We start from the raw sequence: 57,671 nt of genomic DNA on the forward strand, positions 1-57,671 counted from the left end.
CTCACCAAATTCATGGGTGTGGGTTTTAAATTGGGTTCCAGGTTGATAACGCACGATAGAGGTCGCCTTTGCTACCTCATCGCCTATGCGATCGAGCATGCGTCTTTCAACCCCCTGCTCAGGGCTAGGCACCCAAGGTAAATCATGGTGGTTTATAACCACCCTCTTGCTGTAATCAGAATTGATATTCACTTGCTACATCCCGGATATGCAAACATCCCTAAGCATAGCAAGCTAATGGATTAAGTGCACACAAGACCAAGCTTGATGCATACCTGCTTAGGCGAACTGCGCTAAAGTCTCTTGAATACACTGAACTTAATTAACGGTTTAAAAGGTTTTTATGAGCTTACTTCCAAATCCATTCAGCGCCCTTGTCATCGGAGCATCAGGCACTATTGGATCGCATTTTGTGAAACTACTAGAAGATCTTCCATCTTGCAGCAAGGTAATTGGCATTCATCGCAATTCCTCTCATGCAATTGACTACCATCATCCTGAGACTATTGAAGTATCCGCAAGTAGTCTGGCTGAGTTAGGACCTTTTCAATTAATCATTAATACGATTGGGATATTGTATTCTGAACAATGGATGCCCGAAAAGAAACTGGATGATTTAAACCCGGCTCAATTAAACGAAATGTTCAACACCAATACCATTGGTCCCGCTTTAACAATAAAGCACTTCTCAAAACTCTTAGATCCAAAGCATGGAGTCATGGCAACACTCTCAGCCAAGGTGGGCAGCATTGAAGATAACCGCCTCGGTGGCTGGTATAGCTATAGAGCCTCTAAAGCCGCTCTAAATATGATCTTGAAAACAGCTTCTATTGAATTTGCAAGAACAAAGCCTAATATTGCTTTGATTGCCCTGCATCCTGGCACTGTTAACTCCGGATTGTCGCAACCTTTTCGAGGCCAACAAATTGGTAGAGATCCGCTAGAAGCTGTGAGCGATATGTTTAATGTCCTAGCGAACGTAAACAAAGAAGATTCAGGAAGTTTTCTGACATACTCAGGCGAAAAATTGCCTTGGTAGGAAATCGAATTCACTCTAGCGCTGCGTAGTTTTATGTACAGCGAGGAAGCGGCTGATGCACTAATAGTAAGTGAGTGGACGGGCCTTACCCTTAAAAATTCGGTATGAAAAGAGTGTATAGCCAAGAATCGTTGGTAGCACGATGATTGCACCCCAAAAAATAACCCAAAGGGATTCAGTAGCAGCCGCGGCTTGCCACAAAGTCATTTTTCCAATAATGACATATGGAAAAATGCTATAGGCAATACCAAAAAATGCTAGCCAAAAAATAGCAACGACGCAGGCAAATGGCAACCACTCTTGCTTACTAGATCCCTTTTCTATCGCCCCAATAAATCGATTGGCAAGGAAAAATAAAATTGCAGTTGCAATTGGTATCGGAGAGAGCCAAAAAACTTGTGGCCAAGAAAACCACTTATGCATGATTTCAGAACTAAAGTACGGGGTAGCAACAGAAACTAATGCGACCCCAAACCCGGTGAACCATAAACTTGTTTTAGCCCATCGAAATGATCGCCGCTGAAGGTCCCCTTCAGTTTTCAAGATGAGCCAAGTAGACCCCAAGAGAATGTAGCCAGCCGGCAAAGAAGCGCCGACAAGCAGAGAAAAGATCCAGCCCAAAATTCCCGAATCAAAGCCTACAATCAAACGGCCAATCATGATGCCCTGAGAGACAGAAGCAATCAGGCTGCCAATATAAAATAATAAGTTCCAAAGTGGCTTTTGCTCGATATTTACCTTGGCTCTAAAGTCAAACGAAACTCCGCGTAAGATCAATCCAATCAACATTGCTGCTACCGGCAAGTAGAGCTCTGTCAGTATTGCCCCATGAGCTAGAGGAAACGCAACTAGTAATAAGCCAACACCCAAAACAATCCATGTTTCGTTAGCGTCCCAAAATGGGCCAATCGATGCAATCATCATGTCTTTATCGTGATCTGGCGCTCGGCTGAGCAGCATCCCAATGCCTAAATCATAGCCATCCAGAACCACATATGAAAGCATGGCAATGCCCATGGCCGCAAAGAAAAAGAGTGGAAGCCAGACTGATGCTTGGGTGAGGTCAATTGACGTCATAGCTTAGGTCCTAAATAGACTCCAGATGGTTTCAGGTTTGCTTGTCAGGTGTGCACTAGCGCTCTCCTTATCATCCGCCTGGCGAGCTAGATAAAAAACCACCCAGATGTAGGCACACAGCAGCCCAAAGTACAGAATTAAATAAGCAAAAAGGCTGCTGAAAACCATGCCCGTTGGTAACGTTGTTGCGGCTTGAGCGGTTGTCAAAACCCCGGTCACTAAATACGGCTGACGTCCGATTTCAGTCACATACCAACCTGACAAAACAGCAATCCAACCAGAAAAGGTCATCAGCACTAAACCTTTGGCCATCAATCTTGGAGGAGTCTGATTGTTACGTAATTGCCAACGCCCTAACCATGAAAATAAAAGCATTAAGACGCCAATACCAACCATAATCCGAAATGCAAAAAATACAGGCGCTACTGGCGGAATCTTGTCTCCGAATTCATTTAAGCCTTTAACCGCGCCATCCCAACTATGGGTTAAGTAAAGCGATGCAAGTTTAGGGATGCTGACCTCATAATCATTGGCATGGGTTTGTTGATTGGGTACTGCAAAGATCACCGCAGGCACACCAGGGCCACCCTCCCAAATTCCTTCCATAGCAGCTAGCTTTGCAGGTTGATACTGAAGGGTGTTGAGACCGTGCTGATCTCCAAGCATGATTTGAATGGGTATTAAAACCATTGCGACAGTAAGGGCCAACTTCATTACCAGTAAGTTTGCTTGTGATCGGCTATTACGCAGATAACGGTAAGCAGAAATGCCAGCCAAGAAAAATGACACCGTCAGAAAGGATGCCAACATCATATGGCCGAGACGATAAGGCATCGACGGATTGAAGATGATGGCCATCCAGTCAACAGCATGTGCTCTACCATCAATCATGGTGAATCCCTGTGGGGTTTGCATCCATGAATTTAAGGCAATGATCCAGAAAGCAGAAAGGCTAGTACCAAATGCCACAAGAAAGGTAGCTAATGTATGGACACCTTGCGAGACACGCTTTGCCCCAAAGAGCATGACTCCTAAAAAGGTCGCTTCAAGAAAAAATGCTGTCAATACTTCATAAGCCAACAAGGGGCCCGCAATATTACCAACGGTCTCCATATACCCCGGCCAGTTTGTGCCAAACTGAAAACTCATCGTAATGCCACTCACGACACCTAAAGCAAAAGTCAGGGCAAAAATCTTGATCCAAAACTGATAGGCCTCTTGCCAGTGAACTAACCCAGTTCTATTGTGTTGAATCTTGAAATAAAAGAGAAACCAGCCCAATGCAATTGAAATTGTTGGGAAGAGAATATGGAAGGAAATATTTGCACCGAATTGAATGCGGCTATAAAGCAACGTATCAAGCACGATGGCTCCCTATTGAAGTGATGCCAATAATTGTGTCACTAATTTAAGTATTCCGTTGAATAACAATTTCTAAGCTAAGGATTCCCTTCCACGCATGCAGGCCATTATTTACAAGCAGCTCATTACTCCGCAAGAAGGCCTGAATGTTTAATAGTGTTGATATGGAATATTGCTTGAGCATGGATTTCGCATTGCGGCAAAAATAGGTAAACGACGTGGTAATTTATACCTAAGTCATTGATTTCATTTGAGAGCCTATAGGAAATCGTTAGTTATAGAGGCGTAAAAAAACCACCCGAAGGTGGCTTTCTGGGATGCCCCTACTTTTAGTAAGTCTTGTAAGAAAGATACTTTCCTGACAATACTACCTGCACACGATCACCCTTTGGGTCTGGTTCGCGCTGGATATCCATCGAGAAATCGATTGCACTCATAATGCCGTCGCCAAACTCCTCATGAATTAATTCTTTGATAGTTGTGCCATATACACTCACAATCTCATACCAACGATAGATAAGCGGGTCGGTTGGAACGGCAGTTGGTAAAGAGCCTTTGTACGGAACAATTTGTAACCAAGCCATTTCTTCATCTGTAAGGTCAAATAATTTACCTGCAGCTTCAGCCTGAGCTTTATTGAAAGTCATTTGACCCAAGCAACCAGCAGTAACCCACTCTTTTGATTCGCCAATAGTGCTGGCAATATCACTCCACTTCATTCCCTTACGTACTTTTGCTTCTATGATTTTTTGAGTAACTACAGAACGATCCATTTTTTTCTCCTTGATATTGATTTAAGTTTATTGAGTAATTGGGGTATGCAAACCAGGACAAACTAATACCGGCTGGTATCCATCTAATTCACCAGCAGAGCCTTTGACTTGTAAATCTTTTGAGCGATTCACTAAAAAATCGACCAAATGGTTTCTCATGGGGTAATACATTGGATCATGATGCAGGCTTGCCCGCTTGCGATCTTTGGGAAGAGTATTGTTAACAATTTCTGCAATGCGCGCGTTAGGCCCATTACTCATCAACATGATTTTGTCTGATAGTAAAATAGCTTCATCCACATCATGCGTAATCATGAATACAGTTTGCTGAGTTTCACTACAGATCTTGAGTAATTCATCCTGAATCACTCCTCTCGTTAATGCATCTAGAGCACCAAAGGGTTCGTCTAGTAGGAGCATTTTTGGCTCGATTGCAAACGCTCTAGCAATCCCAACCCGTTGCTTCATTCCTCCAGATAATTCCGAGGGTTTTTTATTCTCTGCATTTACTAGGCCAACCATGGCCAAATACTTTTTGGAATGATCAGCAATTTGAGCCTTACTCCAATCAGGGTACTTAGACTTCACAGCAAATGCAACGTTTTGCAACACGCTCATCCAAGGCATTAGTGCATGACCCTGGAAGACAACACCACGATCAAGGCTAGGGCCTTTAATCTCACGATCAAGCATATAAGCGTAACCGCCAGTAGCCTCCTCAAGGCCAGCAAGTACATTAAGAATCGTTGTCTTGCCGCATCCCGAGTGGCCAATGATGCAAACAAACTCCCCGCGCTCAATTTCAAAATTGATACCCTCAAATACTGGTGGGGTATCAGCCTTATATGACTTACTGAGGTTCTCAACCTTCAAAAATGAATTTTCAGTCTGCATAAGAAACGGCTTTCTGTAATTTTGCAAATGCAATATCAAGCATCATTCCAACCAAACCAATCATGACGATTGCAAAAATAACGCTCGATAAAGATAAGTTGTTCCACTCATTCCAAAGGAAATAACCAATGCCAGTGCCACCTACGAGCATTTCCGCAGCCACAATGACGAGCCAAGCAATGCCCATTGAGATGCGCATACCAGTCAAAATAGTTGGCGCAGCTGCTGGCAGAATTACCAGAAATGCTTTGCGTAATGGGGAAACTTCCAGAGTTTTGGTAACGTTCAGCAATTCTTTTCGAACATTAGCCACACCAAATGCGGTATTGAGTAGCATTGGCCATACAGAGCAAATAAAGATGACAAAGATTCCGGATATGGATGAGTCTTTAATTGTATAAAGCGCAATTGGCATCCATGCTAATGGCGAAATTGGCTTCAGTATCTGTATGAATGGATTAAACGCTTCATATGCCAGAGGCGACATCCCTATGAGAAATCCAAAAGGAATGGCGACCAACATTGCCAATAAAAAACCAAGCCCCACACGAGCTAAAGAATAAGCTAACTGTATGCCAATTCCTTTATCGTTTGGTCCATTGTCATAGAAGGGATGCGCAAGTTGCTTATAAAACGTATCCCCCATCTGCGTTAGTGTTGGAAAGCCTGATTTTTCTACAGAAGTTCCACCCCCCTGCCCCATGAGCGCCTGATACTCACTTGAACCCACTGGGGTTACTGGAGTAGCAACAGCTTTGGGGGTGGTTGCAATATGCCAAATAAGTAAGGCAAATAGCAAAATCGCAACCGACAGAATCGCCCCTCGAACCCTAATAGATAACTTTTTCATTAATTTTCTTCTTGCTTACGCCTTATTGGACGGAAAAGATTTTAGGTACGCAGCGGGCTGACTTGGGTCAAACTCTTTGCCCATAATCTTCACCTTCTTGTATCCAGACTTTGCCTGCTCCGGAATGACAATTCCTGTCTCATTCATATACTTTTTGGCATCAGTGAGCAAGAATACTTTCTCGGAAATATCCTTGTAATTCACATCACCCTTCACATATCCCCAGCGCTGCATTTGAGTCAGCATCCAAGTAGCCATGGAATACCAAGGAATTGGGTTGAAATCTATTCGGTCAGGAACATTCTGAATATTGCCAAGTCCATCTGCATATTTACCTGTTAACACTTGCATCACAACAGTTTCTGGTTGATTCAAATAGTTTGCAGGTGATATCACCTTGGCAATCAGCGGTCTGTTACTTGGATCGCGAGCCATAGTTGAAGCATTGAGTACGGCACGATATAGAGCGGCGAAAGTATTGGGGTTCTTCTTAATAAATTCTTCGGAAGTTCCAAATGCACAACATGGATGCCCATCCCAAATATCTTTGGTCAGAATATGAATAAAGCCAACTTCATCATAAACAGCACGTTGGTTAAAAGGGTCGGGCCCTAAGAAGCCATCAATATTTCCTGCGCGCAAATTAGCAACCATTTCTGGCGGTGGGGTGACACGAATCTGAATATCTCTATCGGGATCCAAACCTGCTTGAGCAACGTAATAACGCAGCAAGAAGTTATGCATGGAATATTCAAATGGAACTGCGAATTTCATTCCCTTCCATTTTTTAGGGTCACGATTATCTTTATGCTTATTAGCTAATGTGATCGCTTGTCCGTTCACATTTTGGATTGTTGCGACGCGCATTTGAGAAGGATCCGATCCCAATCCCATGGACATCGAAATTGGCATTGGTGACAAGAAATGGGATGCGTCATGCTCCTTATTGAGCATCTTGTCTCGAATTAAAGCCCAGCCAGCGGTCTTATTCAATGTGACATTTAAGCCTTGCTTCTTATAAAAACCCAATGGGTCAGCCATGATGAGAGGCGTTGCGCAGGTAATGGCAATAAAACCAATTTTTAAATCCGGTTTTTCAAGGGGCGCCTTTTCTTGCGCCATTGCCTGCAAAGCACCAACGGGCAGAAAACCGGATAGCGCACTCATTGCACCGCCAGTACCAACCGCCTTTAGAAAAGCACGACGTCGACTTTCTTGGGGGAATAATGCTTTAACAAGACTCGCCTCGACAAAGTCGGAACTCATTTTCTCTTCATCAATTTTTGCTGATAGGTCAAGCGCATGCTCGGCATCAGATGCATGACGTCCACAACTACAGCGACTACTAAATAGGGGTCTATCAGGGTCAAACGGGCGATATGAATTCATTGACATCTCCTAGGGGGTTTTGTTTTGATTCAGCAAAAATCGATGTTTCATTTTTAACAAGATGTACTGGGTTAACCCTAGCGATATGCACCAATAAATTTCAGATAGGAGACTTGTGCACCAAAATAGTATTTCACTAATCTAGGCATGTGAACCAAGGTTTCATATTGCCTTTTGTACATACCTAGTGCTTTGGGAATAGCTGGTAAAGATGGCTTACCGATGCCAGCAAGAGGGTGTCGACTAAAACTGGATAAAAAGAGAAGTTAAAACTATCGACCCCCGCCCTTACTACAGTCGCCAAAAAGAATGCTGATAGATGAATGCAACCCGAGAAATAAAGCCCCAAAAGAGTGCCAAGCATTTCGACAGAAACACCTAAAGTCAACGTTGGGAATAAATAGGCACAATGGATCTACTGATAAATGAATTTAAGATACGTCATACATTCATATTTAAAAGCCAAACGTCATGGAGATACAAATGGAGCAAAAACTACCTCTACCCCCTTTTACAAAAGAGACAGCTATTCAAAAAATCAGAATGGCCGAAGATGCCTGGAATACCCGTGACCCTGAAAAAGTATCTCTGGTCTATACCGAAGATACTGTTTGGAGAAATCGGGCAGAATTTCCACAAGGGCGCGAGCAGGTAAAAGAGTTTCTTCGCCGCAAATGGGCCAAAGAATTGGATTACCGATTAATAAAAGAACTTTGGGCATTTACTGACAATCGAATTGCAGTGAGATTTGCTTATGAATGCCGTGATGACTCCGGCAACTGGACGCGAAGCTTTGGAAATGAGAATTGGGAATTTAACGAAAATGGCTTCATGATGCGTCGTTTTGCCAGCATTAACGACCTGCCAATTAAAGAAACTGAGCGGAAATTCTTTTGGCCACTCGGCAGAAGACCGGATGATCATCCAGCTCTGAGCGACTATGGCTTTTAAAGCATGTCCCTTTAAATAGCCAATCCATCTACGTAGTCAAATATCCCAAATACTCCAGTTGAGAGTCGGTGGCGAAGCTTGAGTCCAAGACACTGGATATTTTCTGACTCCAACACCAAGTCGACTCCATATGAAAGCAACTATAAAAATAATGGTGACACCCACCATTACAGTTATGCCGAGATGAATGAAACTTGCATGTGCTTGGATCATGATTAGTGGGTTAGCACCAGCAGGAGGGTGTACACACCGAAGCATCAATAGGATTCCTATCGTTACAACCAAAGCAATGACGTAGACCCAAAAGGCATCACCGAATAACTGATAAGCCAATATTCCCACCAAACTACTAATAAGATGCGCCCCAAATACTGCTCTTGGTTGCGCAGCAGGAGCAGTAGTCAGTGCAAATAAAAAGAGTGTGGTTCCACCTAAGGAGGCCAATAGAAGTGGGGAATTGGCTTTTGTAACCCATAAGGCCAAAGTAATCGCTATCGATGACCCAAACAATACCCAAGCTAAACGCAACATTAAAGTTTTCATAGCTCGATGATAGCCATAAAATATCGAGGTAACGTCACCAAGCGTTTAATGGCTACTAAGGATAAAGACCCCTCATCTCCCTAGCCTTTAGAATGCGCTCGCAGCCCACTATAAAGGTGGCGGTGCGTAAAGATACATTGTTAGTTTTGGCAACATAACTAATTCCCCTAAAGGCATCAGTCATAATTTTGTCTAGTCGCTGATTGATTTCTTCTTCAGTCCAGAAAAAGCTTGAAAAGTCTTGCACCCACTCGAAGTAGCTCACCGTTACACCACCTGCATTGGCAATGACATCAGGCACAACAACAACACCTTTCTCTTGCAAAATATCATCTGCCTCTGGTGTAGTTGGTCCATTAGCGCCCTCCACAATTAATTTAGCTTGAATGGACTGGGCATTTAATTTCGTAATTTGAGATTCCAGTGCGGCAGGAATCAAAATGTCGCAAGGCGCTGACCAAAAGCTATCGACTGCAATGGATTCACCTTCAAAGCCTTTAATTTCATGCGCAATAGAAACATGCTTCAGCAAGTCAGGCATATTAAAGCCATTGGGATTGTAAAGAGTGGCCGAGTGATCCTGAATTGCTACTATTTTTGCCCCTGATTTAGCAAATAAGCGTGCTGCCTCTCCACCCACATTACCTAATCCTTGAATAGCAATTCTGGCTTGAGTAACATCACACCCCATATCCTCATAAGCTTCTTTAGCGACTACAAATACACCCCTTCCGGTTGCATCTCTTCTACCCAAACTACCGCCTAAGGCAATAGGTTTTCCTGTAACCACTCCGGTTGAAGTGTGCCCCTGATTGACAGAGTAGGTATCCATCATCCACGCCATGATCTGCTCATTAGTGTTGACATCTGGCGCAGGAATATCTTTTTGTGGGCCAATCATCATATTGATCTCACTGGTGAATCGACGAGTCATTCTCTCCAACTCGCCAAGAGATAGTGACTTAGGATTCACTCGAATTCCGCCCTTGGCGCCTCCAAAGGGAACATTGACTACGGCTGTTTTTATGGACATCCAAGCTGAGAGCGCCATCACTTCAGAAAGAGTCACATCGGGGTGGTAACGAATTCCCCCCTTACCTGGTCCACGAGAAAGATTATGGTGAACTCGGTACCCCTCATAGTGGGAAATCGTGCCATTATCTAATTCAATCGGCACATCAACAATTAATGTTCGCTTTGGTCTTTTGAGGGTTTCGACCCAACGCGATAGATGTCCAAGATAAGGGGTAACGCGATCCACCTGCTCTAGGTAGGTGCCCCAGGCACCTAGATTATCCGTCTGAAGATAAGAGGCTACTGAATGATTCATTTACCGTTCCTAGCATGATTGTGTCACTGAATTTATTTATCCTATGTTACGCCTACTACCCCCACGGATAAATATATAAACTAAACACGCGTTGTAGTAGGGGTAATAAATGGCAATACATGAGCTCTATGCCGGAGTAATATTGAAACCGTCCCATGTGTAGTATTGTTAAATTCGTGCGCTCAGAATCTGACTTTAATTTCTACTCTGAATTACCAGAGCTACCCCATTTTCTTAGTCTGCTGGATCCCACCTCCTTCCATTTGGCACCAAATGACTGGTCGGTTCTCATAGCAGATGTCGAAAACTCAACTCAAGCCATTGAAAAGGGCTTGTATAAAGAAGTTAATGTCTTAGGCGCCTCAACCATTGTCACAGTAAGTAATGCATGTAATGGCGCTTCATTTCCATTTGTATTTGGCGGAGATGGCGCTACTTGCCTCATCCCTAACAGCCACGTTCAGCACGTAGGGGCTATATTAGCCACCTTACGTAATCACGCCCTTTTACACATGGGTCTAAAACTCCGCATTGGATTTGTGCCGATTTCGACTCTTCGAGAAAAAGGTGCAGATATCAAGGTAGCCAAACAATGTTTACCAGCAGGCTTTAAATTAGCGCATTTCACTGGTGGTGGTGTGGCGCTTGCTGATCAATTAGTCAAAGAGCAAATTGACACGTATGGCATACCAGCTCAAGAGAGTAGTCAAAAGGTTGATGTAGCAGGCTTAGAGTGTCGCTGGAATGATGTCCCGTCTGTCAATGGGCAAGTCATGACACTCATTGTTCAGCCCAAACAGTCCGATCTGAATGAACTAAAACCACTTTTAGATTTACTCAATCGATTCATGCCTTTGGCCAATCCCGTGCGTACTGATAATCTTCCAATCAATTGGCCGCCGCAACATTTGGGTGCTGAACTAGCTATAAAAATAGGGAATACCTGGCGCTGCTGGTGGACCAAAAAATATCTACTATGCTGGACATGGTTGCTCAGCAAAATCATGGCGAGAACGGTGAACGATGCCAAGTCGCCCGCTGGCAAATATTTTCAAGAGGTCGGTGTGAATACGGACCACTTTAAGGTTGATGATTATTTACGTACAGTACTCGATCTCAGTGAGGAAAATTCCAAAGAATTAGAGGCACTACTGGTTCAGCTTCAAGCTGAGGGAAAGTTAAATTATGGCATTCACTATAGTAACCGCGCCTTAATGACATGCTTTGTTAGCTCACTTGAAAAACATATTCATTTAATTGATGGCGCAGATGGTGGATATGCCCATGCAGCTTCGAGCTTAAAAGGCATCAAATAAACATTTGGAACAACTAAAACCTTAGACAATTTTTGATTTAAGGATTGAGCCTGGCGTAATTTAGAATCAGCTTGATATCTTCGGGATCAATTTGACTGGGGCCCATGAATGGATTGTTATAAATTAAAATCAAAAAGAAGATGAGCCCCAATGATATGGAAAGCAACGAAATCATAAACATATGCAATCGATTACTTTTCATAGAATATAAGCATTGATAAAACAGAAAACAGAAAGCGCCTAGCCCTAATGATAGGAACATTGGCGGATCAATAAAAGATTTTGCACTCAAGACACGACTGTTGCGCAATGTCCGGTAATTTCCCATGAGTCTCAACATTTCTTGTTGAATCGCTAACTCACCAAAATTACTAGGTTTAAATTGATGTATCAACCTACTGAACTCATTTAAGGTATTTAAAGCTGGGAGGTCATTTTGATTTTTGACCATCTTAGGCCATTCTTGAGTAATGACCTCTTCCATGTATTGTCTTAATAGCTTTCTACCTTGCTGCCTAATTTCGGGCGGATATCCATCTAAAGAAGTGTAAATTCCATACACAGCTCCCCCTTCTTGACCGACAGTTTGACTGACGCTGTTGTAGTTTTGCCAAGTCCCAATGGTTACAAACGCAAGAATAAGCCCGAAAAGGATTCCTAAAGCATCGGAAAAAATTTCACCAAATTCAGTGTGATCAACAAATGTCAGTGAAGAAAATAACTTTTTAGCAATAAAAAAGGTGCCTAAACCAAGGGCAACAAAAGTTAGTAGAACCAATATCAATAATGTAGAAGCCGATGAATTTTGAATGATCTGCAACATGAAATAAATTCCCCTCAAGTAGGAAAATCCTAACACAGGTACATATCAACTAGATAGTAGATTGGCTCTAATAGAAAAACCACCCGCAGGTGGTTTAACTACTACAAGAAATGAATGGACTAACTAAGGTCGAACATACAAATCTTTACCATTCTTAATCGTCTTCACGATTTGAATATCCTTAATTTCCATTGGATCCACTTTCAATGGATTGCGATCTAGCACCACCATATCTGCGAGCTTTCCAGCCGTAATAGAACCCTTTGATGCCTCTTCTTTGTACTGATATGCAGGCACAGAAGTAAAGCCACGCAGAGCTAGGTATGGATCGATTCGTTGATCAGCACCTAAGGTTTGGCCATCATAAATCTGACGGTTGACTGCAGTCCAAATCGTGAATAATGCACTTGGTCCAGAAGATGGAGTGTCATTATGAAGTCCAAACTGGAGACCTTTTGAATGGGTCAAATTGAGCGGGACCATATTGCTAGCCCTCTCCTCACCAAGAATTTTTTTATACACATCACCATACATCCAAATGTGATTAGGCATATATTGGGGCAGGATTTTATTGGTCTTGTATTGGTCTAATTGATCATCACGAACAAAAAATGAATGCGCAATCAATGTTCTACGGTCCTCAGTAACTCCCGTTTCCTGAATGGCTTTAGCAATACCAGCAAGAGCCATGTCAATACCAGCATCGCCATTGGAGTAGCCGTAGTACTGAATATTTTTCTCGTAGGCTAACTTTGCATAATGATCAACCAATTGCTGAGATGCAACAGCCATGCCGCGCCAATCCTTTGGGAAACCAGTGGTATCGGTATAAGGCTTGGAGAAATATGCAAAACGCAATTGCGGTGCGCCATCCGTTGAAATCAAAATTCCGGCTACCTTAAAACCCCCATCGCCCTTGGTATAGACCCCAAATGGATAATTTTTATTAGTTGCCAATAATTGATCAACCACTTGATAGGTTGGCAAGGCAATCAAGTCCAAGCTGATCACATTGCGATCGACTGCCTGACGCATATTACGCATATCATCCAGTGTCACTTCATAGCTTTGTGCCGTAGTAAATCCATTGGATGCATAAATCTTTTCAGCCTTACGAAAAGTTTCCATAGTTAAGTCACGAGAATATTTACCAAACACCTTTGCTGTCGCATAAAAATTAGGATCACCAATTAATTCACCGGTTAGTTTTCCAGTTTTTGGATCGACAGGAATCATTCCTTGCGCAACTTTAGTGGCTTTGGTAATGCCTAGTTTCTTTAAGCCTGCTGAGTTAACGATGCCAGCCAAAGTAGAAATGTTATTAACAAATACCGGCTGATTCGGAAACGCATCGTCTAACTGAGCAATCGTCAAAGGACCATCAGTCAGAAAGGCGTCCGCATACTCAGTACTAATAATCCAGCCATTAAATGGCTTGGCCTCGGCTTTCAAGCGGCCGATTAATTCTTGAGTTGTGTGAGGAGGCTTTGCTGAAAAATATCCAAGATTGACGCCCAGGGTATTCTGAGCAATCAATGTAAAGTGGCCCCACGCATCAATAAATCCTGGAATTAAGGTTTGACCTTTTAAATCTAGCATAGTTGGATTGGCATCGGCCTTGCTTAAGGCATCTCGCAAATTGCCGGTAAAGACTATCTTCTTATCTTTAACAACGACCGCCTCAACATACTGTGGTTTATCACCTTCCATGGTGAGGATATCGCCATTGAAATATACCGTTGCATTTTCGGCAAATACCTGAACTGAAGTTAAAAGGAGAAAGGCCGTGAAATAGTTTTTGAAATTTTTCATTATTGGCTTATTTGCAACACAGGAGAGGGAAAAACTTTATATAGATTATAGAAGAATCGAGCTATCAAAGAATAAGGCTTTACACTTTCAAATCTTCTCCCACCCTAGATAGAAAAGTCATCCCATAATATGACTTTGATAACAAAGGTCTTTTATTGACCGTAAGCAACTCTTCATCACCTACGCACCACAATTCAAAAGTAGTTCATTGCTCAAATGGCGGGCCTATATGTTTATTGGGGTTGCAATAGAAGATGCATAGAGATTGATTACAGACTCAGTAGCACAGAAAGAAAAACGACTTAGGAATTCCTCCCTAAGTCGTTGTGTCCTACCCGAGACATAGTTTACGTTTTATACCGGACACATACTTTACAGTTTTTGGCATAGGAGGGACCACTCTATGCCGTGGAATGAAAGTACGAAGATGGATGAAAAGCTGAAGTTTGTGTCTCGTTACCTCGATGGCGAGAAGATTGCTACCCTGTGTCAGGAGTTTGGAATCTCCAGAGTGACTGGCCATAAGATCATTGATCGCTATAAAGACAGTGGCCTAGAAGCCTTTACGGATCGCAGTAGACGACCCTTTCGGCAAGCCAACCGGCTGCCCTTCCAGGTCGAGCAATTGATCGTGAATCTGAAAAAAGAGTTCCCCACCTGGGGCGCTCCTAAACTGCGAGACCGCATCCACACCCACTATCCGCAGCTAGTTTTGCCAGCTAAGAGCACCGTACACGCTGTACTGGATCGCCATGGCCTAGTCAAAAAGAAACGGCGCCGGTATGGCAAGCTTGAAGGTACCGCATTAAGCAATACTCAATCCCCTAATGCCCTATGGTGCGTAGATTACAAAGGCGAATTTATGTTGGGTAACAAGCAATATTGTTATCCCTTAACGGTGACGGACTATGCCTCTCGCTTTTTGATTTGCTGTGAAGGTTTAGAGAGCACCCGTGAGGCGCAAGCCTTTACCGTCTTTGAGCAACTCTTTAAGGAGTATGGCCTGCCAGGCTCTATCCGCTCGGACAATGGGGTGCCCTTTGCTAGCCCCAATGCCATTTATGGTCTGAGCAGTTTGTCAGTTTGGTGGCTCCGCTTAGGGATTGGCATTGAGCGCATTAAGCCGGGTAATCCTCAGCAAAATGGCCGGCATGAGCGCATGCATTTAACGCTCAAGCAAGCGACGACTAAACCACCCGCCAAAACACTGTTGCAACAACAAGATAAGTTCGAAGACTTTATCTATGAGTACAACTATGAGCGACCCCATCAAGCCTTGGAGATGAAAAAACCTGCGCAGCTCTATACCCCATCAAGTCGAAAATATGAAGGATTGCCAGATGTCAGTTACCCCTTCCACGATAAAACAGTCACTGTGACTAAATGCGGCAGGATCTGTCTGGGCAATCAAAAGATCCACTTTAGTACCGTGTTCGCTGGTCATGACGTGGGCCTGCGCCAAGTCGAAGACGATGTGTGGTTAGTGAGCTTTATGGATTACGATATGGCTTACTTTGATATGGAGTCTCACAAGGTTAGTGCCCTAGAGAATCCATTTGGTCCCAAAGTATTGGGGGTGTGATTGGTAAATGTGTAAACCATGTGGTCGGTACCGGACGTAAAGCATGTGTCCGGTACGGACCTTGATTTCATTGGTGGGCCCACCAGGACTTGAACCTGGGACCAAAGGATTATGAGAGCAGACACCCAAGGTAGACCCTTATAAAAAGGGGGTCTGCGGGTGGTCAGTGTCGGTGTGTAAGAAAATGTGTAAGTAAATTCATCGATTTAAAGGAGGTAGCCTCTCGGTCTTTGGTTTTCGAAACCAAAGGAATTTTGGAGCAACTATCTAACACTTCGTTGCTCCAAAGACCTCTTTAAGAAATTAAGTGTTACTTTAAGTAACACTTGTAAAGCGATGGGCAGCTAACGACCCATAGGAGACATTCAAGCTATTGAATTTTTTCCAGTGCAGCCTTTGCAAAAAGAGCGTCTTTAAATCGGGTATTTTTACCATTTGACTGAAGAAATACCATAGCGATATTTCTGCCCTTAATTTTTGCCTCCATAACCAAGCATCTTCCAGCTGCTGCAATATAACCCGTCTTTTGCACCAAGACATCCATGATTTCATTGCGGACAATCGGGTTGGTGTTTACAAATGGCTGCGGTGCATGGATGCCATCAACAACATTGAATTTTTCTGTTGTTGAGAATTCTTGAATCAAGGGGTAGAGCATAGACTCCTGCAATAGGAGAACTAAATCCTGCGCTGTAGAAACATTCTGTGGGGAGAGTCCAGTAGGCTCAATGAAGTGGGTATGCGCCATTCCAAGCTCTTTTGCCTTTAGGTTCATGGCAGCAACAAAAGCCCCCGTTCCCCCTACATATGATCTTGCCAGAGCATTGATCGCTCTATTTTCTGATGACATTAGACCAACTCTCAAGACCCTCATTCGACTTATTTCCGTCCCCACCTTGAGTTTCCATTTTGCGCTTGATTGCCGGGCAATATCTTCACGCTCAATCCTGAGTGGCTCAGCTAGACCTTGACCGGACTCCAAAACAACTATGGAGGCCATTAACTTAGATATTGAGGCAATTGGTGAGATGGCTAAAGAATTTCTATCAACCAACACCTCCCCGCTATCAACATCAACGACATAGGCAATATTGGAATGGAAATCCTCTGCCTGGCGACCCTTTGCAAATACAGGGGCATCAGTAAATGTTAGCGCTAGTGCGCAGGCTATCAATAACTTATACATATGTTTGCTTATTTCACCAATACTTAAATGGGCGCTCGGTTTTAGTATTTGTTCCAATCGTCTTTATCTTCCGCTTGCAGTGTGGGCATGTCAGCCCATCCCATAAAGTGAGATGAGCATTAGAACCGCATGTTTTGCCAACTGCAGTGCCCGACGATTGATCAACTATAACTACAGGATCGGCAATGGAATCAATATGCAGCTGTCATCATTGCATCATCCTCCCGTCTCAGATTTTAGAATCTGAGAAAAGCGACTTTTTGCATATTGAATACGCATTTGCCTTTCTTGATTAGCAACTCCTATAGTAATTCGCTTATCAATCAAGTCTTTGTATATAGCATCAATATTTGTGTAGAAATTGGTATACACAGCTAACAAGGCTGGGGAAGGTAGTTCATTTGTAATATCTCGACATTTCAAGGTGGACTCTTTAAATCTTATCAATACAGCTGCTTGATCGAAGGCAATCTTGTCGCTTGAATTAAATAACTCTTTTGCGTTTGGACTCTTCTCCGTTAGCACCAAAATATGTTCATCAACATACTTCGCATCCTCTGACAGATTTACCTCAGCAATACATGAGGCGATCTTTTTCTGTACTTCATTAACTTTAGCAATCGAGACGTTATTACCAGGCTTGTTAGTCGGCGCTTCATTTGTGGCGCATCCTGATAGCAAAATTGCAAGCAATGCAATACCGCGATAGATATTTTCCATGATGATCCTTTTGTTAAAAAAGCCCCAAAAACTCCTTTGAGTTCAGGGGCAAGGGAGAACACTGTAGATTAAATAGTGGAGAGGCTTAATTCAGATAAGGCGTCAATTCGATGCAACTCTTCTTCCGGAGATGTCAGCAGATGCTGACCCAATAACACGGAAGCAGTGATGATTACTATCGCAATCAATGCGACAAGCCTAGGATGCAATCTAGCAAGAACCAAAACCTCAGAGATTCGATCCGTTGGTTGATCTCCCTTAGAGACAGCTCGTTGCCAATCTTGATAAATGTGTTGTTCAAAATGGGTAGATGACTCTTGCACTTCGATTTGATCTAACACTTTCTTTAAATGTTTTTTATCATTCGCTCGCATGAGATTCACCTTTTTCTAATTCCATCTTGAGTTTCAACTTAGCCCTATATAACAATTGATCGACGCTATTCTTATTCATACCCATTGCCAGACCAACTTCTTCTGCCGTCATATCTTGATAGGCCCACATCAACATCGCCATTCTTTGTTTGCTACTTAAAACATCCATTGCCTTTTTAATGCTTTCTGGGCTGACGCCCTCTGCGATACTCCACTCAATCTCTTTTATGGGTTGATGCTCAATCTCATCAAACTCCTCGAAGAATCCCTTATTAATACTTTTGATCCGATCCAAACAAAGATTGCTCACGATTGCGTAAAAGTACGTAAAAAGTCCCGACTTTCCCGCAAACGAATCGGCACTTTTCCACAAGCGGATAAAGGCCTCTTGTACGACATCTTCTGCGTCTTCTTTGTTGCCAAGCATCTTCCAGGCCAAGGAATATGCGGGGGAACTCAGTAGGTGAATGACTTCTTTTGACGCCTTGGAATCCCCCGCTACAGCTCCTTTTAATAAAGCCTGCTCGATGCGGTTTTGCTTACTAGGAAATAAAGTCAAACTGATCCTTAATTGCTCATTGGCTTATTCCAATGTTCTTTTTCGTGAGGGTGCGTCTTCATCCACTCTTCACGCTCTTTTTTCATTTCAAGGCGCTCTTCTGGCGTCATTGCGGCAATCATAGCTTTGCGGTTCTCGCGTAGCTCTTTCTTTTGTTCTGGAGTTAACGCCTTCCATTGGGCATGCATCTTCTCGCGAAGTGCTTTACGCTCTTCAGGACTTAAGGCTTTGAATTTTGCATGCAGTTTTTGGCGATACTCACGGCGCTCTTCTGGTGTGGCTTGTTTAAATTGCTCTCGCAAATCCTTGGACATTTGCAGGCGTTGCTCAAAGCTCATATTAGCAACTACCTGGGGATCTTGCGGCTCTGGTAAGGCGGCGCTGGCAATGCTAATGGTACTCACCATCAACACACTAGCCATAATTAGACCTTGCATCGTTCTTTTCATTTACATCTCCTTGCTTGTTGTTACTACTTAGACGCGGGCGCCTATAGAAAACTTACGACCAAGACAAAATAATTATTTTCTTTTTAGAGTAAGTATTTTCCAAAATTACTGTCTAACAAGGGTTAAGGATATCCAGTTGAGAGAAAAATGAATCGAGCCATCATGCCATTGCGCTCAATTATCTTGAGTTTTCTAGTTTTAGTAGCAATTTTGCCCATTAAAGAGTCTTTTGCTCAATGGGGCGGATCCCAAGGCTCTGGAATCCCAGGAATGCCTGGAATGCGAAGGGGTGCCGGGCGCAATGCCTCTAATCCCGACTCTTCCAGCACATCGGCAAATACCCATATCTCAATGCCTACTCCAGGCTCACATCTGCTGACTTATGAGCAAATCGAAATTGGATTGTCTCGCCTTGAGGAAAGTCTTAAGCTAACACCCGAACAAAGCAAGGCTTGGAACAATTTCGCAATAAAAGTAAGACTCTATGCAAGTGATGTTGCCAAAGAAAGGGCTAAATTGAATAACGATAGTTCCGCCACTATTGATGGCCTGAAATTTCTAAACCAATCTACCGAAGATGCAAAAAATCGATATACCAGCTTAAAAGAGGTAGATGAGACTGCCAAACCGCTTTACAAACTATTGAGTGCTGAGCAAAAGGCATCTTTTGATAGCAAAGTACCTACTTTTATTAATGCAAGCCCAAAAAGGCTGGCGCCAAGCCAACCAAACTACAACTTGCCAGAACTCGGTGGATCACCATCGCCCAACCAAAACCCTGGGTCAGGTACCTTGCCAGGCTACATTCGCCAGTAAATGCGTAACCCCAACAATCTAAGTGGTCATATTCTGCCGACTTCAGGCGCAATGCTTGGGGTATGCATGACCGTTATCAGCATTGTGAAGCTAACCCAAACAAACCGAGGTATTGGCTATTGGGTAGATGACCTCCTAGCCCTAGATACCCTCATCTTTCTAGCAAGCTCTATCTTTTCATACCTATCCATTCGAAGCAATTCAAAAAAGGTTTATTTTGAAGATATTGCGGATAAGTTCTTTATGCTCGCATTGCTCTGCATGGGTGCTGCAGTCTTACTCCTGACATACGAAATTGTGTAGTCAGTGCGATGGCTGCGTCTGGCAGTAAGCAGGCCTTAAATATTAGACACAACAATCTACAAGTAGTTCATTGTTTCAACGGCAGACCTATATGTTTATTGGGGTTGCCATGGAAGATGTGTGAGGATTGCTTACACACTTTGTTGCACAGAAAGAAAAACGACTTAGGAATTTCTCCCTAAGTCGTTGATTTCATTGGTGGGCCCACCAGGACTTGAACCTGGGACCAAAGGATTATGAGTCCTCTGCTCTAACCAACTGAGCTATGGGCCCGTTAGTCTTTGGATCAGTCTTCCTCGAGGAAGGTCTTGAGTTTGTCGCTGCGGCTTGGGTGACGCATCTTACGAAGAGCCTTAGCTTCAATCTGACGGATACGCTCACGGGTAACGTCAAACTGCTTACCAACTTCTTCGAGAGTGTGATCAGTACTCATCTCAACACCGAAACGCATACGCAATACTTTTGCTTCACGTGGAGTTAATGAATCAAGAACATCCTTTACTACGTCGCGCATAGAGTCGTGTAATGCTGCTTCAGCTGGAGCTAATGTATTGCCGTCTTCAATGAAGTCACCCAAATGAGAATCCTCATCGTCACCAATTGGTGTCTCCATAGAGATTGGCTCTTTAGCAATCTTCATGATCTTACGAATCTTATCTTCAGGAATCTCCATCTTCAGCGCTAAAGTTGCAGCATCTGGCTCATGACCAGTTTCTTGCAAAATCTGACGGCTGATACGGTTCATCTTATTGATCGTCTCAATCATATGAACTGGGATACGGATAGTACGTGCCTGGTCAGCAATCGAACGAGTGATCGCCTGACGAATCCACCATGTTGCATAGGTAGAGAACTTATAGCCGCGACGGTATTCAAACTTATCTACCGCCTTCATCAAGCCGATGTTGCCTTCTTGAATCAAATCCAAGAACTGCAAACCACGGTTGGTGTATTTTTTAGCAATCGAAATAACCAAACGTAAGTTGGCTACTGTCATCTCACGTTTAGCTTCGCGGGCACGCTTCTCACCAGCGATCATTTGCTTGTTTACTTCTTTTAATTCTGGAAGTGGAATAACAACATTCTTTTGAATATCGATCAACTTCTGTTGTAGTTCTTGAATTGCTGGAACATTACGCTGCAAGAGTGCGCTATATGGCTTGTTCTCTTTGAGCAACTTTTCAGTCCAAGTCAAATTCATAGACATCTTAGGGAAGTCTTTTAATACTTCACTACGATTAACGCCGACTTTGTCTACCAATAGGCTAACGATGCCACGTTCGAGCTTCCAAACTTGGTCCACTTGTGAGCGCATCGTATCGCATAACTTCTCAACACTCTTCGCAGTTAAACGGAAACCCAGTAACTCAGCACGAATCGCTTCTTGTGCTTTCAGATATGCAGGGCAGTTATAACCATCTTTATCGAAGGCACGACGCATCTTGTCAGCTTGTGCACGAACAATCGCAAATTTCTCCAAAGAAATCTGCTTTAACTCTTCTAACTGTTTGGCATTAGCTGTAGCAGCACCGCCGCCACCGCCGCCGCCTTCGTCTTCGCCACCATCTTCTTCGCCTTCTTCGGCATCCGGATCAATTTCTGGCTCTTCAGGTCCAAGCTTAATATCTTCTGCGTTGGGATCAACCAAGCCATCAACAAACTGGTCGATCTCCATCTCGCCACTAGCAATCTTGTCAACGTTGTTCAGAATCTCGGCAATCGTTACAGGGCAAGCAGCCAAAGCCATGACCATATCTTTGAGGCCAGCTTCAATCTTCTTCGCAATAACAATCTCGCCTTCGCGAGTCAACAAATCAACCGTACCCATCTCACGCATGTACATACGTACTGGATCGGTTGTGCGACCAAACTCTGAGTCCACTGTGGAGAGGGCTGCCTCAGCCTTTTCTTCAGCCTCTTCTTCGGAAGCTGCAGCTTCTGTGTTGTCAGACAGGATTAGGGTTTCAGCATCAGGAGCCTGTTCGTAAACAGTAATACCGATATCGTTGAGCAAGCTGATCAAAGTCTCCAATGCATCTGCATCAGATAACTCATCGGACATTACGTCATTCATCTCGCCATGGGTTAAGTAACCTTTGGACATACCCATCTTGATCAGAGTCTTCAAGCGAGCACGGCGTAATTCTTGTTGCTCTTCTGTGCCCAACTGCTGTGCTGCAAATTCTTTTAAAAGCGCCTTCTCTTTGGCCTTACGCTCACGGGCTTTTTGACGGTCAGTTAAAACTGGTTCTGCATTTTCTGCAGGAGCATCAGCCTTAGCTTTGCGGCCGCGCTTCTTCTCATCCTCAGCCGCTGGCTCCTCAAGTTCAGCAACCTTGGCTTTTTTGTCTTTGGTTTCTTTTGTTTCTTTAGCTAGCTCAGCCTTAGGTGCAGGTGCTGCTTTACCTTTTTTTACTGGCTCAACTTTGACTTCTGCTTTTGCAGGAGCCTTAGCAACTGGCTTCGCTGGTACTTTTGCAGCTGGCTTTGCAACAGCTTTTGTTGGTTTTGCTGGTGCTTTAGCTGGTGCCTTAGGTGCTGGTTTTGCAGCAGCCTTCACTGGTTTTGCTGGGGCCTTCGCTTTAGCGATTGGTTTTGCTGGTGCTTTAGCTGGCGCCTTAGGTGCTGGTTTTGCAACAGCCTTCACTGGAGACTTCGCTTTAGGGGCTGGTTTGGCAGGTGCCTTTGCTTTGGAAACTGGTTTAGCTGCAGCCTTTACTGGCTTTGCCGGAGTTTTTGCTTTAGTCGCTGGTTTTGCAGCGGCTTTGACTGGTTTAGCTGGAGCTTTCGCTTTTGGAGCTGGTTTTTTGGTCTTGGTATTCGGCATTTATTAGCACTTACTCACATTACTGTTATTGATATCGACTGAAGAAACACAGCCCCGCGTTACGCACTTACTCACTTACCCCAAATTTCTTCAAAATAAAGCGCAAGTGGCTGAATTAAATCGGTTTTTTCTTGGGAACAGAGGATTATAGTCGATTGCGACTTTTTTGACCCCGTATTACCTAAAGATATGGGGTAATTTCAGTGAATTTCTAGGTGTATTTACAGAAATTCTTAAGAGAATTTCAGCTTTTCGCCCAATTCACGATATCGAGCTCGATCCTGCTCGGTGGCAGTGCTTCCAGCGATCTTTTGGGTAATTTCGGTCATTTCTTGCTTCAAGTGGAGTAACTCTAGCTTCTTGAATGCCCCCTCAAGATCAGCAGCCGCACCTTCCAGCTCCAAATCAGAGCCCATTACGCGATTTCTCAGGACCTCGTACAAGGGAGCTAACTCACTACGGGAGAGTTGATCTTGGAACATCGCAAATGCTCCAGCACCTGCAATCGCTGGTTTACCCCCTTCACCTGGAATAAATTCAACTAAATCACACTGCGCCAAAAGATCGCTCATTAAAGCATGGGCTTTTGCAGATCTTTGTTCGGCCGCCTTTAATGCGAGTGTGCGCTTATTCGCATCCAAGGCTTTTCCTAGGTGCGGAAACTGAATGATGACGCGCAGCATTTGTTCAGCCAAATCCGTTGGCGCTTTAGGAGGTTCAATATTTTGAGTGGCAACCCGCTTTGCGGATCCCTTAGATGCTTGCCAAGGGGCACCCTGCCTATTGCTCGAGAAATTATTTTGATTAACTTGATTACCTTGCCCACTTTGGGTCCGCGCTTGCACTGGCTGATAAGTTGTTTGACGCGCAGGCGCTACCGTTAAACCACAAAATGCTTCGAGTTCTGCTGGAGTCGTATTCGTGCGAATCGCTAACTCGCGCAAGATTTGTGTGCGCAGTGCAATCGGGGGCATCGATAGTAGGAGTGGCTTAGCCGCATGATGGGTATGAGCTCTACCTTCAGGGGTGGTTTGCTCATGACCTTCGCTAACCACTTTAAAGAAAAAACTGGAGATAGACATTGCTTCTTTGATGACCTTCTCAAAAGCAGGAGCGCCATAGGTGCGCACATAACTATCGGGATCATGCTCAGTCGGCAAAAATAGGAAACGAATTTCTTTATCGTCTGACATTAATGGTAAGCAAGCTTCAAGCGCACGTTGCGCCGCACGTTGACCGGCGGAATCACCATCAAATGAGAACACCACTTTATCGGTTTGGCGTAGCAACATACGCACATGGTTTGCGGTGCAAGCTGTACCTAAGGTTGCAACTGCATTCGGAAATCCTAATTGCGCTAAGGCAACGACATCCATATAACCTTCGCACACCAAGACATATTCTTGTGCGCGAATCGCTTGTCTTGCTTCAAATAATCCATAGAGCGTGTTGCCCTTGGAGAAGAGTGGCGTTTCTGGAGAATTCAAGTATTTTGGTTCGCCCTGATCGAGAATGCGCCCACCAAAGCCAATCGTTTGACCCTTGGGATTGCGAATGGGGAACATAATGCGATCACGAAAACGGTCATAACGCTTCACGGGCTGACCGCCTTCAGATTGCTCACTCTGAATAAGTAAGCCACCCTCTAATAAAGTTTTAGCCACCTCATCATTGGAGTAGGTGCCAAATACCGCTTCTAAGCCCTGCCAGCCATCGGGTGCATAACCAAGGGCATAGCGCTTAGCAATCTCACCAGTAAGTCCACGACCCTTCAAATACTCAACAGCCCTTGTGTTGCCTTTGAGTTGCTGGCGATACCAATCTGCAGCCGAACTCATCACCTCACTCAACGCCATTGCTTGCTGCTGTCTTGCTACATCATTCGCAGTACGCTCTTCACGAGGTACATCTAAACCTGCAGAACGCGCTAAATCTTCAATAGCATCAACATAACCAAGACCAGAGTATTCCATTAAGAAACTAATGGCAGAGCCATGAGCACCACAACCAAAGCAGTGATAGAACTGTTTAGTTGGGGATACTGAAAAAGAGGGGGATTTTTCTGAATGGAAGGGACACAAACCTTGAAAGTTTGCGCCCGCTTTTTTTAACTTAACGTGTTGCCCAACCACATCAACGATATCAACCCGATTTAAAAGATCGGCAATGAAGGATTGTGGGATGAGTGCCATGTGGCTAGTATGAAAGAATTTTTCTTTCTTGGGGAGCCGCTTTCATTACTTACTTCGCTAGCGCGGCTTTTACTAAGCCAGAAACTTTACCCATATCTGCTTTGCCAGCCAATTGAGCTTTCAGTACGCCAATGACTTTACCCATATCTTGTGGGCCTACAGCACCAGTAGTAGCAACTGCAGCGGCCACTGCAGCTTCGACTTCAGCATCAGATAACTGCGCAGGCAAGTAAGTTTGTAGTATCGCCATCTCGGCAGCTTCAATTGCTACCAAATCATCGCGCCCTGCTTTTTCAAACTGGGAGATCGAATCTTTACGCTGCTTCATCATTTTTTCAACAGTAGCAACCACACCAGCATCATCAATCACAATGCGCTCATCTACTTCACGCTGCTTAATTGCTGCCAACAAAAGACGGATTGCTCCTAGGCGCTCAACTTCTTTTGCGCGCATGGCGTTTTTCATATCTTCGGTAATTTGATCTTTTAGACTCATGGCTTTATTCCTAGTATTGAATACAGAACGTTGAACGTTTATTTAACAATAGCGATTAAAAAGCAAAAACCCGCTGCGTTTCACCGTCAGCGGGTTTCAAAGCTTCTCGGTGAAGAGAGCTTTTAAATTCTATTAGTAAAGCTTCTTAGGCAACATTTGGCTGCGAATACGCTTGTAATGGCGCTTAGCAGCTGCGGCCTTCTTACGCTTACGCTCAGCCGTTGGCTTCTCGTAAAACTCGCGTGCACGCAAGTCTGTCAAAAGGCCATTTTTTTCAATGGTGCGCTTGAAACGGCGCAATGCCACTTCAAATGGTTCGTTTTCGCGGAGGCGGACTGTAGTCATACTTATTTAACTCGTATATGCTCGATAGATATCGAAAAATTAACTGAATTGCGATTCTAGCACGACCAAACGAAAAAATGATTGTTTTAGGAATAGAAACTTCTTGTGACGAGACCGGGGTGGCTTTATACAACACCATTCCTTGGGAAGAGGGCAAACCGGCCTGCCAGGGCATACTGGGGCAAGGTCTGCACTCCCAGATCGCCATGCACCGGGACTATGGGGGTGTTGTCCCCGAATTAGCCTCCCGAGACCATATTCGCCGTGTTTTACCCCTTTTAGACCAATCTTTAGCCCAGTCTGGCCTCCAATTAACCGATATTGATGCCGTGGCATTCACTCAAGGCCCTGGACTGGCTGGTGCCCTGCTAGTAGGAAGCGCGTTTGCCAAATCCCTAGCCCAAGGCCTTGATTTACCCTCTATTGGGGTACACCACCTCGAAGGACACCTACTTTCCCCGCTTTTGGGACAAACAGCCCCCCAATTTCCATTTATTGCCCTTTTGGTGTCTGGTGGTCACACCCAGCTCATGAAAGTCTCTGGAATTGGTCAATACGAACTGCTGGGCGAAACTTTGGATGACGCAGCGGGAGAGGCTTTTGATAAAACAGCCAAATTACTTGGCCTGGACTACCCAGGTGGAGCGGCAATCTCAAAATTGGCGGAGCAAGGTCGTCCAGGCATTTTTGATTTACCAAAACCAATGCTGCATTCTGGTGATTTAGATTTTTCTTTCTCCGGACTAAAAACTGCCGTTCTGAATCAAACCAAAAAATTTGCCGAGAAAAAGATTGATGATGCAAATGCGATTGCGCAATTTCATGCGGATCTTGCTAGAAGCTTTGTCGACTCGATCGTTGCGGTGTTGATAAGTAAATCAGAGAAAGCACTCAAACAAACTGGTTGCAAGCATTTGGTGCTTGCAGGTGGTGTTGGCGCTAACTTACAACTTCGTACCGCACTCAATGACAAAGCTAAGCGCAATAACTTTGAAGTACATTACCCACCACTTGAACTCTGTACTGATAACGGAGTGATGATTGCTTTTGCTGGTGCACTACGCTTGATTGAAAAAAATAATGGCTCCACAACTTCTGGAGCCTTTGATATCAAACCCCGTTGGGATTTGCAAAGTAATAATCTGAAATAGATTTATTGTGACTTATTTGTTGGTGCTTATTTCTGGTGGCTGATTCGGGCGAATGCACTGTGGTTATGGATGGACTCAAAGTTCTCAGCTTCAACCACAAAAGAGTGAATGCGCTGATCTGCCTTGAGATTACCGGCCACATCACGAACCAAGTCTTCTACAAATTTGGGGTTGCTATAAGAATGCTCAGTCACCCATTTTTCATCAGGACGCTTTAGTAAGCCCCATAACTCACTGGATGCTTCACTCTCTGCAGCTGATACCAAATCCTCCACCGTCATTTTAGTTTCAGCATCCAGCACCACTGACATAGTCACATGTGAGCGCTGATTGTGCGCACCAAAATCAGAAATCTCTTTTGAGCAAGGGCACAAGCTCATGACTGGAACTTGTGCACGCAAACCCAATTCAATCTCCGTACCGCCATTGGCATTTTGTTTGGCAGTAGCCATCCAAGTCACTTCGTAATCCATTAAGCTTTCAACGCCAGACACTGGGGCCGCTTTTTTAACAAAGTGCGTATAAGTAAATTGCACATGTCCTTCTTTGGCATCAAGCAATGGCAACATCTCGCGCACCATTGCCACTACTGAAGTGCTATCGACAGCAATATCTTGTTTTTGTAGCAAAGCCATGAAGCGCGACATATGAGTGCCCTTCACATGCGCAGGCAAAGCGACATCCATCTCGAATAGCCCTACCGAAGGAAAATTACCCGTTTTGCTACGAATAGTGAGTGGATGACGTACGCCACGGATACCTACCTGCTCAATTGGCAAAGCGCGCTCATCCCGAGTTGATTGCACATCAGGCATTGCGCTTGGCTTTAAAAAAGCGGGGTTCATGTCATTCATAGCTCTATTTTCAGGCAAAACTGGCTTATTTGCCTACAAGCGCTGAATTTACGGTCAATATTGCAGGAAAACGTTGTTTGATAGAGTTGGCAATACCTTCTACATCCAAGCCACACTTGGTCATCAACAGACTGTAGTCGCCATGTTCAATAAATTGATCAGGAAGACCTAATTGCAAGAGGGGTTTATTGATGCCGAGATTGGATAGTGCTTCTAGGCAAGCGCTACCAGCGCCACCAGCAATGGCCCCATCCTCAATGGTCACAAAATAATCGTGATCAGCGACCAGTGATTGAATTAAATCCACATCGAGTGGTTTAACAAAACGCATATTAGCTACCGTTGCATCAATACCTTCCGCCACTTCGAGCGCAGGATAGAGCAAAGTACCAAATGCCAATATCGCCACACGTTGGCCAAGGGGCGCCGTTGATTTGCGACGAAGCTCGCCCTTACCCATTGGTAGAGTGCGCAGCTCTTTAGAAGAAATGGTGCCTACACCAGCGCCCCGTGGATAGCGCACTGCGCTTGGATGGGGTTGATGGAAAGCAGTGGTTAATAAGTCGCGACACTCTGCTTCATCCGCTGGCGTCATCACCAGCATATTTGGAATGCAACGTAAGAATGGAATGTCATATGCGCCAGCGTGCGTTGCGCCATCAGCGCCAACGAGTCCGGCACGATCTAGCGCAAACAATACTGGCAAGTCTTGCAATGCCACATCATGAATGAGTTGGTCATACGCACGCTGCAAGAAAGTAGAGTAAATCGCCACTACTGGCTTCATCCCCTCGCATGCCATACCAGCCGCAAAAGTGACCGCATGCTGCTCAGCAATGCCAACATCGTAGTAACGCTTAGGGAAATTCTTCTCAAACTCAACTAAGCCCGAACCTTCACGCATCGCTGGAGTGATGCCAACCAATAATGGATCTGCGTGTGCCATGTCACATAACCATTCACCAAACACTTGAGTGAACGTTTTCTTGCTAGCAGTCGATTTTTTGACGCCCTCTTCAGGATTAAATTTACTTGGGCCGTGATAAAGCACTGGATCCGCTTCGGCCAACTCATAGCCCTGGCCTTTTTTAGTTACCACGTGCAAAAACTGTGGGCCACGCCCTTCCAAAGCCAAGCGACGTACGTTTTGCAGCATCGGAATCAAGGCATCCAAATCATGGCCATCGATCGGACCGAAATAATTGAAACCAAATTCTTGAAAAATCGTTGATGGGGAGACCATGCCTTTGGCATGATCTTCAAGACGTTTAGCAAATTCACGCAAAGGTGGTGCAATTGATAAAACACTATCAATGCCTTTTTTAGTCGCAGAGTAAATATTACCGCTGAGTAATCGAGCTAAATGTCGATTAAGCGCTCCTACCGCAGGCGAGATCGACATGTCGTTATCATTCAAGATCACTACAAGCGGCAAGTCGTCATACACACCAGCATTGTTCATAGCTTCAAAAGCCATCCCGCCTGTCATGGCGCTATCTCCAATGACAGCTACCGCCACATGTCGCTCACCTTTCGTTTGAAAAGCGCGAGCCATACCCATCGCCGCTGAAATACTGGTTGATGAATGGCCAGTACCAAAAGCATCAAACTCACTTTCAGAGCGATGTGGGAAACCTGATAAACCCTTGTACTGACGCAAAGTATTCATGCGCTCACGACGACCAGTCAAAATCTTGTGTGGATAGCTTTGATGGCCCACATCCCAAACGATTCGATCTTCCGGGGTATCAAATACATAATGCAAAGCAATAGACAACTCCACCGTTCCCAGGTTTGACGATAGATGTCCGCCTGTCTTAGAAACAGAGTCCAAAACAAACTCACGCAACTCATCAGCTAAAGCGGGCAGCTCTTCGCGTGATAGTTTTTTGAGATCGTCGGGGGAATTAATGGAATTTAAAGTCATTGAACCTAAATCATTTGTACTAATGAATTTCTCTTGTATTTATTCTCTTGCATTTGTCTTGTATCTTGCTTATTTGCCGCGATTGACAACTAAGGAAGCCAAATCCTTTAACGCCTGTGCTTGCGCACCAAAACTATCTAAGCTAGCAATTGCTGTTTCTTGTAACTCTTTAGCTTGCTTCTTTGCATAGTCTAAACCCATCAAGGTCACATAGGTCGGCTTATTCGCCGCTGCATCTTTGCCAGCCGTTTTACCCAAGGTTTGACTATCGGCGGTGGCATCAAGTACGTCATCCACAATCTGAAACGCCAACCCTAGGGATTTTGAATAATGATCGAGATTCATCATTTGCGCAGGGTCAAGGTTGGCAGCAATACCGCCCAACTCAACAGCACATGACAAGAGGGCACCAGTCTTCATGGCATGCATTTGCTTTAAGCCTGGCAGATCTAATTTTTTACCCACACTTTCCAAATCGATAGCCTGACCACCGGCCATGCCGCGCGAGCCTGAGGCCGCAGCTAAAACGGCAATCATTTTGAGGCGCACTTGCGCATCACAGTTTGCATTAGCCAGAATTTCAAAGGCGCGAGTTTGCAATGCATCGCCAACTAATAATGCAGTTGCTTCATCAAAGGCTTTGTGAACTGTAGGGCGACCACGTCGTAACTCGTCATCATCCATGCATGGCAAATCATCGTGCACTAATGAATAAGCATGAATACATTCAATTGCCACTGCAGCCGTATCCAAAGACTCGATAAGCGCTTCACCTTGATTATCGCCAAGCTGACCAGAAGCGTAAACCAATAGAGGACGTATACGCTTACCGCCGCCCTGCGCCGCATAGCGCATTGCCTCGTGCAAACGATGGGGAGTGGTTTTTGCCGAATCAAGCAAGCGATCTAAGGCCTGCTCAGTTCGCTCAGAGTGAGCAGTTAGCCACTCCTGAAATTGAAAATCAGTACTCAATTAGGCCTCGAACACTCGAACCTGTTGTTCAACCTGAGCCAACATTCCTTGACAGTGCTTGAGCAATGCCGCGCCACGTTGATAGGCAAGCAAGGTTTCTTCTAATGAAAATTTGCCGGATTCCATATCGGAAATAAGCTTCTCCAGCTCTTTTACGGCCTGCTCATAGCGTAAATCGGGGTCGATTTGGACCTCAAGACCGGGTTTTTGACTCTCTGACTTCTTGGCTGGCATAAGCTGGTTTCCTTCGTATTTCCCACACGGATAGCCCTACATATTAAAGCGAGAACCCCCTTGGATGGGTATAATCCATCCCTTCCTTTCCAATATCGATCCGTCGATGGTTGGATTGGTTATTCCGCTTAGCTTCGGCTGACGTTTTCGGGGGTGGGGAGAATGACTAATCTGGCTACCGCGCAGAAGCTTGCGCCGTCCAATCTACAACTGCCGGTTTCGGCATATTTTGACGCTGATTTATATCAGCGCGAAATTGAACTGCTTTTTAAGCAGGGGCCTGGCTATGTTGGACACGAACTCATGGTGCCCGAAATTGGCTCCTATCAAACATTAAGCGCAGAAAACGAAGGTCGCATCCTCGTACGCAACGAATCTGGCGTAGAACTTTTATCAAACGTTTGTCGTCATCGCCAAGCGTTAATGTTGAATGGTCGCGGCAAAGCCGACAATATTGTTTGTCCTTTACATCGCTGGACCTATGACTTAGGCGGCAATTTATTAGGCGCTCCGCATTTTGAAGATAAGCCTTGTCTAAATCTTGGTAAATCCCCCTTGCAAAATTGGCAGGGGCTCCTGTTTGAAGGTCCACGCGATGTTCGTAATGACTTCGCCAAACTGGGCGTTGCTGATGATCTCGAGTTTGATGGGTATGTACTCGATCATGTTGAAGTACATGAGTGCAATTACAACTGGAAAACATTCATCGAGGTATATCTCGAGGACTATCACGTTGTCCCATTTCATCCAGGCTTAGGTAAGTTTGTTTCTTGTGAAGATCTACATTGGGAATTTGGTGACTGGCATAGCGTACAAACTGTAGGCATTCATAAGGATTTGCAAACTCCAGGATCGCCAACGTATCGCAATTGGCATGAAGCAGTACTTCGTCAATTTGACGGCAAAGCCCCACGCCATGGGGCTATTTGGCTGACCTATTACCCCAATGTGATGGTGGAGTGGTATCCGGGCGTGCTCTGCGTCTCCACCCTTCATCCTATGGGAGTCAACAAAACGCGCAATATCGTAGAGTTCTACTATCCAGAAGAAATTGCCTTATTCGAACGTGAGTTTGTTGAAGCTGAACGTGCTGCATACATGGAAACTTGTATTGAAGATGATGAAATTGCCGAGCGTATGGACAAAGGGCGCGCAGCTCTACTAGCTCGCGGTATTAATGAAGTGGGTCCGTATCAAAGCCCAATGGAAGATGGTATGCAACACTTTCATGAGTGGTATCGCCGTGTGATGAATTTTGAAGGCGCATAATCTAAATAGGTTTTACAGTTCCCTAAAGACATCGAACAATCCAACAACTATTTCTCACTAAAAATAGGAAGCATCATGACTCCTCTAATCTCAGCAAACCAGTTAGAAGAAATCATTAACAGTGGTGAGAATGTATTGCTCTGTGATTGCCGCTTTGACTTAGTAGATCCACTGATCGGCAAAAAGTCTTACGAAGAAAGCCATATTCCTGGTGCTATCTATGTCGATCTGGATAAGGATCTTTCAGGCAATAAGACTGGCAGCAACGGTCGCCACCCTCTTCCGAGTCCGGAGGCTTGGGCACAAACCAAGACTCGCTTAGGGATCAGCCCAAACACTTTAGTAGTTGCTTATGACAAACAAGGCTCCGTATATGCCAGCCGCTTGTGGTGGATGCTCAAAGCCACAGGGCATGCCAATGTAAAAGTGCTGGATGGCGGCTTAGATGCTTGGAATGGCCCTATGGGCACCATTCCTAGGATGCCAACTCCTTGCGCCCAGGCTATTGGAGTGATGCCTTATGCAGGACTGGTTCTGGTTGATGAAGTTGTGGGTAACCTACAAACCCAGAAAAACAAAGTTATCGATGCGCGTACGGAAGATCGCTTTCATGGTCAAAATGAAACGCTAGATCCAGTTGGTGGACATATTCCTGGTGCACTGAATCGCTTCTTTAAAAATAATCTCAACGCAACCGCTTTTAAAACTCCTGAACAGCTCTTCAAAGAGTTCTCAGAATTTCTTGGCCCCATTAAAGCTTCCGAAGTCATTCATCAATGCGGATCTGGCGTTACTGCTTGCCATAATATTTTGGCGATGGAACTTGCTGGATTTAAAGGCTCACGCCTATATGCAGGCAGCTGGAGCGAGTGGTGTGCAGACCCCCAAAGGCCTGTTGAACTATAAGAATAGTAATCTGTATTAATGCAGCAAAGATAGCAGGATCACAAATCCTACGCCACAAGCAATGAGCACTGTTTGACGTAAAGACTCAACCCAGTGCGGGCGACGATGCATTTGTGGAATGAGATCACTCACCGCAATATAAATAAAACTACTAGACGCAATCACCAGCAAGTAAGGCATCGCTGCATGCGCACGCTCTAGGAAGAAATAGGCGAGTACCCCACCCACTACAGCTGATAAGCCGCAGATAAAGTTGTATAGCAAAGCGCGTGCGCGTGAGAAACCCGCATTTAACAACACTATGAAATCACCTATCTCTTGTGGGATCTCATGAGCAATGATCGCGATCGCAGTAAAGAGGCCAAGCTGATAATCTGCCATAAAGGCTGCGGCAATCAAGATACCATCCACAAAATTATGAATGCCATCACCAACTAAAATCATCCACCCACTACGCCCAGCATTTTCAGCATCATGGCCATGGTGGTGATGGTGCCCATCGCCTTCGTGATGGTGGTCATGGCGCAATAAAGCAATTTTCTCAAGCAAGAAAAAGCCCAATAACCCAGCAAGCAAAGTAGCAAACAAGAGCTGGGGTTTTGCCCCCTCCATACTAAATGCCTCGGGCAAAGAGTGAAGTAAAGCGGTTGCCAGCAAAATACCGACAGATAAACTGACCATGTTGTAGACCATCTTGGACAGCATGGCCAAGGAACAGCTTGCAGCAACTAGGACGCTAGCAGTACCCGCTAAGGCAGTAACCAAAAGAATACTTTGTAAAACTGTCATTGCGATTACGCCACTCCCATTTTCTTAAACCAGGCAATACATTTTTCCCAGCCGTCTTTTGCGGGACCTTCACGATAAGAGGCGCGATAGTCCGCATGAAATGCGTGTGGCGTATCTGGATACACCTCAAACTGACAAGCCTTAGCAGCGGGATTTTTAGCAGCTGCCTGCGCTAGAGCGGCACGCATCTGATCAACACTTTCTAGTGAAATACCAGTATCGACTGCGCCATATAAACCCAGGACCGGGGCTTTTAAATCTGCAGCAATATCTACCGGATGACGTGGGTTGCCTTCTGTTTTTTCTCCAATGAGACGTCCGTACCAAGCTACACCTGCATGCACTTGCGGTAAGGTGGCAGACAACCAAGTGATGCGACCACCCCAACAAAAACCAGTTACGCCAACCCTTTTGAGGTCACCGCCATTTTTACCGGCCCAAACTAAAGCAGCCTGTAAATCATTAAGGACCTGCGAATCTGGAGTTTTGGCCACAATATTTTGCTGAATCTCCGCTATCGTTCCATAGGTATTTGGGTCGCCAGCGCGCGTAAAGAATTCTGGTGCGATTGCTAAATATCCTAGCTTTGCAAAACGTCTTGTGACATCAGCAATATATTCATGCACACCAAAGATTTCACTTGCCACAATAATGATGGGCAAAGAGCCTTTCGCTTTTTCAGGTCGTGAGACATATGCGGGCAACTGAAAACCGCCTACCGGAATCATTTCCTCGCCAGCCTTTAGGCCGATGAAGTCTGTTTCAATAGCAGCAGCCATCACAGGATCTGAAGCAGCCACAAATCCAACCCCAATAGCAGTTGCGCTAATTGCTGATGTCTTCATAAAATTGCGTCGACTGTTTTGCATCTCTTTACTCATGATTTTGTCTCCTGGCTTGTAATTCTCATTCAATCCTTAATGTGCCTCTTCCCAATTATCGCCAATCCCAATACTAACTACTAAAGGTACCTTTAGCTGGGCAACATTGCACATTAAACCGGGTAATTTAGCTTGCACTATCTCAAGCTCATCGAAAGGCACATCTAGAACCAACTCATCATGAACCTGCAATAGAAGCTTGGTCTTGAGTTGCTCCTTTTCGAGCCAATCCTCCACGGCAATCATTGCTAGCTTGATTAGGTCTGCAGCAGTACCTTGCATAGGAGCATTAATTGCCGCACGCTCAGCCCCTTGGCGACGCGGACCATTAGAGCCCTTAATTTCCGGCAACCAAAGGCGTCGTCCAAAGACTGTTTCCACGTAACCATTTTCTCTAGCCTCGAGGCGTGTGCGCTCCATATATTGAGCCACTCCTGGATACCGATCAAAGTATTTGGCTATATAGTTTTGCGCAGCAGAACGCTCAATACCTAAGTTACCAGCCAAACCAAAAGCACTCATGCCGTAGATGAGGCCAAAGTTAATGACCTTGGCATAACGACGTTGCTCAGAATTGACATCATCCAAAGCAATGCCAAAGATTTCTGCTGCGGTGGCTTGGTGAACGTCTTTGCCTTCTCTAAATGCAGTGAGTAGATTTTCATCTTCAGCAATGTGCGCCATGATGCGTAACTCAATCTGAGAGTAATCCGCAGACAATAACTTGCAACCTTCTGCCGGAACAAATGCTTCCCGAATACGACGACCCTCTTCTGTGCGCACAGGAATATTTTGCAAGTTTGGGTCGCTTGATGCGAGGCGACCTGTCACTGCAGTGGCTTGAGAAAAGTTCGTATGTACGCGCCCAGTTTTAGGGTCAGCCATGCGTGGGAGCTTCTCAATATAGGTGGACATCAATTTTGCTAGGCTACGGTAATCCAGAATGCGTGCTGGTAATGGATAGTCTTCCGCCAACTTCTGTAACACTTCTTCATCAGTAGAGGGTGCACCTGATGGCGTCTTTTTAATGACCGGAAGCTCAAGTTGTCCAAATAAAATTTCTGCGATTTGCTTAGGTGACTGGATATTAAAAGGCTGGCCAGCCAACTTATGGATCTCGCCCTCAAGCTCAAGCAGGCGTTTGCCCACTTGCTGCCCTTGTTTAGACAATAGCGCGGAATCAATCCGAATACCATTGTGCTCCATAATTCCCAATACTCGCATGGCTGGCATCTCTACTTTTTCGTAGATATAAAGCAAGCCTGGACTTTCTTGAATCTGCGGCCATAACTCAAGATGAAGGCGCAAGGTAATATCGGCGTCCTCTGCCGCGTAGTCCGTTGCAATCTTTAGATCGACTTGGTCAAAGCCAATTTGATGAACCCCTTTGCCACACACTTCTTCGTAGCGAATCGTTTTCATTCCTAAATGACGCTCGGCAAGGCTATCCATATTGTGTGGAAGATGTGATTCGAGCACATATGATTCCAGCAAGGTATCAAATGCAATGCCTTTTAAGGTAATGCCATAGTTTGCAAAGATGTGGGCGTCGTACTTTAAGTTTTGCCCTACCTTTAAATGCGTTGCGCTTTCTAACCAGGGCTTCATGCGGGCCAGAACCAGATCACGGTCAAGTTGCACTTCGCCATTGCGATGAGCTACAGGAATATAGCAAGCCTCTCCAGGAGTAACCGATAAAGAAATTCCAACGAGCTCTGCCGCAAGCGCATCAAGACTAGTAGTTTCGGTATCAACCGCCGTTAACGGAGAAGACTCAATCTTTTTTAACCATCTCTCTAGGCCGGCCTCATCCACTACACATTCGTAGTGACGTTCGATTGCATCATGTGAGTCCCGAGTTTCTTGGGATAAATCTTTAGTGGGCGAGATGGCAATCACACGCGTCTTTTTTGCCCTATCAGAATTTTCTTCAGGATTATTTGAGATTGGGCTGCCTGCCAAATCAAAGCTTGCTGGCTCGCCCTTATTCTCTGGGCTCGTGAGCTGTTTTTCTACGTCACGTAACCAAGTCTTAAAAGCATAACGCTCAAACAACTCACGCAGCAAAGGAGCATCTTCAGACTTCGCATGCAGGTCATCCAAGCTTGGCAAATGGGGCGATAAATCACAATCCGTTTTTACCGTAATCAGTTGGCGTGCTTGTGGCAGCCAAGGAAGAGTAGCGCGCAAGTTTTCACCAACTACACCTTTGACTTGATCGGCATTAGCCATTAAGTTATCCAGATTGCCAAATTCTGCCAACCATTTGTTTGCAGTCTTTGGTCCTGCCTTAGGAACTCCTGGAACGTTATCAACGGCATCGCCAATAATGGATAAATAATCAACAATCAACTCAGGTGGTACGCCAAACTTTTCTTTCACACCTTCGATGTCTAGCTTTTCATTCGTCATCGTATTAATGAGAGATACCGAAGGATTGACCAATTGCGCCAGATCTTTATCGCCAGTGGAAATAATAGTTTCCCAGCCCGCTTGCGTAGCTTGGCAAGCTAAAGTTCCAATCACATCATCCGCCTCCACACCGGAGACCATTAAGACCGGCCAACCTAATGCCTTCACCATGGCGTGAATGGGTTCGATTTGTTTAACCAAATCTTCGGGCATGGGGGAGCGATGCGCTTTGTACTCTGAATACATCTCATCGCGGAAAGTCTTGCCTTTGGCGTCAAAAACACAGGCTATATGGTCTGCTTTGAGCTCGGAGCGGGCCCTGCGCATCATATTCACCATGCCATAGATAGCCCCAGTGGGCTCTCCAGCCCCATTTCTGAGGTCTGGCATAGCGTGGAAGGCGCGATAGAGGTAGCTAGAGCCATCTACCAACAAGAGTCTATGTTTAGTCATACCGCAATCGTACAATCTAGTTGTGAATTGCCTACAGGTCTGGTTAAGGAACCATCCGAGAGTAGGCTTAAAAAGGTGAAAAAATGCATTATTTAACGAACTTAATTAGCCACTCAATGAGTCAAAGCCTCGTCCCAATGGGCTTTTTTGTGATTTTTGGACTTTTTGGCATTACCTCAGCCCAAGCTCAGAATAACAGCCAAGCACTGAGCCCATCCGAATTAAACCGCATTAATAATCAGCCGCTTGCGCCAGCCGTCAGCGCCACTGGCGTCCTAAACACTCCCGAGCCAAGAAAGCCAAACTATCAATACAAGGATAAAAATGGCACTACGGTTACAGAATATAAGGACGTCAATTCACCGACCCAAGTTGATGTGAAAACACCCTTCACTAGCTATGAGATGGCGCCACCCACATCAGTTATGCCTGGCCCCCCAAAAGAAACTGATCTGATTAGCGTTCCTAGCATTAGCATTCCTTTTAAATAAGATCTACTGAATTAGTTTATGGCTGTATTTACTCCGATCGAGCTTGAGGATATTTCCCAATGGATTACTCAAGACTTTGATATTGGTCAGGCTAGTGAAATCCGCGGCATTCACGGCGGCATTGAGAACTCGAACTTTTTCTTAGACACCATTCAAGGTGGTCAGAAACAAGAATATGTCCTAACCATCTTTGAAAGACTCTCTGCGGAACAACTGCCATTCTATCTAGAGCTAATGCGCCATTTAGCGAACAAAGGCATACCCGTTCCCAAGCCTATTGAGAATAAACAGGGAGAAATCCTATTTACCCTCAAAGGTAAGCCAGCAGCTATTGTTACCAAGTTACCTGGTCTATCAAGACTTCAACCAGAAGTGAATCATTGCGCCCTTGTGGGCGAGATGCTTGCGAAGATGCATTTGGCAGGAAAAGATTTTCCTAAGGCACAAGAGAATCTTCGCAGTCTTGCTTGGTGGCAAAAAACCATTCCCCAAGTACTGCCGCACTTAAATACATCGCAAAAAGAATTAATTAGTCATGAGTTAAAAACGCAAGAAGCGTTCTTTTCCTCGGGCGCCTATGATGGCTTGCCACAAGGCGCCAGTCATTGCGATCTGTTTCGCGACAACGTCTTATTCGATCCAAAAGGAACTGACACTTCTAGCGATCACTTAGGCGGTTTCTTTGACTTCTATTTTGCCGGCACTGATAAATGGTTATTTGATATCGCCGTGACTGCAAATGATTGGTGTCTTGCTGACAACAAACAAGATTTAGATCCAGCCCGCCTCGATGCATTCATGAAGTCCTACCAAACGGTTCGCCCATTTACCCTAGAAGAGCAAGCCAGTTGGACTCTCATGCTTCGTGCAGCAGCATTACGCTTCTGGGTCTCTAGGCTATGGGATTTCTATCTACCAAGAGATGCGCAAATGCTGACACCTCATGACCCTATGCACTTTGAGGGCATTCTTTTAAGTCGTCGATCACTATGAAACTGAATTCCGTAGCACCTAAAGAAGGTTACACCTGGATTAGGCAGGGCATGTGGCTCTTCAAACAGAATCCTTTGGGCTTCTTGATGCTGGTCTTTATGTATGTATTTGCAGCTCAATTGGCTGTCGTTGTTCCAGTCATCGGTGTTTTTGCTGTGCTCCTGATTACGCCAACTCTCTCTGTTGGCTTTATGACTGCTTGTCGTCAAGCTATTCAAAAAGAACGCATTCGGCCAATGGTCTATTTGGTCGCACTTCAGTCAAGCCCGATTATTCGCAAAAGAATTTTGCAACTAGGTTTGGTATATGCCAGCTTGATTTTGCTGCTAAGTTTTATCTTAAGCCTCTTGGTGGACTTTGAATTACTGCTTCCATTAATGACCAGTGAAAAGACGATTACCCCCGAAGCACTGCGTCAGGTTTACTTGGTGCTCTTCTTCGGAGCAATGCTGTATGTGCCCATAGGTATGCTGATGTGGTTCTCACCAGTATTGGTCGCATGGGCTGATATGTCTGTACCACAAGCACTATTCTCTAGCTGCTTAGCGTGCTGGACCAATAAAGCAGCATTCTTTTTGTATCTCTCTATTTGGGGTGCGATCCTGATTGCCATTCCACTGACAGTCGGAATGATCTTTGATGCTCTCGATCTGGGGCAAGCAGCCTCCTTCATCATTGCCCCCATCTCCATGGCGGGATTGACGGTGATGCATTGCTCTTTCTATGCAAGCTGGAAAGCTTGCTTCACAGAAGATGAAGTGGCACTTCCTGTTTAGACGACTTTTCAGTCGATCGCAGCAAGCTTCGCAATACTCAGCTGTAACCACTTAATGCCGTGGCGCTTGAAGTTCACTTGTGCGCGTGCATCAACATCTACACCCTCAAGACCAGTCACGCGCCCCTCACCAAACTTAGTGTGGAACACATTTTGTCCAATAGTGAATGGATAATTTCCACGAGGAGGAGAGGCCAATCTTTTTACTTCCATTGATGCTGAGCCAACACGCTTAGCCGGTCTCTGTCGCTCTGAACCAGAATCAAAAAAATCATTGGATTCATATTCGCGTTGACGGGTATAGCCATCCTGCCAAGTAGCTCCTGTTCTTGAGTTGCTACCACCACCCCAGCGCGCATCTCTTGCTTTGGGAGTAAGCCACTTCAATGAATCAGATGGGAGTTCCTCCAGAAAACGAGAAGGCATGTTGTAGCGCACTTGGCCGTGCAACATCCGTGATTGGGTATGGGAGAGATAAAGACGCTCCTTGGCACGCGTAATCGCTACGTACATCAGGCGGCGCTCTTCTTCCAAGCCGTTCTGCTCATTAACGCTGTTCTCATGGGGAAATAAACCTTCCTCAAGGCCAGTAATGAATACTGAGGTGAACTCTAAGCCTTTGGCAGAGTGCACTGTCATTAATTGCACTGCATCTTGACCGGCCTGGGCCTGGTTATCACCCGCCTCTAGTGAGGCATGGGATAAGAAAGCCGCCAAGGGCGAAACATCGACGACACCTGGAGCATTCTCGCCAGGCAACATCGCAGCCGCAGCATCCTGCCCATAACCTTCTTCAGCAATAAATGCAGTTGCAGCATTAATCAATTCTTGCAAGTTCTCAACGCGATCCTGTCCTTCACGCTCTGAGAGATAGTGCTGAATCAAACCGCTATGCTGAATCACAAATTCGACAGTTTCTGGCAATGTATTGTGACGAGTAGCCTCACGCATGTGATCCACTAAGCGCACAAATCCACCCAGGGCAGCGCCAGCTTTTCCTTCCAAGGAAGAAGCTGCTAAATACAAAGAACATTGCTGTGCTCTAGCGGCATCTTGGAGCGCTTCAATTGACCTTGCACCAATTCCGCGAGTTGGGAAATTCACCACTCGAGAAAATGAAGTGTCATCATTCGGATTCTCCAGCAAACGTAAATATGCCAGCGCATGTTTAATTTCAGCGCGCTCGAAGAAGCGTAAGCCACCATAAACACGATAGGGAATACCTGCAGAAAATAAAGCGTGCTCAATAATGCGTGACTGGGCATTGCTGCGATAGAGTAAGGCGACTTCTGTGCGCTTGATGCCGCTATTTACTAAAGCCTTGATCTCGTCAACCAGCCAAGCAGCTTCTGCATGATCGCTAGGTGCCTCATAGATACGGACTGGCTCGCCATGACCAGCATCGGTTCGCAAGTTTTTACCAAGGCGTTCTGAATTGTTCGCAATGAGGTGATTTGCCGTATCTAAAATATGGCCGTGCGAGCGATAGTTTTGCTCTAGCTTCACCATCAAAGGGTGATATTGCTTTTCATAAAGGCGCATATTTTCAACATCTGCCCCACGGAAAGCATAAATACTTTGATCGTCATCGCCGACCGCAAATACGGAACTGCTACCCATACCGCTGACATTGATTCGGCTGGCGTCATGCCCTGATAATAATTTGAGCCATGCATATTGCAAGGCATTGGTATCTTGAAACTCATCAATCAAGATATGGCGAAAACGTTCTTGATAGTGCGTCCGAATAGCTTCACTATGCTTGAGTAATTCATAGCTGCGCAATAAGAGCTCAGCAAAATCAACAACACCCTCGCGTTGGCATTGCTCATCGTAAGCAGCATAAAGTTGTGCCATCTTGGCCTGGAAGTCATCCCCAACGGCTAAATCTTTTGCACGCTGACCACGCTCTTTGGCATGAGCAATAAAGTATTGCAGTTGCTTTGCGGGATACTTCTCATCATCGACCTTTAATCCCTTTAAAAGGCGCTTAATCGCTGAGAGCTGATCTTGAGTGTCTAGGATTTGGAAGGTAGAAGGTAAACCTGCTTCTTTGTGGTGGGCACGCAATAAACGGTTACAAAGGCCATGGAAGGTGCCAATCCACATCCCACGCGTATTAATCGGCAACATGGCACTCAGACGGAGCATCATCTCTTTGGCGGCCTTATTGGTGAAGGTTACCGCCAGGACGCCAATCGGGGATACCTGACCGGTCTGAATCAACCAGGCTATACGGGTAGTGAGGACGCGGGTCTTGCCGCTCCCTGCCCCAGCCAAAATCATGGCTGATTGGGCTTGGCCAGTTTCATTTACGGGCGGGAGGGTCACTGCCTCGCGCTGTTCTGGATTGAGGTTCGCGAGCAAGTCTGAGTACATCAGCCCAATTATAATTTGCCTCTTATGCCAAATGCCTCAAATACCCCTAATTCTCCAGCGACCAGCTCAGCGGACGAGCTCGCCAAATCCTATGAACCCGCCCCGATAGAGGCCTACTGGGGCCCAGAGTGGGAACGCCGGGGTATTGCCGACTCCACCATGGACGAAAGTAAGGGTGATTTTTCTATTCAACTTCCCCCGCCCAATGTCACTGGCACCCTTCATATGGGCCATGCCTTCAATCAAACCATCATGGATGGGTTGATACGTCATGCGCGTATGACAGGTAAAAATACTTTGTGGGTGCCCGGCACCGATCATGCTGGCATCGCTACTCAAATTGTTGTTGAGCGTCAACTGGATGCACAAAAAGTTTCTCGTCATGATCTAGGTCGTGAAAAGTTTTTAGAAAAAGTGTGGGAGTGGAAGGAAACTTCTGGCAATACGATTACTCGACAAATTCGTCGCCTAGGCGCATCGATTGATTGGGGTAAAGAATATTTCACCATGGACAGCAAAATGTCCAAAGCAGTGGTGGAGGTATTTGTGCGCTTGCATGAGCAAGGCTTGATCTATCGCGGTAAACGTTTAGTGAACTGGGATCCTGTTTTAGGAACTGCAGTTTCCGATCTGGAGGTAGTGAGCGAGGAAGAAGATGGCTCAATGTGGCACATCCGCTATCCATTGACTGACGGCTCTGGCCATCTCACTGTTGCCACCACTCGCCCAGAAACCTTGTTGGGCGATGTTGCCGTTATGGTGAACCCAGAAGATGAGCGCTATAAACACCTCATCGGTAAAGCGGTGAATCTACCTTTATGCGAACGTCAAATACCGATCATTGCAGATGATTACGTTGATTTGAACTTTGGCACCGGTGTCGTGAAAGTAACCCCTGCGCATGACTTTAATGACTACGCAGTAGGACAACGCCATCAACTTCCAATGATCAACATCCTCACTTTGGATGCCAAGATTAATGAAAATGCTCCGGTCGCTTATCAAGGCCTGGAACGTTTTGCTGCGCGTAAACAAGTGGTTGCCGATCTGGATGCAGCAGGTTTACTAGAAAAAGTTCAGCCACATAAATTAATGGTGCCGCGCGGTGATCGCACGCAAACGATTATTGAGCCAATGCTCACAGACCAATGGTTTGTGGCGATGTCTAAGCCAAGTCCAGATAACAAATATCAACCAGGCTCATCTATCGCTGGCGCCGCATTGGATGCAGTGACTAAAGGTGATATCAAACTTGTTCCAGAGAATTGGATTAATACTTACACCCAGTGGCTAGAAAATATCCAGGACTGGTGTATTTCTCGTCAACTCTGGTGGGGTCATCAAATCCCCGCTTGGTATGGTGATGATGGACAGATTTTTGTAGGGCGCTCTGAAGAAGAAGCTAAAGCGAAAGCTGCTGCAACTGGCTATACCGGCAAACTTAATCGCGACCCCGATGTCCTTGATACCTGGTTTAGCTCTGCCCTCGTCCCATTTAGCTCTTTGGGTTGGCCAGAAGAAACTCCGGCCTTAAATCACTTCCTACCCTCCTCTGTCTTGGTCACAGGCTTTGACATCATCTTCTTCTGGGTAGCGCGCATGGTCATGATGACCTGCCACTTCACTGGAAAAGTGCCATTCCATACCGTCTATGTACATGGCCTTGTGCGTGATGCTGAGGGTCAGAAGATGAGCAAATCCAAAGGGAACACTTTGGACCCAATCGATTTGATTGACGGCATCAAGATTGAGGAGTTAGTAGGCAAACGCACTACTGGCCTCATGAATCCAAAACAGGCTGAGAGCATCAGCAAGAAAACCAAAAAAGAGTTTCCGGATGGTATTCCGGCTTTTGGTACCGATGCTCTGCGCTTTACTTTTGCATCCCTCGCCTCACTTGGACGCAATATTAACTTTGATCAAAAGCGTTGCGAAGGCTATCGTAATTTCTGCAATAAGCTTTGGAACGCCACACGTTTTGTTCTCATGAACTGCTCTGGTAGCAATGAAGACAATGGCTTTGCCCCTTGTGACAACCAATGTGGCCCCGAAGGCTATTTGGATTTTTCACCTGCAGATAAATGGATCGTTTCCCAACTACAAAGAACTGAAGCTGAGGTAGCCAAAGGCTTTGAAGCTTATCGCTTTGACAATATTGCCAGCAGTATTTACCAATTTGTTTGGGATGAATATTGCGATTGGTATCTAGAACTTGCCAAGGTGCAATTGCAAACTGGCACGCCAGCGCAGCAACGTGCTACTCGCCGCACCCTCTTGCGTGTTCTGGAAACGATCTTACGCATGGCGCATCCATTGATTCCATTCATCACCGAAACACTATGGCAAACCGTTGGGCCCAAGTCCGGCAAAGATCTGGCCAAGCAAGACAAGCAGACGATTGCGCTACAACCCTATCCCGTTGCTCAACCTGAAAAGATTGATGAGAAAAGTGAAGCTTGGGTAGCGCAGATTAAAGCCATAGTGGATGCCTGCCGTAACCTGCGTGGAGAGATGCAAGTTCCTCCTGGCCAAAAAGTGCCGCTCTGGATTTGTGGGCCACAAGCATTCTTAGAAAAAACAACGCCTTATTTAATGGCGCTCGCCAAGCTCACTGAAGTCAAAATCTACAGTGATGAATCTGCTTTAGAAAAAGATGCCCCAGATGCGCCGATTGCCTTAGTAGGCGATATTAAGCTCTTGCTCAAGATTGAGGTCGATGTTGCAGCCGAACGCATTCGTCTAAGCAAGGAAATAGAGCGCCTAGCCAATGAAATCAGCAAAGCTAAGGGCAAATTGACTAATGAAAGCTTTGTGGCGCGCGCTCCAGCAGAGGTTGTTGCTCAAGAAAAACAACGTCTTACCGGCTTTGAGCAAAATCACGAGAAGCTTGTTGCACAATTAGACCGTCTAAAGTAAACCGTAGCCCAACAAAGCGATTGGAAGTTATATGCCATTAAGCACTAAAGCAGTTACGAAAGCAGTTTTTCCAGTCGCCGGTTTAGGCACACGTTTTTTGCCAGCAACCAAGGCAAGCCCAAAAGAAATGCTGAATGTAGTCGATAAGCCGCTTATTCAATACGCTGTTGAAGAGGCAATTGCCGCCGGAATCACAGAAATGATTTTCGTTACTGGACGCAGTAAGCGCGCCATTGAAGATCACTTTGATAAAGCTTATGAACTTGAAGCTGAGTTGGAGGCTAAAAATAAACAAGCTTTATTAGAGATCGTTCGCAGCGTCAAACCTAGTCATGTCGATTGCGTATATGTGCGCCAACCTGAAGCGCTTGGCTTAGGGCACGCAGTTTTGTGCGCAGAGAAATTGGTTCGTGATGAACCATTTGCTGTGATTTTGGCAGATGATCTTTTAGATGGACAGCCTCCTGTTCTCAAGCAAATGCTCCAAGTGTTTGACGAACAAAATGGCTCAGTCATTGCGGTAGAAAAAATTGATCCCGCAAAGAGTAACTCTTACGGGATTGTGTCTGGCGCTGAAGTCGCCAAAGGCATTTATCGCCTCAACGGTATTGTGGAAAAACCCGAACCAAAAGATGCGCCGTCTAATTTGGCGGTCGTGGGGCGCTATGTTCTTTCATCAAACATCTTCAGCCATATCCGCAACCTTAAGCCAGGCGCCGGCGGCGAGATTCAACTTACTGATGCGATTGCTTCTTTGTTAAAAGAAGAGCCAGTATTTGCTTATGAATATGATGGAGTGCGCTATGACTGCGGTAGCAAATTAGGCTATCTCAAGGCTTCCGTAGAGTTTGCTCTGCGTCACCCCGAAGTATCGACTGACTTTGCTGCTTACCTTAAGAGTCGATCTTTAACCTAACCACTATTTGGTTGAAACAAAAAAGGCAGAGAATCATCTCTGCCTTTTTTGTTATCGCATACGGCGCACGATCTATGGGCATGCAAGCTTGGGAATTTAGACTACCTGCGCTTCATAAAGAAGACCAATACATCACCTTCAGTAGTGCTTGCAAGCAACTCATTACCAGTTTGCTTAGCAAAAGCAGGGAAGTCATGGGCAGCGCCTGCATCAGTTGCCTTAATCTTTAAGACTTCGCCTGACTGCATGGTTGCCAAAGCTTTTTTGGTGCGCAAGATAGGCAATGGGCAGTTCATGCCAATCGCATCTACTTCTGCATTAAAAGCAATGTTTACTAGTTCGCTCATTTGCTTGCTATCCAATCCTTGACGCCATCTAAAGCCGCACTTAACTTGCTAGGATCCGTTCCTCCAGCCATCGCCATTTCCGGTTTGCCGCCGCCTTTACCACCCACCTGCTGAGCGACAAAGTTCACGAGATCGCCTGCCTTTACTTTACCAATCGAATCGGCTGTCACACCGGCAATCAAACTGACTTTATCGCCTTGAACTGAGGCCAACACAATCGCAGCAGTTTTCAACTTTGCCTTCAGGGCATCCATAGTTTCACGAAGCACGCCGGCATCGGCGCCATCAATTCGAGCAGCTATCACTTTAAGGCCATTTACATCAATAGCTTGTGCTGCTAACTCATCACCTTGGCTAGCCGCTAACTTAGAGTTCACTTTTTCTAATTCGCGTTCGGCTTGGCGCAGACTTTCTTGAAGTTGAGCAACACGATTTACTAAATCGCCTGGATGGGTTTTGAGAATCGCTGCGGCTTCATTAATCTTGTCTTCTAAGCCTTGCAAGAAATGCAATGCGTTATTGCCAGTCACCGCCTCAACACGGCGAATGCCGGCAGCAACACCGCCTTCAGAAATAATCTTCAAACTACCGATATCGCCAGTACGACCAACATGGGTGCCGCCACATAACTCTTTAGAAGAACCAATCTCCAGCACACGTACCTCATCACCATACTTCTCACCAAAGAGCATCATGGCGCCAGTCTTTTGCGCGTCATCCAAGGACATTACCTTGCCTGAAGTTGCCGTATTTTCCAAAATCTCTTGATTCACAATATCTTCAATGCGACGAAGTTGCTCGGCAGTAATAGGTGCGTTGTGCGTAAAGTCAAAGCGAGTCTTAGTGGCATCCACCAAAGAACCTTTTTGTTGCACATGATCACCCAATACTTCACGCAATGCTTTATGCAGGATATGGGTAGCGCTATGGTTACGCATCGTATCGGTTCTTTGTTGGGTATCAACCAAAGCATTGATTGAGTCACCCACTTTGAGCTCACCCTCCAGGACTTCACCCTGATGACCAAAAACGTCAGCCTGAATCTTGAAGGTATCTTCAACTGCAAAACGGATACTTTCATTGCGGAGCTCGCCTTTATCGCCAACCTGACCGCCAGATTCAGCATAAAAAGGGCTGTTATCCAACACGATCACGGCGGCATCGCCAGCTTTGACGGACGGCACAGCTGAACCATCCACATACAGAGCAGTCACTTTGGCGCCCTCATGTTTTAGGGTGTCATAGCCATGAAACTGGGTGGGCGCACCTTTGTAGTCTAGGCCTTGGGCTACCTTGAACTTGCCTGCAGCCCTTGCTTGATCGCGCTGCTTTTGCATCGCCACTTCAAAACCATCGGCATCAACGGTCACGCCACGTTCACGACAAACGTCAGCAGTTAAATCCAATGGAAAACCAAAGGTGTCATGTAAGCGGAAAGCTGTTTCACCGTCCACTACTTTTGCACCGCCAGATAAAGCGCCGTCCAAAATTTCCATACCGTTAGCAATGGTTTGGAAGAAACGCTCTTCTTCTTGCTTAATCACTTCGCCCACTTTGTCCTGCGCAGCGCGCAATTCTGGATATGCTTCGCCCATCTCTTTTACAAGCGCAGGCACCAACTGATAGAAGAATGGCTTGCGTGCGCCCAGCTTATAGCCGTGACGAATCGCACGACGGGCAATGCGACGCAATACATAACCACGCCCTGCATTACCTGGAATGACACCATCAACCACAATGAAGCTACAGGCGCGGATGTGGTCAGCAATTACCTTCAGTGAAGGACTTTGTGCATCACAATTTTCACCGCCCGCTGCATCAACCGCCTCTTTGGAGGCCTTGAGAAGATTGACGAAGAGGTCGATTTCATAATTAGAGTGAACGTGCTGCAAGACTGCAGCAATACGCTCAAGACCCATGCCTGTATCAACGCTAGGCTTAGGTAATGGATGCATTACACCCGCCTCGTCACGGTTAAATTGCATGAAGACGTTATTCCAAATTTCAATGAAGCGATCGCCATCTTCGTCAGGACTACCGGGAGGGCCTCCAGGAATATGGGCACCATGGTCGTAAAAAATTTCAGTGCAAGGACCGCATGGTCCTGTGTCACCCATCATCCAAAAATTGTCTGATGCGTAACGCGCACCTTTGTTATCCCCAATCCGAATGATGCGATCAGCAGGCACACCAATTTGTTTATTCCAAATGTCATAGGCCTCGTCATCTTCGGCATATACGGTGACCAGGAGCTTTTCTTTGGGCAACTGAAATACCTGGGTCAATAAATCCCAGGCAAATTGAATGGCGTCTTTCTTGAAATAGTCTCCAAAAGAGAAATTACCCAACATTTCAAAAAAGGTGTGATGACGAGCTGTGTAGCCTACGTTATCCAAGTCATTGTGTTTTCCACCGGCCCGAATGCACTTTTGGGCAGTCGTAGCGCGGTTATAAGGGCGCTTATCAAAGCCCAAAAACACGTCCTTGAACTGGTTCATACCTGCATTAGTAAATAGCAGGGTTGGGTCGTCCCCCGGCACTACTGGGCTGGATGGGACGATTTGGTGGCCTTTTTGGGCGAAGAAATCCAGGTAAGCCTGGCGAATTTGGGAGACTTTCATGCGAATAATTATCGCATTGGCACTAGCCTAGGGCAAACGCTAGGTAAGAAGGCCCAAACCTGCCTTACAATCCGTCAACATCAATAAAAATCGGCATTTAAGTCGACAACAAGGAGAGCAACTTGAAAATTCGCAATCAACGGGATTTTGGGGCCGGAATCATGTACATGGTTATTGGCCTCTTCTTCACTATCATGGCCACCCAGTACCCAATGGGCACTGCCGCTAAAATGGGGCCAGGCTACTTCCCTTTCTTTCTAGGCATTCTGATGGCTCTTTTGGGTCTGCTAGTACTAGTAAGATCTTTGAGAGCGACAGCTGCGATCGAGTCTATTCCAAAATTTAACTGGCGCGTTATTGGCTTGATTACAGGCTCAGTTGTTCTATACGGCGTTCTTTTGCCAACCATGGGCTTTGTTGTAGCAGTCTTTGTTTTGGTATTTATGTCAGCAAGCGCAAGTCATGAATTTCATTGGAAAGGCACTTTAGTAAATGCCACATTTCTGATTATTTTTACTTATTCAGTGTTTGTTTTGGGACTGAAATTGCAGTTCCCATTACTGCCTTTCTTCTTACAACAATAACGAGCCGGGATACTGAAAAATGGACTTATTTGCTAATTTAGCCCTCGGTTTCGATACCGCATTTACTTTACAAAACTTGTTGTACTGCCTGATTGGCTGCGTATTGGGCACCTTAATTGGTGTATTACCTGGTTTAGGCCCTATTGCAACGATTGCAATGCTCCTGCCAGCTACGTATGCCTTGCCTCCAATTGCTGCTTTGATTATGTTGGCTGGTATTTACTACGGCTCACAGTATGGTGGTTCTACAACAGCAATTCTGTTAAACATCCCAGGAGAAACGTCTTCGGTGGTGACGGCGATCGATGGCTACCAAATGGCCCGCAATGGTCGAGCCGGTGTTGCATTGTTCACCGCCGGTATGGGCTCATTCTTCGCTGGTTGCGTAGCAACTTTAGTGTTAGCCGCCTTTGCTGCGCCACTTTCTCAGTTGGCATTTAAGTTTGGCCCTGCTGAGTACTTCTCACTCATGGTCTTAGGCTTAATTGGCGCAGTTGTGTTGGCGTCCGGCTCTTTGATCAAAGCAATTGGCATGATCGTTTTGGGTCTCTTGATGGGCTTGATTGGCACGGACGTGAACTCAGGTGTATCACGCTATGCGTTTGATATTCCTGAGTTGAGCGATGGTATTGGCTTCGTTGCAGTTGCGATGGGTGTATTTGGTTTCGCAGAGATCATGGGTAACCTTGAGAAAACCGATGAGGACGAAGGCTTCTTAAATAAGATGACCACGATGATTCCTACCAGGGAAGACGTCAAGCGCATGATTCCTTCAATCTTGCGCGGTACAACGATTGGCTCTATTCTCGGAATTCTGCCAGGTGGCGGTGCAGCACTTGCTGCTTTTGGCGCTTACTCGGTTGAGAAAAAATCATCTAAGTACAGCCATGAGTTTGGTAAAGGCGCCATTGAAGGCGTTGCCGGTCCTGAATCGGCTAACAATGCTGCTGCCCAAACCTCATTCATTCCACTGCTCACTTTGGGTATTCCACCAAATGCCGTAATGGCTTTGATGGTTGGCGCGATGACTATTCACAATATTCAACCAGGTCCACAAGTAATGACTAGTAACCCAGCTTTGTTCTGGGGTCTGATCGCTTCCATGTGGATTGGTAATGTGATGTTGATTCTTTTGAATTTGCCTCTCATCGGTATCTGGGTAAAGCTCTTGAAGATCCCTTATCGCTTCATGTATCCAGCCATTCTGGTGTTCTGCTGTATCGGCGTCTATACCGTGAACAACACTGTGTTTGACGTATACGTAACAGCTGCCTTCGGCATTATTGGTTACCTCTTCTTTAAGCTAGGTTGCGAACCGCCCCCATTGCTTTTGGGCTTCGTACTTGGACCTATGATGGAAGAAAACTTCCGCCGCGCATTATTACTATCCCGTGGCGATTTCACTACTTTCTTGACTCGCCCACTTTCATTGGGCTTACTGATCGCAGCAGCCCTCTTGGTGGTGATCGTAGCCTTGCCAGCGGTGAAGAAGACACGCGAAGAGGCGTTCATAGAAGATTAATTCTTTCTCGCCCTCCCAGAAATGAGCCCGCAGCAGTTTGCGGGCTTTTTCTTTATGGGTCTCGGGGTTTTCTCTACAATGTGGCTATGTCCCAAGATAGCAAACCCCCTAAAGCAAATACCGGCGCTGTAGCCGAGCCATCCAACTTTTTGCGTCAGATCATTGATCATGATTTAGCAAGCGGTGCTTTTTCTCGGCGTACGAATTTAGCGGGCGAACCCATTCCATCAATCATCACCCGTTTTCCACCTGAGCCAAATGGCTACTTACATATCGGTCATGCTAAAAGTATTTGCCTAAACTTCGGTTTAGCCGCTGATTACAATCATCAAGCTGGCGGTGCGCGCTGCAATATGCGCTTAGATGACACCAATCCCGTCAAAGAAGATGTGGAATACGCTGACAGTATTTTGGATGCAGTGAAATGGTTAGGCTTTGATTGGGGCACCAATCTGTATCACGCAAGCGACTACTTTGACAAACTCTATGAGTTTGCAGAGATCCTCATTCAGAATGGCAAAGCATATGTAGACAGCCAAAGCGCCGATGATATTCATACCAATCGAGGGAACTTTGGCCAAGCCGGAAAAAATAGCCCTTATCGCGATCGCAGTCCAGAAGAAAATCTGCAACTGTTCCGCAATATGTGTGACGGCAAGTTCAAAGATGGTGAGCACGTACTACGCCTAAAGATTGATATGACTCACCCAAATATTGTGATGCGCGATCCCGTGGTTTACCGCATTCGCCATACCGATCATCACCGCACAGGCAGCAAATGGTGTATTTATCCTCTCTATGACTTCACACATTGCATCTCTGATGCGCTAGAGAATGTCTCCCACTCTATCTGTACGCTCGAGTTTGAGAACAACCGTCCGCTATATGACTGGATTGTGCATTCCCTAAAAGAGCTGGGCGTATTTAAAGATCCAGTACCGCATCAATATGAATTTGCACGACTCAACCTAACCTACACTATCACCAGCAAGCGCAAGTTATTGCAGTTAGTTGAAGAAAAGCATGTTGAGGGCTGGGATGATCCACGGATGCCAACTATCGTCGGTATTCGTCGTCGCGGCTACACCCCAGAAAGCATTCGCTTGTTCTGCGAGCGCATTGGTGTCTCTAAAGCCGATAGCTGGATTGATATGAGCACGCTAGATCAAGCGCTACGCGATGATCTAGAAGCAAAAGCGCCCCGCGCTACTGCAGTTTTAAGGCCGCTCAAACTCGTTGTTGAAAATTTTGACGCCTCAGCAAAAGAGGCTTGCTCTGCTCCACGCCACCCCAATCATCCTGAATGGGGTAATCGTGAATTTAACTTCACGCGCGAACTGTGGATTGAAGCGGATGACTTCATGCAAGAACCGATTAAGGGATTCTTCAGGCTTTATCCACCAATTGGTGATCAGCCTGGTAGTCGCGTACGTTTACGCCATGGCTTTGTAGTGGAGTGCACTGGTTTTGAAACTGATACTCAGGGCAATGTGACCCAAGTCAATGTGACCCACTTCTCTGATAGTAAGAGCGGCACGCCCGGCTCAAACAACTACAAGGTGAAGGGTAATATCCATTGGATCAGCGCTGCTGAGGCAATTCCAACCGAGGTGCGACTCTACGATCACCTCTTTAGCGACCCTCATCCAGATAGTGGCGATAAGAATTTCTTGGATGCAATCAATCCAAACTCCATGCAAACGATTGCTGCGTATTTAGAGCCGTGCATGAAGGATACGAAAGCAGAAGATCGCTATCAGTTTGAGAGACACGGCTACTTTGTTGCTGACAAGAATGATTCCAAGCCTGGTAAGCCGGTATTTAATCGAACTGTGGGCCTTAAAGATTCTTGGAAATAGTCTTCAAAAAATGTCCTACGCTGGGATAGCGTAGCGGTGTTTTGAGTTCATGCAAACGAGTGTTAGTTACCCTGCGTGATTCACGCATAAATGACCAAAGCATTGGGCTAACGATTTTTTTCAGCTCGCTTCCAGGCAAACGAGCCGGTCTTTCCAACCCAAAAGCATCAGCTACTTCATCGAAATAATCACCCATTTTGGTTTCACCACCATCACAAGCGTTAATGATGCGCTGGGGTTTGCCGTGATAGACCGCCGCACATACCAGCCGCGCTAAATCATCACTGTGAATGTGGTTTGAGTAAGCGTCCTCTTCTGGCAGGAGCGCCGGAGTTTTTGCCTGCAGTCGGTCAATCGGCAGACGGTCAGCAGCATAAATCCCCGGAACACGCAGAATGGTTAAAGCCACTCCATGGGCAGGAGCCCATAAACGGAGCGCCAGCTCGGCATCCACCCTTCTTTTAGCCCGCTCACTTTGAGGGTTAACTGGGCTTACTTCACTTACCTTGCCGCCCTGATGATTCCCATATACGCCTGTAGTACTGATATAGATGAGGCGCCTGACGGCACTGGAGCCTTGGGCTAAAATTCTAAGTAGGTTGCGGGTTCGGCAATCACGATTTCCACCATTTTGAGGTGGTGCCAAATGAATGACGGTTTGAGCTAAACCGCTAAGGCGCCACAAGGACTCTGGATGATCCAGATTACCCAAAATAGGAATCGCGCCAACCTCCCTCAACTCCTGAAAGCGATTCTGTTGAGAAGTGAGTGCATAAACACGATGGCTTCGTGAAAGCTGTTTAGCCACCCGAAGACCAATATCTCCGCAGCCAATAATCAGGATTGAAGGTTTACCAAAAGAGTGCATAAGTGACATCGTAACGATTTATTGAAAGGAATGAGAGTGTCTTATCAAGTCACGCTCAAAACGAGCGGCAAACAATTTACCGTCAATCCAGATGAAAACCTTCTGGAGGCTGCTCTTCGTCAGGGTGTCAACCTACCTTATGGCTGTAAAAATGGTGCTTGCGGCTCATGCAAGGGAAAAGTGTTAGAAGGTCAAGTGACTCATGGTCAGCATAGTGAAAGCGCTCTGAGCAAGGTTGACGAAACAGCAGGCGGTGTTCTATTTTGCTGCTCCCACCCTCAATCAGATCTGCTAATAGAAGCACGTGAAGTTCAAGGGGCTGGTGATATTGCGATTCGTAAAGTACCTTGCCGCGTGAATACCATTTGCAAGCCTAGTAGTGATGTAGCCATCCTCAAGCTCCAGCTTCCCGCTGCAGAACGCTTTCAGTTCCTGGCTGGACAGTATTTAGAGTTTCTACTCAAAGATGGTCAACGCCGCGCTTACTCCATTGCAAATGCACCCGAGCAAGAAGGCCCGCTTGAATTACACATACGCCACTTACCTGGTGGCTTATTTACAGACTTTGTCTTTGGCGCCGTCACTCCAGCTTTAAAAGAAAAAGATATCTTGCGCTTTGAAGGTCCATTAGGCAGCTTTTTCCTAAGAGAAGACTCTAAAAAACCAATCATCTTTGTTGCTGCTGGCACAGGCTTTGCCCCCATCAAATCGATCATCGAACAAATGCAGGCAAAGAAAATAAGCCGTCCGATTCACCTTTACTGGGGTGGACGTCGCCCAAGCGACTTGTATCTAAATGAATTATGTAAATCCTGGGAAAAAGAAATTGCCCACTTTAAATATATCCCTGTGATTTCCGATGCTTTGGCAGAGGACGCATGGCAGGGTCGCACTGGCTTTGTGCATCAAGCTGTCATGGCAGACCATCCAGATATGCAAGATTTCCAGGTTTATGCCTGTGGCGCCCCAGTGATGGTAAATGCTGCCAAGAATGACTTCTCGGCCAAATGTCAGCTACCTGAAGATGAGTTCTATGCGGACTCCTTTACCAGCGCAGCTGATTTGGCAACTGCATAAGTAAGTCCTGCGCCATAAATCTGTTTCAGTTGGATAATAGAACCCTTATTTACCCTAATTAACTTATCACCTCAACTCAGAATGAATAAGCCAGCTCAAGCCATCGATACCCATTCAGTCATGTTTATTACCCAACGCCCAGAGGTGACTATGGTCGAAGGTAAAGGTTCATGGCTAATAGACAACAATGGCAAACGCTATTTAGACTTCTTGCAAGGGTGGGCCGTGAACTGCTTAGGTCACTGCAACCCAGGAATGATTGAAGCCCTCAATTTGCAAGCCAAGAAGCTGATAAATCCAAGTCCAGCGTTCTATAACGAGCCAATGATTGGTTTATCCAATCTACTTACCCAAAATAGCTGCTTTGACAAAGTCTTCTTCGCCAATAGTGGAGCTGAAGCCAATGAAGGTGCGATTAAATTGGCACGTAAATGGGGTCAGCTAAACAAATCCGGCGCCTTTGAAATTATTACGTTTGATCACAGCTTTCATGGCCGCACATTAGCAACGATGAGCGCTTCAGGCAAGCCAAACTGGGACACGATGTTTGCCCCACAAGTAGCAGGCTTTCCCAAAGCAGATTTAAATGATTTGGAGTCCGTTAAAAGACTGGTTACTGACAAAACTGTTGCAGTCATGCTTGAACCTGTTCAAGGTGAGGGTGGCGTGATCCCAACTACTCAAGAATTTATGCGTGAGCTTCGTCAGTTCACCAAAGAAAACAACATCCTATTGATTGCTGATGAAGTACAGGCCGGCTGTGGACGTACCGGCTCCCTCTTTGCTTATCAAAATTACGGTATAGAGCCAGACATCATGACCTTAGGCAAAGGCATTGGTGGTGGCGTACCCCTGGCAGCGCTACTGGCAACCGATGCAGTAGCTTGCTTTGTACCAGGCGATCAAGGTGGAACCTACAACGGTAACCCACTCATGACTGCTGTAGGCATTAGCGTGATTGAGCAATTATTGGCTCCAGGATTTTTAGAAAACGTCAGAGCCAAAGGTGAGCTACTCAAGTCTGAATTACTGAAGCTTTGTGCAGAATTTAATCTCGAGGGCGAACGTGGCGAAGGCTTACTACGTGCCCTAATGCTGGGAAAAGATATTGGTGGAAAGTTAGTTGAACTGGCGCGTGATCGCAGTCCTGAAGGCTTACTGATTAACTCCCCAAGACCAAACTTATTACGTTTTATGCCTGCCTTGAATGTATCTGATGATGAAATTCGTCAGATGTGCAATATGCTTCGAGAGCTAATGAAAGAAGTGGCGTAAGATCGCCACCCAATAATCCTATCTACTCACCTAGATAGGCAGTCCTCACCCTTGGATCTTCTAGCAGCTCTTTCCCAGAGCCGCCAAGCGTGATTAAGCCGCTATCCATGACATAAGCGCGATCTGACATCCGGAGGGCAAGGCGCGCATTCTGCTCCACTAGCAAAATGGTTATGCCACTGGCAGATAAACTCCGAATCACATCAAATATGGTTTCGACCATGATGGGTGACAGTCCCATAGATGGCTCATCGAGCAGCATTAACTTAGGCTGCGCCATCATTGCCCTACCCATAGCAACCATTTGCTGCTCACCACCTGAGAGAGTCCCAGCCAACTGAGATAGGCGCTCCTTTAATCTCGGGAAATACGAATATACCTCTTCGAGCTTGCGCTCGATTTCTTTAGCATCTGACTGTAAGTAAGCGCCCATTTGGAGGTTTTCCAAAATAGTCATGCGCTTAAATACGCCACGGCCCTCAGGCACCATACCTAAACCTAAGCGAACCAATTCGTAAGCTGGCAACTTTTTAGTTGCATGATTTGCAAAATCAATCTCGCCAGCGGAAGGTGTTAATAAGCCAGCAATAGCTTTAAGACTAGAACTCTTCCCAGCGCCATTTGCACCAATCAATGCAACGAGCTCGCCATGATTGACATATAAATCAATTCCTTTAACAGCATTAATTCCACCATAAGAAACCTTGAGATCTTTTACCGTCAAAAGGGCACTCATCAAACAGCCCCCTGACCAAGATAGGCTCTGATCACTTCGGGATGTACTCGTACATCCGCAGGTTTTCCTATGGCAATGACTTTTCCGTAATCTAGCACTGTCAGGCTATCGCAAATCCCCATTACTAAACTCACATCATGCTCAATCAACAGGATCGTTTTACCATCAGCTCGGATGCGCAATAACAATTCGCGAAGCTCTAATTTCTCAGTTGCATTCATGCCAGCAGCAGGCTCATCTAGCGCCAAGAGCTTGGGCTCAGTAGCCAGGGCTCTCGCAATCTCTAGGCGACGCTGATGGCCATAAGAGAGATTGCGTGCCTGCATATTGGAAAACTCACTGAGCCCTACATAAGCGAGTAGCTCGAGAGATTTTTCTCGAATCACCCTCTCTTCGCGCACGGTAGATGGAAAGCGAAAGATTGCGCCTAATAGACTAGATTTTGTACGGCAGTGA

At 45.7% G+C, this 57,671-nt stretch carries 52 protein-coding genes and 1 tRNA gene (2 of these 53 running past the window's edge); 19 read left to right on the forward strand and 34 right to left on the reverse strand.

Annotated elements, in window-relative coordinates:
- Positions 1-192, reverse strand: the start of a protein-coding gene (locus ICN33_RS02295) for a cupin domain-containing protein (protein WP_216194181.1). It extends 495 nt beyond the left edge of the window; 192 of the gene's 687 nt are visible here — the first part of the coding sequence; its start codon is at positions 190-192; its stop codon lies beyond the left edge, outside the window.
- Positions 193-343: 151 nt separating this feature from the next.
- Between ICN33_RS02295 and ICN33_RS02300 the strand changes: the two genes are divergently transcribed.
- Entirely contained in the window at positions 344-1,039 is a 696-nt protein-coding gene (locus ICN33_RS02300) for an SDR family NAD(P)-dependent oxidoreductase (protein ID WP_216194183.1), read from the forward strand.
- Positions 1,040-1,099: 60 nt separating this feature from the next.
- On the opposite strand, the gene ICN33_RS02305 is transcribed toward ICN33_RS02300, so the two are convergent.
- The 6 genes from ICN33_RS02305 to ICN33_RS02330 form a co-directional block, all read right to left on the reverse strand.
- A complete protein-coding gene (locus tag ICN33_RS02305; RefSeq protein WP_216194185.1) occupies positions 1,100-2,116 on the reverse strand; it encodes a cytochrome d ubiquinol oxidase subunit II in 1,017 nt (338 codons plus the stop codon).
- A gap of 3 nt (positions 2,117-2,119) precedes the next feature.
- Positions 2,120-3,484, reverse strand: coding sequence for a cytochrome ubiquinol oxidase subunit I (locus ICN33_RS02310; protein WP_216196519.1), 1,365 nt, complete (start codon positions 3,482-3,484; stop codon positions 2,120-2,122).
- A 323-nt stretch (positions 3,485-3,807) separates the two neighbouring features.
- Entirely contained in the window at positions 3,808-4,251 is a 444-nt protein-coding gene (cynS, locus tag ICN33_RS02315; protein ID WP_216194187.1) for a cyanase, read from the reverse strand.
- A 27-nt stretch (positions 4,252-4,278) separates the two neighbouring features.
- Positions 4,279-5,145 (reverse strand): ABC transporter ATP-binding protein, encoded by an 867-nt coding sequence (locus tag ICN33_RS02320; protein WP_216194189.1) that lies wholly within the window; start codon positions 5,143-5,145, stop codon positions 4,279-4,281.
- Positions 5,135-5,995: a nitrate ABC transporter permease gene (gene ntrB, locus ICN33_RS02325; RefSeq protein WP_216194191.1), complete on the reverse strand. Its 861-nt coding sequence runs from the start codon at positions 5,993-5,995 to the stop codon at positions 5,135-5,137. Before ntrB ends, ICN33_RS02320 begins: the two co-directional genes overlap by 11 nt.
- 15 nt (positions 5,996-6,010) lie before the next feature.
- Complete coding sequence (locus ICN33_RS02330; RefSeq protein ID WP_216194192.1) at positions 6,011-7,384, reverse strand: CmpA/NrtA family ABC transporter substrate-binding protein; 1,374 nt, start codon at positions 7,382-7,384, stop codon at positions 6,011-6,013.
- Positions 7,385-7,867: 483 nt separating this feature from the next.
- Here ICN33_RS02330 and ICN33_RS02335 point away from each other — a divergent pair, with 483 nt between their 5' ends.
- Positions 7,868-8,335 (forward strand): DUF1348 family protein, encoded by a 468-nt coding sequence (locus tag ICN33_RS02335; RefSeq protein WP_370623213.1) that lies wholly within the window; start codon positions 7,868-7,870, stop codon positions 8,333-8,335.
- A 36-nt stretch (positions 8,336-8,371) separates the two neighbouring features.
- Here ICN33_RS02335 and ICN33_RS02340 read toward each other — a convergent pair whose 3' ends face one another.
- On the reverse strand, positions 8,372-8,878 hold the full coding sequence (locus ICN33_RS02340; protein ID WP_216194196.1) for an HPP family protein: 507 nt from the start codon (positions 8,876-8,878) through the stop codon (positions 8,372-8,374).
- Between the two features lie 55 nt (positions 8,879-8,933).
- On the reverse strand, positions 8,934-10,208 hold the full coding sequence (locus ICN33_RS02345; protein ID WP_216194198.1) for a Glu/Leu/Phe/Val dehydrogenase: 1,275 nt from the start codon (positions 10,206-10,208) through the stop codon (positions 8,934-8,936).
- Between the two features lie 155 nt (positions 10,209-10,363).
- On the opposite strand from ICN33_RS02345, the gene ICN33_RS02350 reads away from it, so the two are divergent.
- Entirely contained in the window at positions 10,364-11,524 is a 1,161-nt protein-coding gene (locus tag ICN33_RS02350) for a DUF3095 family protein (protein ID WP_216194199.1), read from the forward strand.
- 37 nt (positions 11,525-11,561) lie between these two features.
- Here the strand turns inward: ICN33_RS02350 and ICN33_RS02355 are convergent, their stop codons facing one another.
- Positions 11,562-12,347: a DUF4239 domain-containing protein gene (locus ICN33_RS02355; RefSeq protein ID WP_216194201.1), complete on the reverse strand. Its 786-nt coding sequence runs from the start codon at positions 12,345-12,347 to the stop codon at positions 11,562-11,564.
- Positions 12,348-12,470: 123 nt separating this feature from the next.
- Positions 12,471-14,159, reverse strand: coding sequence for an amidohydrolase (locus tag ICN33_RS02360; protein WP_216194203.1), 1,689 nt, complete (start codon positions 14,157-14,159; stop codon positions 12,471-12,473).
- A 403-nt stretch (positions 14,160-14,562) separates the two neighbouring features.
- On the opposite strand from ICN33_RS02360, the gene ICN33_RS02365 reads away from it, so the two are divergent.
- Positions 14,563-15,741: an integrase core domain-containing protein gene (locus ICN33_RS02365; RefSeq protein WP_216194205.1), complete on the forward strand. Its 1,179-nt coding sequence runs from the start codon at positions 14,563-14,565 to the stop codon at positions 15,739-15,741.
- 370 nt (positions 15,742-16,111) lie between these two features.
- On the opposite strand, the gene ICN33_RS02370 is transcribed toward ICN33_RS02365, so the two are convergent.
- The 5 genes from ICN33_RS02370 to ICN33_RS02390 form a co-directional block, all read right to left on the reverse strand.
- On the reverse strand, positions 16,112-16,927 hold the full coding sequence (locus ICN33_RS02370; protein WP_216194207.1) for a serine hydrolase: 816 nt from the start codon (positions 16,925-16,927) through the stop codon (positions 16,112-16,114).
- Between the two features lie 216 nt (positions 16,928-17,143).
- Positions 17,144-17,647 (reverse strand): hypothetical protein, encoded by a 504-nt coding sequence (locus tag ICN33_RS02375; RefSeq protein ID WP_216194209.1) that lies wholly within the window; start codon positions 17,645-17,647, stop codon positions 17,144-17,146.
- A gap of 68 nt (positions 17,648-17,715) precedes the next feature.
- Positions 17,716-18,021 carry a hypothetical protein gene (locus tag ICN33_RS02380; RefSeq protein WP_215318731.1) on the reverse strand — a complete coding sequence of 102 codons (306 nt, stop codon included), beginning with the start codon at positions 18,019-18,021 and terminating at the stop codon, positions 17,716-17,718.
- Positions 18,008-18,580 (reverse strand): RNA polymerase sigma factor, encoded by a 573-nt coding sequence (locus tag ICN33_RS02385; RefSeq protein WP_216194211.1) that lies wholly within the window; start codon positions 18,578-18,580, stop codon positions 18,008-18,010. Before ICN33_RS02385 ends, ICN33_RS02380 begins: the two co-directional genes overlap by 14 nt.
- Positions 18,581-18,588: 8 nt before the next feature.
- Complete coding sequence (locus ICN33_RS02390) at positions 18,589-19,029, reverse strand: DUF3106 domain-containing protein (protein ID WP_216194214.1); 441 nt, start codon at positions 19,027-19,029, stop codon at positions 18,589-18,591.
- 147 nt (positions 19,030-19,176) lie between these two features.
- On the opposite strand from ICN33_RS02390, the gene ICN33_RS02395 reads away from it, so the two are divergent.
- Positions 19,177-19,845, forward strand: a complete 669-nt coding sequence (locus ICN33_RS02395; protein WP_215318736.1) for a Spy/CpxP family protein refolding chaperone — start codon at positions 19,177-19,179, stop codon at positions 19,843-19,845.
- A complete protein-coding gene (locus tag ICN33_RS02400; protein WP_216194216.1) occupies positions 19,846-20,148 on the forward strand; it encodes a hypothetical protein in 303 nt (100 codons plus the stop codon).
- A 196-nt stretch (positions 20,149-20,344) separates the two neighbouring features.
- On the opposite strand, the gene ICN33_RS02405 is transcribed toward ICN33_RS02400, so the two are convergent.
- From ICN33_RS02405 to rpsU, 5 genes are all read right to left on the reverse strand, one after another.
- Positions 20,345-20,421 (reverse strand) — tRNA-Ile (locus tag ICN33_RS02405).
- 13 nt (positions 20,422-20,434) lie between these two features.
- The gene (gene rpoD / locus ICN33_RS02410) at positions 20,435-22,975 is read right to left on the reverse strand and encodes an RNA polymerase sigma factor RpoD (RefSeq protein WP_216194218.1); all 2,541 of its coding nucleotides are present in this window, start codon (positions 22,973-22,975) and stop codon (positions 20,435-20,437) included.
- A gap of 233 nt (positions 22,976-23,208) precedes the next feature.
- The gene (gene dnaG / locus ICN33_RS02415) at positions 23,209-25,167 is read right to left on the reverse strand and encodes a DNA primase (protein ID WP_216194220.1); all 1,959 of its coding nucleotides are present in this window, start codon (positions 25,165-25,167) and stop codon (positions 23,209-23,211) included.
- A gap of 49 nt (positions 25,168-25,216) precedes the next feature.
- Entirely contained in the window at positions 25,217-25,663 is a 447-nt protein-coding gene (locus tag ICN33_RS02420; RefSeq protein WP_216194222.1) for a GatB/YqeY domain-containing protein, read from the reverse strand.
- Between the two features lie 132 nt (positions 25,664-25,795).
- Positions 25,796-26,008, reverse strand: a complete 213-nt coding sequence (gene rpsU, locus ICN33_RS02425; RefSeq protein WP_011903537.1) for a 30S ribosomal protein S21 — start codon at positions 26,006-26,008, stop codon at positions 25,796-25,798.
- A 77-nt stretch (positions 26,009-26,085) separates the two neighbouring features.
- Between rpsU and tsaD the strand changes: the two genes are divergently transcribed.
- Positions 26,086-27,159, forward strand: a complete 1,074-nt coding sequence (gene tsaD, locus ICN33_RS02430; RefSeq protein ID WP_216194225.1) for a tRNA (adenosine(37)-N6)-threonylcarbamoyltransferase complex transferase subunit TsaD — start codon at positions 26,086-26,088, stop codon at positions 27,157-27,159.
- Positions 27,160-27,185: 26 nt separating this feature from the next.
- Here the strand turns inward: tsaD and folE2 are convergent, their stop codons facing one another.
- The 4 genes from folE2 to xseB all read right to left on the reverse strand — a co-directional run bounded on the left by folE2 (position 27,186) and on the right by xseB (position 31,146).
- A complete protein-coding gene (gene folE2, locus ICN33_RS02435) occupies positions 27,186-28,013 on the reverse strand; it encodes a GTP cyclohydrolase FolE2 (protein ID WP_216194227.1) in 828 nt (275 codons plus the stop codon).
- 25 nt (positions 28,014-28,038) lie between these two features.
- Positions 28,039-29,940: a 1-deoxy-D-xylulose-5-phosphate synthase gene (dxs, locus tag ICN33_RS02440; RefSeq protein WP_216194229.1), complete on the reverse strand. Its 1,902-nt coding sequence runs from the start codon at positions 29,938-29,940 to the stop codon at positions 28,039-28,041.
- 69 nt (positions 29,941-30,009) lie between these two features.
- Positions 30,010-30,912, reverse strand: coding sequence for a polyprenyl synthetase family protein (locus ICN33_RS02445; RefSeq protein WP_216194231.1), 903 nt, complete (start codon positions 30,910-30,912; stop codon positions 30,010-30,012).
- Positions 30,913-31,146: an exodeoxyribonuclease VII small subunit gene (gene xseB, locus ICN33_RS02450; protein WP_072582862.1), complete on the reverse strand. Its 234-nt coding sequence runs from the start codon at positions 31,144-31,146 to the stop codon at positions 30,913-30,915. It lies immediately after the preceding gene.
- Positions 31,147-31,308: 162 nt separating this feature from the next.
- On the opposite strand from xseB, the gene ICN33_RS02455 reads away from it, so the two are divergent.
- Together ICN33_RS02455 and ICN33_RS02460 are read left to right on the forward strand one after the other, a co-directional pair.
- On the forward strand, positions 31,309-32,415 hold the full coding sequence (locus tag ICN33_RS02455) for an SRPBCC family protein (protein ID WP_216194233.1): 1,107 nt from the start codon (positions 31,309-31,311) through the stop codon (positions 32,413-32,415).
- Between the two features lie 75 nt (positions 32,416-32,490).
- On the forward strand, positions 32,491-33,321 hold the full coding sequence (locus ICN33_RS02460) for a sulfurtransferase (protein ID WP_216194234.1): 831 nt from the start codon (positions 32,491-32,493) through the stop codon (positions 33,319-33,321).
- A gap of 15 nt (positions 33,322-33,336) precedes the next feature.
- On the opposite strand, the gene ICN33_RS02465 is transcribed toward ICN33_RS02460, so the two are convergent.
- The 3 genes from ICN33_RS02465 to polA are packed head-to-tail and all read right to left on the reverse strand — an operon-like array spanning position 33,337 to position 37,856.
- Complete coding sequence (locus tag ICN33_RS02465; RefSeq protein WP_216194236.1) at positions 33,337-34,110, reverse strand: ZIP family metal transporter; 774 nt, start codon at positions 34,108-34,110, stop codon at positions 33,337-33,339.
- 5 nt (positions 34,111-34,115) lie between these two features.
- On the reverse strand, positions 34,116-34,991 hold the full coding sequence (locus ICN33_RS02470) for a dienelactone hydrolase family protein (RefSeq protein WP_216194237.1): 876 nt from the start codon (positions 34,989-34,991) through the stop codon (positions 34,116-34,118).
- A gap of 36 nt (positions 34,992-35,027) precedes the next feature.
- Positions 35,028-37,856, reverse strand: a complete 2,829-nt coding sequence (gene polA, locus ICN33_RS02475) for a DNA polymerase I (protein WP_216194239.1) — start codon at positions 37,854-37,856, stop codon at positions 35,028-35,030.
- 116 nt (positions 37,857-37,972) lie between these two features.
- Between polA and ICN33_RS02480 the strand changes: the two genes are divergently transcribed.
- Genes ICN33_RS02480 through ICN33_RS02490 form a run of 3 tightly spaced genes read left to right on the forward strand, consistent with a single transcriptional unit; the run spans position 37,973 to position 40,116 of the window.
- Positions 37,973-38,347 (forward strand): hypothetical protein, encoded by a 375-nt coding sequence (locus ICN33_RS02480; RefSeq protein WP_255530579.1) that lies wholly within the window; start codon positions 37,973-37,975, stop codon positions 38,345-38,347.
- An 18-nt stretch (positions 38,348-38,365) separates the two neighbouring features.
- On the forward strand, positions 38,366-39,340 hold the full coding sequence (locus ICN33_RS02485) for a homoserine kinase (RefSeq protein WP_216194244.1): 975 nt from the start codon (positions 38,366-38,368) through the stop codon (positions 39,338-39,340).
- Positions 39,337-40,116, forward strand: a complete 780-nt coding sequence (locus tag ICN33_RS02490; protein WP_216194245.1) for a BPSS1780 family membrane protein — start codon at positions 39,337-39,339, stop codon at positions 40,114-40,116. The genes ICN33_RS02485 and ICN33_RS02490 overlap by 4 nt, the downstream gene beginning before the upstream one ends.
- Before the next feature lie 8 nt (positions 40,117-40,124).
- Here ICN33_RS02490 and ICN33_RS02495 read toward each other — a convergent pair whose 3' ends face one another.
- Entirely contained in the window at positions 40,125-42,494 is a 2,370-nt protein-coding gene (locus ICN33_RS02495; protein ID WP_216194246.1) for a UvrD-helicase domain-containing protein, read from the reverse strand.
- Between the two features lie 24 nt (positions 42,495-42,518).
- Here ICN33_RS02495 and ICN33_RS02500 point away from each other — a divergent pair, with 24 nt between their 5' ends.
- Together ICN33_RS02500 and galU are read left to right on the forward strand one after the other, a co-directional pair.
- Positions 42,519-45,410, forward strand: a complete 2,892-nt coding sequence (locus ICN33_RS02500; protein WP_216194248.1) for a valine--tRNA ligase — start codon at positions 42,519-42,521, stop codon at positions 45,408-45,410.
- A gap of 31 nt (positions 45,411-45,441) precedes the next feature.
- Positions 45,442-46,326, forward strand: a complete 885-nt coding sequence (gene galU, locus ICN33_RS02505; protein ID WP_216194250.1) for a UTP--glucose-1-phosphate uridylyltransferase GalU — start codon at positions 45,442-45,444, stop codon at positions 46,324-46,326.
- Positions 46,327-46,427: 101 nt separating this feature from the next.
- On the opposite strand, the gene ICN33_RS02510 is transcribed toward galU, so the two are convergent.
- Positions 46,428-46,673 (reverse strand): sulfurtransferase TusA family protein, encoded by a 246-nt coding sequence (locus ICN33_RS02510; RefSeq protein WP_216859635.1) that lies wholly within the window; start codon positions 46,671-46,673, stop codon positions 46,428-46,430.
- Positions 46,670-49,294: an alanine--tRNA ligase gene (alaS, locus tag ICN33_RS02515; protein ID WP_216194253.1), complete on the reverse strand. Its 2,625-nt coding sequence runs from the start codon at positions 49,292-49,294 to the stop codon at positions 46,670-46,672. Before alaS ends, ICN33_RS02510 begins: the two co-directional genes overlap by 4 nt.
- A 122-nt stretch (positions 49,295-49,416) precedes the next feature.
- Between alaS and ICN33_RS02520 the strand changes: the two genes are divergently transcribed.
- The 3 genes from ICN33_RS02520 (at position 49,417) to ICN33_RS02530 (ending at position 53,259) form a co-directional block, all read left to right on the forward strand.
- Positions 49,417-49,878, forward strand: coding sequence for a tripartite tricarboxylate transporter TctB family protein (locus tag ICN33_RS02520; RefSeq protein ID WP_216194255.1), 462 nt, complete (start codon positions 49,417-49,419; stop codon positions 49,876-49,878).
- A 19-nt stretch (positions 49,879-49,897) separates the two neighbouring features.
- Positions 49,898-51,400, forward strand: coding sequence for a tripartite tricarboxylate transporter permease (locus tag ICN33_RS02525; protein WP_216194257.1), 1,503 nt, complete (start codon positions 49,898-49,900; stop codon positions 51,398-51,400).
- Positions 51,401-51,486: 86 nt separating this feature from the next.
- The gene (locus tag ICN33_RS02530; protein ID WP_216194259.1) at positions 51,487-53,259 is read left to right on the forward strand and encodes a glutamine--tRNA ligase/YqeY domain fusion protein; all 1,773 of its coding nucleotides are present in this window, start codon (positions 51,487-51,489) and stop codon (positions 53,257-53,259) included.
- Here ICN33_RS02530 and ICN33_RS02535 read toward each other — a convergent pair.
- Positions 53,240-54,136: an SDR family oxidoreductase gene (locus ICN33_RS02535; protein WP_255530583.1), complete on the reverse strand. Its 897-nt coding sequence runs from the start codon at positions 54,134-54,136 to the stop codon at positions 53,240-53,242. The two genes, ICN33_RS02530 and ICN33_RS02535, sit on opposite strands and share 20 nt — an antisense overlap.
- A gap of 27 nt (positions 54,137-54,163) precedes the next feature.
- Here ICN33_RS02535 and ICN33_RS02540 point away from each other — a divergent pair, with 27 nt between their 5' ends.
- The gene (locus ICN33_RS02540) at positions 54,164-55,204 is read left to right on the forward strand and encodes a 2Fe-2S iron-sulfur cluster-binding protein (protein WP_216194260.1); all 1,041 of its coding nucleotides are present in this window, start codon (positions 54,164-54,166) and stop codon (positions 55,202-55,204) included.
- 81 nt (positions 55,205-55,285) lie between these two features.
- Positions 55,286-56,479 (forward strand): acetylornithine transaminase, encoded by a 1,194-nt coding sequence (locus ICN33_RS02545; RefSeq protein WP_216194262.1) that lies wholly within the window; start codon positions 55,286-55,288, stop codon positions 56,477-56,479.
- A gap of 22 nt (positions 56,480-56,501) precedes the next feature.
- Here ICN33_RS02545 and ICN33_RS02550 read toward each other — a convergent pair whose 3' ends face one another.
- On the reverse strand, positions 56,502-57,218 hold the full coding sequence (locus ICN33_RS02550) for an ABC transporter ATP-binding protein (RefSeq protein WP_216194264.1): 717 nt from the start codon (positions 57,216-57,218) through the stop codon (positions 56,502-56,504).
- Positions 57,215-57,671 carry the 3' portion of an ABC transporter ATP-binding protein gene (locus ICN33_RS02555; RefSeq protein WP_216194266.1) on the reverse strand. The gene runs 317 nt beyond the window's last position, so 457 of the gene's 774 nt are visible here — the last part of the coding sequence; its start codon lies beyond the right edge, outside the window — the gene reads right to left on this strand; it ends in the stop codon at positions 57,215-57,217. Before ICN33_RS02555 ends, ICN33_RS02550 begins: the two co-directional genes overlap by 4 nt.

Source organism: Polynucleobacter sp. UB-Tiil-W10, assembly GCF_018881605.1.
Lineage (GTDB): Bacteria > Pseudomonadota > Gammaproteobacteria > Burkholderiales > Burkholderiaceae > Polynucleobacter.

What these genes read in the sequence shown, in the direction of transcription:
- ICN33_RS02345 (WP_216194198.1), bottom strand. Translation starts at nt 10,208, where the DNA reads ATGAATCATTCAGTAGCCTCTTATCTTCAGACGGATAATCTAGGTGCC.
- ICN33_RS02530 (WP_216194259.1), top strand. Translation starts at nt 51,487, where the DNA reads ATGTCCCAAGATAGCAAACCCCCTAAAGCAAATACCGGCGCTGTAGCC.
- cynS (WP_216194187.1), bottom strand. Translation starts at nt 4,251, where the DNA reads ATGGATCGTTCTGTAGTTACTCAAAAAATCATAGAAGCAAAAGTACGT.
- rpoD (WP_216194218.1), bottom strand. Translation starts at nt 22,975, where the DNA reads ATGCCGAATACCAAGACCAAAAAACCAGCTCCAAAAGCGAAAGCTCCA.
- ICN33_RS02400 (WP_216194216.1), top strand. Translation starts at nt 19,846, where the DNA reads ATGCGTAACCCCAACAATCTAAGTGGTCATATTCTGCCGACTTCAGGC.
- folE2 (WP_216194227.1), bottom strand. Translation starts at nt 28,013, where the DNA reads ATGAATGACATGAACCCCGCTTTTTTAAAGCCAAGCGCAATGCCTGAT.
- ICN33_RS02510 (WP_216859635.1), bottom strand. Translation starts at nt 46,673, where the DNA reads ATGAGCGAACTAGTAAACATTGCTTTTAATGCAGAAGTAGATGCGATT.
- tsaD (WP_216194225.1), top strand. Translation starts at nt 26,086, where the DNA reads ATGATTGTTTTAGGAATAGAAACTTCTTGTGACGAGACCGGGGTGGCT.
- galU (WP_216194250.1), top strand. Translation starts at nt 45,442, where the DNA reads ATGCCATTAAGCACTAAAGCAGTTACGAAAGCAGTTTTTCCAGTCGCC.
- ICN33_RS02360 (WP_216194203.1), bottom strand. Translation starts at nt 14,159, where the DNA reads ATGAAAAATTTCAAAAACTATTTCACGGCCTTTCTCCTTTTAACTTCA.
- ICN33_RS02350 (WP_216194199.1), top strand. Translation starts at nt 10,364, where the DNA reads ATGTGTAGTATTGTTAAATTCGTGCGCTCAGAATCTGACTTTAATTTC.
- alaS (WP_216194253.1), bottom strand. Translation starts at nt 49,294, where the DNA reads ATGAAAGTCTCCCAAATTCGCCAGGCTTACCTGGATTTCTTCGCCCAA.
- ICN33_RS02535 (WP_255530583.1), bottom strand. Translation starts at nt 54,136, where the DNA reads ATGTCACTTATGCACTCTTTTGGTAAACCTTCAATCCTGATTATTGGC.
- ICN33_RS02355 (WP_216194201.1), bottom strand. Translation starts at nt 12,347, where the DNA reads ATGTTGCAGATCATTCAAAATTCATCGGCTTCTACATTATTGATATTG.
- ICN33_RS02420 (WP_216194222.1), bottom strand. Translation starts at nt 25,663, where the DNA reads ATGAGTCTAAAAGATCAAATTACCGAAGATATGAAAAACGCCATGCGC.
- ICN33_RS02485 (WP_216194244.1), top strand. Translation starts at nt 38,366, where the DNA reads ATGGCTGTATTTACTCCGATCGAGCTTGAGGATATTTCCCAATGGATT.
- ICN33_RS02455 (WP_216194233.1), top strand. Translation starts at nt 31,309, where the DNA reads ATGACTAATCTGGCTACCGCGCAGAAGCTTGCGCCGTCCAATCTACAA.
- polA (WP_216194239.1), bottom strand. Translation starts at nt 37,856, where the DNA reads ATGACTAAACATAGACTCTTGTTGGTAGATGGCTCTAGCTACCTCTAT.
- ICN33_RS02460 (WP_216194234.1), top strand. Translation starts at nt 32,491, where the DNA reads ATGACTCCTCTAATCTCAGCAAACCAGTTAGAAGAAATCATTAACAGT.
- rpsU (WP_011903537.1), bottom strand. Translation starts at nt 26,008, where the DNA reads ATGACTACAGTCCGCCTCCGCGAAAACGAACCATTTGAAGTGGCATTG.
- ICN33_RS02525 (WP_216194257.1), top strand. Translation starts at nt 49,898, where the DNA reads ATGGACTTATTTGCTAATTTAGCCCTCGGTTTCGATACCGCATTTACT.
- ICN33_RS02380 (WP_215318731.1), bottom strand. Translation starts at nt 18,021, where the DNA reads ATGCGAGCGAATGATAAAAAACATTTAAAGAAAGTGTTAGATCAAATC.
- ICN33_RS02390 (WP_216194214.1), bottom strand. Translation starts at nt 19,029, where the DNA reads ATGAAAAGAACGATGCAAGGTCTAATTATGGCTAGTGTGTTGATGGTG.
- ICN33_RS02300 (WP_216194183.1), top strand. Translation starts at nt 344, where the DNA reads ATGAGCTTACTTCCAAATCCATTCAGCGCCCTTGTCATCGGAGCATCA.
- ICN33_RS02395 (WP_215318736.1), top strand. Translation starts at nt 19,177, where the DNA reads ATGAATCGAGCCATCATGCCATTGCGCTCAATTATCTTGAGTTTTCTA.
- ICN33_RS02335 (WP_370623213.1), top strand. Translation starts at nt 7,868, where the DNA reads ATGGAGCAAAAACTACCTCTACCCCCTTTTACAAAAGAGACAGCTATT.
- ICN33_RS02495 (WP_216194246.1), bottom strand. Translation starts at nt 42,494, where the DNA reads ATGTACTCAGACTTGCTCGCGAACCTCAATCCAGAACAGCGCGAGGCA.
- ICN33_RS02490 (WP_216194245.1), top strand. Translation starts at nt 39,337, where the DNA reads ATGAAACTGAATTCCGTAGCACCTAAAGAAGGTTACACCTGGATTAGG.
- ntrB (WP_216194191.1), bottom strand. Translation starts at nt 5,995, where the DNA reads ATGAAAAAGTTATCTATTAGGGTTCGAGGGGCGATTCTGTCGGTTGCG.
- ICN33_RS02480 (WP_255530579.1), top strand. Translation starts at nt 37,973, where the DNA reads ATGAGTCAAAGCCTCGTCCCAATGGGCTTTTTTGTGATTTTTGGACTT.
- ICN33_RS02465 (WP_216194236.1), bottom strand. Translation starts at nt 34,110, where the DNA reads ATGACAGTTTTACAAAGTATTCTTTTGGTTACTGCCTTAGCGGGTACT.
- xseB (WP_072582862.1), bottom strand. Translation starts at nt 31,146, where the DNA reads ATGCCAGCCAAGAAGTCAGAGAGTCAAAAACCCGGTCTTGAGGTCCAA.
- ICN33_RS02470 (WP_216194237.1), bottom strand. Translation starts at nt 34,991, where the DNA reads ATGAGTAAAGAGATGCAAAACAGTCGACGCAATTTTATGAAGACATCA.
- ICN33_RS02365 (WP_216194205.1), top strand. Translation starts at nt 14,563, where the DNA reads ATGCCGTGGAATGAAAGTACGAAGATGGATGAAAAGCTGAAGTTTGTG.
- ICN33_RS02320 (WP_216194189.1), bottom strand. Translation starts at nt 5,145, where the DNA reads ATGCAGACTGAAAATTCATTTTTGAAGGTTGAGAACCTCAGTAAGTCA.
- ICN33_RS02545 (WP_216194262.1), top strand. Translation starts at nt 55,286, where the DNA reads ATGAATAAGCCAGCTCAAGCCATCGATACCCATTCAGTCATGTTTATT.
- ICN33_RS02500 (WP_216194248.1), top strand. Translation starts at nt 42,519, where the DNA reads ATGCCAAATGCCTCAAATACCCCTAATTCTCCAGCGACCAGCTCAGCG.
- ICN33_RS02330 (WP_216194192.1), bottom strand. Translation starts at nt 7,384, where the DNA reads ATGAATTCATATCGCCCGTTTGACCCTGATAGACCCCTATTTAGTAGT.
- ICN33_RS02340 (WP_216194196.1), bottom strand. Translation starts at nt 8,878, where the DNA reads ATGAAAACTTTAATGTTGCGTTTAGCTTGGGTATTGTTTGGGTCATCG.
- ICN33_RS02375 (WP_216194209.1), bottom strand. Translation starts at nt 17,647, where the DNA reads ATGGAAAATATCTATCGCGGTATTGCATTGCTTGCAATTTTGCTATCA.
- ICN33_RS02370 (WP_216194207.1), bottom strand. Translation starts at nt 16,927, where the DNA reads ATGTATAAGTTATTGATAGCCTGCGCACTAGCGCTAACATTTACTGAT.
- ICN33_RS02305 (WP_216194185.1), bottom strand. Translation starts at nt 2,116, where the DNA reads ATGACGTCAATTGACCTCACCCAAGCATCAGTCTGGCTTCCACTCTTT.
- dnaG (WP_216194220.1), bottom strand. Translation starts at nt 25,167, where the DNA reads ATGGCACTCATCCCACAATCCTTCATTGCCGATCTTTTAAATCGGGTT.
- dxs (WP_216194229.1), bottom strand. Translation starts at nt 29,940, where the DNA reads ATGACTTTAAATTCCATTAATTCCCCCGACGATCTCAAAAAACTATCA.